This is a genomic window from Rhodococcus sp. 3258 (assembly GCF_031456475.1).
Classification (GTDB): Bacteria; Actinomycetota; Actinomycetes; order Mycobacteriales; family Mycobacteriaceae; genus Rhodococcoides; species Rhodococcoides fascians.
In genome coordinates this window covers 115,344-173,014 of the sequence record NZ_JAVDUT010000009.1, presented here as the reverse complement: position 1 = coordinate 173,014, position 57,671 = coordinate 115,344, and the positions used below count along the sequence as shown (strand labels likewise).

Here is a 57,671-nt window from a genome sequence, read left to right as displayed (position 1 = left end):
TTTGTCCGCCGAGTGCGAATGCTTCGTCGGCCAGGCGGACGAACGGTGCGTCGGCGTCGGGTTCGGCGTACACAGCGACACTGGCCAGCCCGGCATCAGCGGCCGCCCGGATCACCCGAACCGCGATCTCACCACGATTGGCAACAAGAACCTTGGTGATCTGAGCACTGGCATGGCTGGGCACTGAGCCTCCTACAGATGTGTTTTTCGCATCCATCGTCACGAACGTCACGTCGGAGTCTAAGCACCGACTCGGTCGTCGCTGCAATCGGTCCAGGCCGCTGCGGCGCGTCCAGGGCGACAGGATGGGACTACTGGCTGGTAGCGATCCGCCCGGTATCGGAGTGCCCGGGATCGGGATGCTGGGACGTTGCGGCAGAGAAGGAGGCGGTACCGGTGTCGGCCACCTCGGTCAGCAGGGCGCGAAAGGTGCCTATGTATTCGTGTACCCGGGCAGTTGCGAGCTCGGTGTTGGGATAGCGAGCCGCGATGTTGATTCCCTGAGGTGTGCGGTTGATCCAGATGTACACGTCGTGTTGGTACTGCTTGCTGCGCAGCGCACGCGCGTTCCAATCGGGCCAGTGCTCTGCTGCCGGCGCGAACCGCACATCCATGAACGAGACGACGAAACGTGGCCTGGCCGAGTAGCCGAGGGTGGTGAACACCCGATCGAGCGGAACCCGCGCAATCGGCTTGGTCTTCTTCACCTCGGCCGATGCTGCGGCCACGACCGAGCCGAACGACTCCGCGCCGGCGATGTCGAACGAGATGGGACACAGTCCGACGAACCACCCCAGTGCCGACGCCCACTGCGGCTCGTCCCGGGTGTGTACCGGGGTGACAGTCCGAAATTGGGTGCCCCCGCCCAGCTCGGCGCCGGTGATGGCCAGGACCCCCAATAATCCGGCGAACAGACTGTTGCCGGTCTTCCGGCACGCGACCGAGAACGAATCGGCTTGCTCGGGGTCGAGCACCCAAGCAGAGAGCCCACCCTGAGGTACGTCGTCCGGGCTGGGATCACCGATGTCGAGCGGGAAGTCGGGCAGCTGGCCTTCCCCGTCGATCAGCAGATCGCGCCAGATCGCGACGGCCTCGTGCGAATGTTCCAACTCGGCGTTTCGCTCGCGTTCGGAGGACCCGAAGTCGAGATAGCTGCCGGCCTCGAACAGGGCGGCCGGTGCCCCGCCCAGCTCCTCGCCGTACAGGGCCGCGATCTCGTGGGCGACCAGGACAGTGGACAAGCCGTCGATGATCGAGTGATCTGCTGCGAAGAAGACGGTGATCGGCCGCGTTTCGTCCAGTGGTTCGAGAGTGACGAACGCGTAGGCGGGCCAGATCAGGGGCGAGGTGAACTCGTCGAAGAGATACTGAAGATGCTCGAAGACTTCACTCGATTGCGCACACCGTTCCTGCTCGACCTGCCAGATGTCTACGGCTCCCTGCGCAGCGGTCACCCGGGTCATCTCACCGGTGGCCTCGTCGATCGATGCGCTCGACCGCATGGCTTCGTGTCTGTCGATCCAGTTCAGCACCGCCCGCCGGAAAGCCTGCTTGTCCAGGGGACCGGCAATCTCGAACGCCGCGCCGAGCCACGACTCGCGTCCGCGGCGAGGGCTGCTCAGGCTGGTACGCAGGTGCGCCTCGTGGACGTAGGACGTCGGGCGAGGGTCGGGCTGCCACCCGGCGGCTTCGGGAGTGTGGGCGTGTGGGCCGACACTGGGAATCCATTCGGTGAGCGTGCCCGCGGGAACCGCGTAGTCCGCCAACTCGGTGAACTCCATATCGGCAGCAACCAGCCTTCGTCAGACGCATTCGGGGGATTGTTCGGACAGCGGGCGACGATGCCCACTACCGAAGTCTACCGACGGCGGCGTGTATCGATCAAGACGAAGGCCGGGCGCTGCCGACCACGAGGTCAGCGCAAGTGCCTCTTGATACGTGCGAGCATCGCCGACATCCCTCGGAGACGCAGGGGGCTCACCGCATCGCTCAATCCGAGAGCCGAGTAGAAATCGTCCGGAACGTCGAGGATTTCCTGCGCGCTGAGACCGTCGAGCCCCTGCGCCAGGATCGAGGCGAACCCGCGAGTCGTCGGAGCCTCCGGCGGCGCGCTGAAGTACAGCTCGATCCGGGCGGGATCGGATGCATCGACCGACAGGAACAACGGCGACTGACATTCGGGGACCGGCTCCATCGCATCCTGGGCCAGGTGATCCGGCAACGGGGGTAGTTCCCGGCTGAATTCGAGCAGGAGCTGCAGTTTGTCCTGGCCCTCGACTGCGGCGAAATCCTCGACGATCTCGGCCAACGATTCTGGAAGGGAACTCATCGAGCGGCCGGTGCCGATCCGGGCTCCTCGCCCCTGGCGATCGGAACGCGCACAGCATTGCCCCACTCGGTCCACGAGCCGTCGTAGTTGCGGACGGACTCGTACCCGAGCAGATGCGTCAGCACGAACCAGGTATGGCTCGACCGCTCGCCGATGCGGCAGTACGCGATGACCTCGTCGGTTGCCGAGGTCTCGGAGTAGATCTCGTCCAGTTCTGCGCGTGAGCGGAATCGCCCGTCCGGTGCTGCTGCCTTGGCCCACGGGATGCTGACGGCAGTGGGGATGTGGCCGCCGCGCAGCGCACCTTCCTCCGGGTAGTCGGGCATGTGGGTGCGTTCGCCGGTGTACTCCGCGGGGGAGCGTACGTCGATCAGAGGCACGGAGCCGAGAGCTCCGAGCACGTCCGAGGCGAATGCGCGGATCGGTGCATCGTTCCGCTCGACGACGGGGTAGTCGGTCGCCGGAAACTCGGGGACATCGAGAGTGGTGTCGCGGTTCTCGGACAACCAGGCATCACGTCCGCCGTCGAGCAGCCGCACGTCCTGGTGTCCGAACAGGGTGAACACCCACAGTGCGTAGGCGGCCCACCAGTTGCTCTTGTCGCCGTACACGACGATTGTGTCGTCACGCGAAATACCCTTGCGGCTCATCAGTTTCGAGAACTGTTCGCCGTCGATGTAGTCGCGCGTGACCGGGTCGTTCAGGTCGAGGTGCCAGTCGATCTTGACCGCGCCGGGAATGTGGCCGACGTCGTAGAGCAACACGTCCTCGTCGGATTCGACGACGCGGAGCCCGGGCGTACCGAGATGAGCGGACAGCCATTCGGTGGATACGAGACGATCCGGATGCGCGTAGTCGGCGAACATTGCGTTGGAATCGGTTGGTACAGGCACGTATCGGCTCCTACGGAAGATATTCGGCTGGCGGCCCGCTCGGGGGTGAACGGTCTCCGTCGACAATCCTATGCCGTACCGCCACCGAGTGGCGGGAGCCGCAGGCACAGAGCGCTGCGTCGGTACTGTCTCAGCGTGTCAGGGCCGTTGTGGCGGCCTGGTCGGTCGCCTCGGCCAGCAGCGCGACCAGCGCGCCGCTGAACGCAGTCATGACCGAGTGCGCGAGGACGGTGTCGGGAAAACGTGCCCGCAGAGCCAGACCCGAGGCTGTCCGCGACACCCAGAACTGCGCGTCGTCGGACACCGTCGCGTTGCTGACGTGGTGTGCGTTGGATTCTTCGAGTCGGCGGTGGCCCTCGATTCTGGTGTAGTCGATGTACGACACCATGAACACGTCGTTTCGCGAGAGGGTGAACGTGTCTCCGAGGGATGCCAACACCTGGGGGATGGGCACCGTGCTCAGCGGTAGCGCAGCACGAAACTCCCGTTGGGCCGCGGCGATCGTGTCGACGAGCACGTCGCCGACGTCCACGGTCATCGGGGCGTTGTTGGTGAACCAGCCCAGTGCCCGCCGGAACCGATCCTCGTGACGGGTGTGCAATGGGAACAGGAACGGTATCTGCCGCGGTCCGCCGATGGCGGCGCAGGCCTGACCGATCGCAGCCACGACCCCGGCGAACATCCCGCCGCCCGACCGAGTGCACAGGCGCTCGAACTCGGCAGTGCGGTCGGCATCGAGGATCGGCGCGACAAGGGTTGCCTGCGTGGCAGTCTCACCGTCCGCAAGTCCCAGGTCGAACGGAAAACTCGGCGTCGTACCACCGCACCGTACAAGGAATTCCGACCACCGCACCATGCGCTCGTCATGGCGATCCACTGCCGGCTCGGTTGCTTCGATTCGGCAGTAGTCGACGAATCCTCCCACCGGACTCAGCTCGATGTTCGGACTCGACGGGCAGCGCCGGTACGCGTCGTACCAGGCGCGAACCTCGTCCACGGTCACTGCGATCGACAGCGCGTCGACGTTCGAGTGGTCGAATGCGCAGACCACCGTCGAGACGTCCGGCCGGTCGATCGCGACACACGTGTACGACGGGAACCGTCGTGCGTCGCAACGTAACTCGAGTATTCGGCGGAGATGCTCACGTAGCTCGGTCGGGCAATCGAATTCGGTCCGGTTCGACGCCGCGATCTCGACCGAACCGGGGCGATGGAGCATCCTGTCCAGGCCGTCGGTCGCCTGGACGAACGAGCTGCGCAGAGTGTCGTGTCGGTCGATCAGTCGAGTGAACGCCCACGCGAGAGCGTCGACATCGATGCGGCCGGGCACGTCGAACGTGCCCGCGATCCATACTCGCCGAGCCTCGCCCAGATCGCCCAGATGAAACCGTTGATTGAACGACGGTGGAATCGGGGACCGTTGTGCATCCCCGGTGACGTCGGCAGTGAATTCGACGACGACACCGGCCGGGGGATGGTACTCAGTGATCGAGGTGACCCGCACCGACCCGCTCCTGAACCGAACCGGGCGTCAGTACGTAATCGCCTGTGCGCGCGATCTTTTCCAGTACCGATGCCAGGTGTGCGTGGTACCGCTCGACCGAATCGGCAGCGACGGCCGTGTCGGGGGTCTGCGCCACCAGATACAGATGCTCACCGTCGCGGTTGATCCACATCGACGCGTTGGAGGTCGCGCCCTCGCCGGTGAAATGCTTGGCACGAGTGTCCGCATCTCGCCCGACGCCGGGGAACCAGCGAAAGTCGATGTACGAGAGCATGTTCGGGCTCACGGCGAGTTCGCTTCCGAGCGTGCCGTCTGCGGCGAGAGCGCCGAGTACCGCATGGACCGGTGCTTCGGCGATCTGCTTGGCCCGCTCGAAACCCTCGTGCGCCGGGCCGGCGACGTCGGAGAAACGCTCGTGACCGGCGATGTCGAACGCGACCGGCGCGAAGTTGACGAACCAACCCTGGGATTGTCCGTAGTGACCGTGGTGGCGAGTGCTCAGCACCGTGATTCCGAAGTACTCCGCGTTCCCTGCGAGCTCGAAGTCGGTGATGCCGACGGCGGCGAAGATTCCACTGCTCATCCGTGCGCCGGCGGCCTTGCACGCGGCATCGAACGCTGCCGTGAGTTCTCGGTCCAACAGGTGGCGTTCGACGATTCGGACCGGGGCGCGTTCGCCGGGTGCAAGCCCCAGATCGAGGGGGAACCGAGGCATACGGCCCTCGTGCCTGGTGAAGATGTCACGCCACGCGGCGATCTCGGGGGAGTCTGCACCGAACGTCGCGGCGCGAGCGCGCTCGTCGGCGGCGTACTCGAGGTGACTTCCCGCCGAAGCCGGTTGCGGAACATCCGCCCCGATCTCGATCGCGTACAGATCGGCCAGTTCGCTGATGACCAGAGCCTGTGAACCACCATCGGTGAACGCGTGATCGGCACCGTAGTACAACGTGAAGCTGCCTGGCCTCGATACCACTCCGACGACGAACCCCGGCCAGATGTCGGCGGTGGCCTCGGTCGAGAAGCGCTGCCGCACATAGTGTTGGAACTGCTCGTCGTCGGATGTCTCACCTGCGTCGACGGTATCGAAACGAGCAACTTCCGGGCCGCCGAGGTGTCGAACCACGTCGGTGCCGTCCACCTCGAACCAGCACCGCAGACCCTCGTGCCGCAGCACGTACGCAGTCAGCGCACGGCTCATCGCCTCGGTGTCGATGTCGCCGTCGATCTCGGTGGCCACCCCGGTGTACGCCGTGTGCACGTCGCCACGTGCGCGAGCTGCCCACGCTGCCTTCAGGTGGTCTTCCTGAAGAAACGACGGTGGAGTCGAATCGATCGGTGCCGCAGCGGCGCTCGCCTGTGCGGCCGCGGTGGGATGCCACTCGAGCAGTCGGCCGGGCGCGGGGTTCCAGCGGCCCATTGCGGTGATGATCATGTTCGCTTCACTCTTCCGGTCGGGGCGCAGTGGACGGAACGTACCGGCTGCCTACGCCGCCGTCTCCGTCCTCTGCGCATCCACTTCTCCTGCGTCCACGCCTATTCTGCGTCCATGCTCATTCTGCGGCGACGACGACCGACGGCGGGGCCGCCGCGAGCACCGTATCGCTACCGCCGTCGGAGTCGATGACCGCCGTCAGAACCGCGACGAACTCGGTGATGAACCGATGGACATTGGTCGACGCGACATCCGAACTGGGGAAGCGGGCCGAGATGTTGAGCCCTTCGAGCGTGCGATTGACCCAGAAGTAGACCTCGTCGTCGGCGTGGCAGTTGCTCCTGAGCGCCCGCCCCTTGCGCCCCTGCCACTGGGCGGCGTCGGGCAGGAACCGCAGGTCGATGTACGAGACCACGAACCGGGGAATTTCGGTGGAGTCGAGGATCTTGGCGATCTTCGAGTACGGCATACGGGCCAGGCCCTTGTTCGCAGCGCCCGCGGTAGCCGCGGCCTCGAGTGCCTCGACGAAGGTGCAGGCGTTGTCGAGCTGGATCTCCATCGGAAGAATGCCGACGTACCACCCCACCGACGCGGCCCACTTCTGCTCATCGCGGGTGTGCATCGGCATCACCGTGCGCAGAGACCGACTGCCGGACAGGCGAGCATTCGTCAATGCGAGCGCCGCAAGAATTCCGGCCTGCATGTTGTATCCGGCAGCGCGGCACGCTGCATTGAAGCCGTCCGACTGTTCGGAGGTCAGAAGCCACGACGAGATGCTGCTCTGGGGCGCAGGGCCGGTGTCGGCGCGGGGCCGGTCGCCCGCCAACGGAAGCGGGAAAGCCGGGAAGCGGCCGTCCTCGACAGCGAGGAAGTCCTGCCACGTTCGCACGGCACCGTGATCCGCCGTCAGGGTGTCGCCGAGTGCCCGTTCGGACTGACTGAAGTCGACGTAACTACCCACCTCGGGCAATTCCGGGTCGATGCCGTCGAGGGCCTGCGCGTACAGCCGGTCGATCTCGTTGATCGCATAGATCTGGCTGTATGCGTCCATGACCGAATGATCGGCCGCGAAGGCGAGCAGGAACGATTCCTCGGGCCCACCGGCGAGAGTGCGGGACGCGTCGTCGGGTTCGATGGTGGCGAGAACGAAATGCGGCCATGCCGTCGGAGACACGGTGTCGCCGAACCACGACTGCAGATGGCCGAACACCTGAGTTTCCGATCGCGACTCCGCGTGTGGGCGATCTGTCACCTGCACGGCGTCGACCGGTGCGGTGAAGCGCTGCCACGAACCGGACTGGTCGTCACGACGAACCTTGGTTCGGAACGCCTCGTGCCGACCCATGTACGCGGCGATGGTGCGGCGTACGGCCTCGACGTCGTAGCGACGATGGATCTCGAATACCGTGCCGATCCAGGAGCCCGGCGCGCTGCGCTCGCAATGGTCCTCGTGCGTGAACGACAGCCCGCGGGGATCGAGAGCCCACTGGGCGTCGTCGACGCGGGGAACCCACTCGGTCAAGCGTCCGGCGGGAAGTGGATAGTCGGCGAGTTCGGTGTATTCCATGGTGTCCTCTTCCGTTCCGGGCTCGGCCAGCGGTATTCGGCAGTAGTGGTGTCTATCGGCATTCGATTACGGTCGAGTGGTGGATGTAACGGCGGAAGTCGTCGGTCCGGCTCGCTTTTATCGGGTGCACTCGCATTGCTTTCGACATTGAAAGAACAACTATTCGACGGACCGTGAAGTCGCCGTCCGGTCGACGTGAGTACGGCACTCACAATAGGGCGAAAGCGAAACTATTTCGCGACGCGTAAAAGTAATTCTTGTCACTGTCGAGGGGGTTGACCGACGGGTGGAACATCGGTCGGAAAACTGATTCTCGCACACGTCGGCATTGTGATTCCAGCGTAACCGCACGTCAGGGCCCGATGATTCGAGAGAGCAGATCCGGGTGACGGGTTCGGAACCCAGACCTCGGGCCGGACCGGCACCCCGAGACCGGCGTCACCTTCGCGCGTCCGCTCGGTGGAATGGCGCCTATTGCAAACATTGAATGAATCGACCGACGAGAAACAGCACCACCTTCCCGTTTCTTTCGATGTAGTAGGTTCGGCGCGTGACTCGAATTGGATTTGCCGATCACCTTTTCTTACGAATGCACCATGGCATCGGATTTCCCGTCTACAACCAGTTCCTGTGGTGGTTCGACGACGTCGTGCAGCGAGAAGACCTGGAAAGACTGCGTGACAACCTGTCCGACGGTCTGCTTGCGCGCAGGGTGGTGGCATCGGCAATTCCGACGGCCCGAGATCGGTGGGTGCCGTCGGCCGCCTCTCATTCACTGGATTTTCATCCAGAATTCATAGACCCGTCGATGGTGCGGCGATGGGCGGACGGCCGGATCGATCCCGATATCGATCCCGAGACCGGATTGGGTTGGCAACTCGCGGCGACGAGACTGAGCGACGGCGGCATGGTGCTGTCGTTGGTCGCCTCGCACATGGTCGCCGACGGTGGCGCCTTGATCGCTGCATTCCGTGCGGCGAACTCCGACTCCGTCGCGTCCCGTGTCGCCTCCGCCTCGGGCGGCCTCGCGACCCTCGCTTCCGACGTCGGTGACGCCGTCGAGCAAATTCGGTCCGCGGGTGGATGGCTGGTGAACGCGGCGGTGCAGGCTCTGCCTCTGTCCGGACGCTCCGAGCCTGCCGGTGCCACCCAGTCGAGGCCGAAACCACACCGGGCAGCTCCCGAGCGAGCGGCTGCGGCGGACTGGACATCCCCGCACGTGGTTGCCGAGGTGGACGCCGATGCATGGCGATCGACTGCGGAACGCTGGGGAGGAACATCCAATTCGCTGTTCGTGGCGGTCCTGACTGCTGCGTCCGGACTTGCCGGCCGTGCTTCGGTGGGAGACACGGTGCAGTGGTCCCTGCCCGTCAGTGATCGCGGCGACGCATCCGACACACGGTCCAACGCCACCAAGATCGTCAAGATCGACGTGCCGATCGCCGACCCGACCGATCTGGACCTCCGCCCGATCCGCGCCGCCAGTAAATCGGCGTTCACGGCTTTCGCCGCTGCTCAGGCCGCCGGTGCCGCTCCGGGCGGCCTGTCCCAGGCACTCGTTCAAATGCTGCCCGACGCGGTGGTCGCACGAGTGCCGCAGCCCCGCGACGGTGCCGAAGGGCTGGCGTCGAACCTCGGTTCTCTTCCCGACGACTTCACGACGGTGGCGGGGATCGCCGCCCGGGCGGTGTCCGGTCGAGCGACGTTCGCCGGAGCCGACGCCGACTTCGCTCGTTCGCTCGACGGCGGTCTGACCGCATGGTCGAGCGAGACCGGCACCAGTGTGACCGTGACCGTCCACGCCATGGACCCCGACCGATGCCCGGACGAGCATGTACTGCGTGAACACCTGACCGAGGCGCTTCGGAGATGGGGACTCTCGGCACGCTTCTGGTGAGTGGGTCAGCGGTCGCGCGCTGCTGCTTCGGTGATGTCGGCGGCAGCGGCCGTCGCCGTTCGAGCAGGCGTCATCGTATCGGCTAGCGCTCGCGCGGCCAGCCGGGCGTCTTCGGTCATGAGGTCGGAAATGCCCTGCTGTAGAACGGATTCGGTCAACGTCGAGAACTTCGTGCTCGACCCGGCTCCTACGCGCCGCAGCGCGGATCCCCAGAACGGTTGGTCGGCGCTGAACCAGCACACCAGGGTCGGCAGCCCGGCTCGTGCCGAGGCTGCAGTCGTCCCTGCGCCGCCGTGATGAACCGCGGCCAGACAGCGCGGAAAGACCGTCGCGTGATCGACCGATTTCACGACGAAGACGTTCGGGTTCGATCGATGGACGGCTGAATCGGACTCCAGCAGATCGCTCCAGCCCGCGCAGACCAGGGCGCGCACGCCCAATCGATCGGTGACGTTGTCGATCATGCGCATCAGTGCAGCCGGTTCGGGCACCGGCATGCTGCCGAAGCCGAAATACACTGGCGCAGTTCCTGCGTCGAGCCATCGGCGCAACGCGGGATCCGTCTCGGTGACTCCGTCGACCAGGCCGATGAAGCCGACGAACGGGCGTAGCGGGCCCCACTGTCGGGCAAGCCCGGGGAACAGCGCCGATTCGTAGGCCTGAATTTCGATACCGCCGTAGTGCGCCGACCTCACGGGCGTCGACTCCGTGGTGGGAGGCAAACCCAGTGATGCCCTCTGCGCGTTGTCGCGCTTCTTCATCGACTTCCAGCGCAGTGCCTCGAGGGCCGCCCACATCGACCGATTGACGACGGCAGGTGGGTTCACGCCCGGTGTGATCGACACTGCATCGTTGCGCCTGAGGGGGCAGTAGTGCAGGGACACAAACGCTGTGCCGTGCGCTTCGGCCACGTTCAGAGCCATCTCCTGACCGAGCGAGCCGGTGACGATTCCGTCGCACCCTGCCGCCATTCGGTTCAGCTCGGACGTCATGTCGTCCCAGCCGTGATGAGCCAGCTCGGACAGCGCAGCAAAGCGGGTCCGCGGGTTTCGAGACTTGATACGCACTCTGACCAGATCGGACTCCAACAGCTGCTGCGTGTCGGGCCCGAACGGTTGAACCTCGATACGTTCGGAGGATGCCGTGGCAGCCGACACGACATCGGTGAGATTGGGTGGGGCTCCGAACAGCACGTCGTGCCCGCGATCTGCGAGTTCGAGCCCGAGAGCGATACCGGGGGTCACGTCGCCTCGGCTTCCGTTGAACGGCATCACGAACTTCACAGGCGCACTCGCAGACGTGTCGGCGTGGGGAAGAGCCCCAACCTATCAGCACCGGCCGAACCGAGCCGATACGAAAACATATGGCGGGAAACACATTTGCGGCCGTTCCACCTACGTGGGCGGGCAGGGATAGTCTCTCGTGGTGGAGAGATTGACGTACGACGACGACCTGTTCCTGCGCATGGAGTGCGTACTCGGAGTGCCCGTGGTCAATCAGATCGTGTGGCGGTTCGACTCGGCCGTCCCGCTCGACGCACTCGAATCCATGTGGCAGTTGCTTGCTACCGGCCCGTTGGATCGCTCCGTACGACGCTCGGCGGTGCCCGGTGCCCGCGATGGCTGGATCACGGCCCGCACGCCCGCCGCCCCGGTCGTCATCGGACACGCGATCGCCCGGGACGGCATCGATCTGTGGATCGAGAACGAGGCAGCGGTGACGCTGGACCCCATCGACGGACCTGCGTGGCGTTTGTCGGCGACCTCGGTCGACGGCGGCGGCACGGTGGTCTCTCTCGTCGGATCGCACGTGGTCGGTGACGGCGGTGCCCTGACCTCTGCGGCGGCGGCAGCTCTCGCCGGTCGGGCGACTCCGAACGACTTCGTTCGCGGCGGGCTCGACCACGTTCCCCCGCGGTCGTCGGTACTGTCCGACATCGCGGACGGCGTCGGACAGATCGGTGCGGCAACGTCCGGGGTGGCGCGAGCTCTCGGACGTACGGCAGTGGACGCGGTACGTTCGCGAACCTCGTCCGACGAGGTAGCAGCGGGCTCCACGGCACCCGGCCCGACGCCGAGCCGTGCCCCGGCCGTCACCGCGGCGCGAGAAGGCAAGTGGGTACCGAGCACGGTGGTCGTCGACTGCGCATCGGGGGACTGGGCCGCGGCCGCAGCGAGCAGGGGCGGGAGCTCGAACAGTCTCCTTGTCGCGGTCGTGCTCGGCATTCTCACCGCGAGTGGACGCGTCGGTCCGCAGGACCGGGTACGGGTGGCCCTTCCTGTCAGCACCCGAACACCCGGCGACAGTCGCGCCAACGCGACGTCCGGGGTGTCCATTCACGTCGACGGGGGACAGGGCTACCGCGACGATCTGACGGCCATCCGCGCATCGAGCAAGCAGGCGTTCACCGACCAGGCCGACAGTACGGTGACATCGGTGTTCGAGCTGCTCAAACCACTGATGCAGGTGTTGCCCGACGTCGTCGTCGCCAAGCTGGCGGCATCGGGCTCGGCACCTCTGTGTCTGTGCTCGAACCTCGGCGATCGCGGCGCGCGACTGCGCACCATCGGAGGCGTCGACGCTGCGGCAGTGGCGATGCGGTCGATCACTCAGAACACCGATGTGGCGTTGCTCCGTCGCACCGCCGGCGGGGTCAGTGCCTGGTGGAACGACTCGGGTGACCGCGCGACGCTGTGCGTCACCGGTCTCGACCCGGACGCGTTCCCCAGCAAGGAGCACCTGCGTGGGCTGGTCGAGGCCGAGTACACGAACTGGGGCCTGACTCCCGAATTCTGGTGACCTCGAGACAAATCACAACATCGGGCGTACGCGGATTTTCGGCGGGATCCCCGGTACGGCTATGCTTTTGCGACTGTTCGAGTGTTCGAGCGCATGTGAGAAAGGGGAGCGATCCATGGCAGTGGTCGTGTTGTTCGGGTCCGAGACCGGTACGGCCGAGGAGGTCGCCGACAAGATCGCGGACGTGCTCGGTGATCACGATGCCGAGGTGCGAGACATGCTCGAGTACGAGGTCTCCGACATCGACACGGACGACTTCCACGTCGTCATCTGCTCCACCTACGGTGACGGAGAGCTCCCCACCGGCGCGGAGCCGTTCTACGAGGCACTCGTCGAGGATGCCCCCGACCTCGCAGGACTGCAGTTCGCAGTCTTCGGTCTGGGAGACAAGGTATACGAGGACACCTTCAACCGCGGCGGCGAGATCATCGCCGAAAAGCTCACCGAGCTCGGTGCGAAGCAGGTCGGCACCCACGCTCGGCACGACAGCTCGTCGAACATCAAGCCCAAGGCAATGGCCGAGGACTGGGCTCGCGAGCTGATCGATCTGTTGCCCTGAGGTAGGTCTCGCCGGTCAGATCCCGATCGGGTCGTCCGGCGAGCCGTCCCAGAGAGCGGCAAGCGACGTACCCACCCGCTCGAGAAGAGTACGAACCAGCGGCAAGCCGATGCCGATCACCGACGAGGGATCACCCTCGATGCTGTCGACGAACCAGCCGCCGAGACCGTCGAGCGTGAATGCTCCCGCGACCTGCAGAGGTTCGCCGGACGCCAGATACGCGTCGAGATCGACTGCAGACGGGGTTGCGAAACGAATCGTCGTCGAGCTGTGCGCTGCAGCCTGCGCCACCACGACTCCGGCGGTCACTCGCAGAACGGCATGACCGGTCAGCAGCGCCCCGATCGACCCGGCCATGGTCCGCCAACGCTCACGGGCCACCTCGACGGTGTGCGGTTTACCGTGCAGCTCACCGGCAATCGACAGCATCGAATCACACCCGACGATCACCAGATCCGCCGAAGAATCCGCGAACGTCTCGGCGACTGCGGCGGCCTTGGCCCGCGCGAGTTCGGTGACCACGGTGGCGGCGGACGCGGACGGCCCCAGTTCGGCCGTCACCGCGTCCTCGTCGACTCCCGACACCCGGACGATCGGCTCCACGCCGGCACTACGAAGAACCCCGAGGCGAGCAGGTGACGCCGACGCCAGAACGAGTCGTACCGAATCGGCCCGGGTCGTCACGGGCGGCACCGTCACCGCGAGTATCGGCCCGACGCGGCGTACGAATACGCCGACTGCGCCGCGAAGCCGCGGTGCATCGACGACGGTGCACCCCACAATTCCCGAGGCCGGGAATCCGCGCTCGATGCCGAATCGTTCTGCGCCGCAGTCAACACCGCCACCAGAGCCGCCACGTCCTCGTCGTCCGGGTTGCCCTTGACGACCCGAATCGCCGCGGACATGCCTGAATCGGCAACGGCCTGACCGTCGTTCACGTCGTCATGATTCGCTTCATCGCTCACTGCGTCATGATTCGTGTCGCTCACTGCGTCATGATTCGTGTCGCTCACTGCGTCATGATTCGCTTCGCTCATAGTGGGATGTTTCCGTGTTTCTTCGGGGGCAGGGTCACTTGTTTGCGTTCGAGCAGTCGCAACGCGGTCACGATCTGTCCGCGGGTGTGACTGGGCGGGATGACCGCATCGAGATACCCGCGTTCGGCAGCGACGTACGGGTTGACCAACGTGTCCTCGTACTGCTGCTGCAACGTCAGCCGCAACGCATCGACGTCCTCACCGTTCTTCGCCGCCTCGAGCAACTGCTTGCGGTAGACGAACCCGACCGCACCCGAGGCCCCCATCACCGCGATCTGCGCCGTCGGCCACGCCAAATTCACATCGGCACCCATGTGCTTGGACCCCATCACGTCGTACGCCCCGCCATAGGCTTTGCGGGTGATGACGGTGATCTTCCCGACCGTCGCCTCCCCGTAGGCATACAACAACTTCGCCCCACGCCGGATGATGCCGTTGTATTCCTGGCCCGTCCCGGGCAGGAACCCCGGCACATCGACCAGGGTGATGATCGGAACGTTGAAACAATCACACGTGCGGACGAACCGGGCTGCCTTCTCCGAGGCATCGATATCCAACGTTCCCGCGAACTGGGTGGGCTGATTGGCCACGATCCCCACCGACCGGCCGTCGATCCGCCCGAACCCGACGATGATGTTGCGGGCCCGCCCCTCCTGCACTTCCAGGAATTCGTCGTCGTCGAGGATCCGGCGGATCACCTCGTGCATGTCGTACGGAGTGTTCGGCGAATCCGGAATCAACGTGTCGAGTTCGAGATCCTCCGCCGTCAACGAATCCTCGATGGATCCGAGAACAGGATCCGACGCGGCCGTCCGCGGGGCATCGGCCCGATTGTTCGACGGCAGATACGACAGGAGGTCGCGGACGTAGTCGAGGGCGTCCTGCTCCCCGGACGCGACGTAGTGCGCGACCCCGGACTTCTCCATGTGGGTGTGCGCGCCACCGAGTTCTTCCATCGTCACGTTCTCCCCGGTGACGGTCTTGATGACATCGGGGCCGGTGACGAACATCTGACTGGTGCCATCGACCATGACCACGAAGTCGGTCAACGCTGGGGAGTAGACGTGTCCGCCGGCGGCGGGGCCCATGATCACCGAGATCTGCGGGATCACCCCGGATGCGCGGACGTTGCGGTGGAAGATCTCCCCGTACAACCCGAGGGAGACCACACCTTCCTGGATGCGGGCCCCGGCGCCTTCGTTGATGCCCACCAACGGTCGTCCGGTCTTGATCGCCAGGTCCATCACCTTGACGATCTTCTCGCCGTAGATCTCCCCCAAACTGCCGCCGAAGACGGTCGCGTCCTGGGAGAACACGCACACATCGCGGCCGTCGACGGTGCCGTAGCCGGTGACGACACCGTCACCGAAGGGGCGATTGTCACCCAACCCGAAATTCTGTGATCGGTGCCGCGCCAACGCATCGAGTTCGACGAACGAGCCCTCGTCGAGCAGGGCCGTGATCCGCTCGCGCGCGGTCAACTTGCCCTTCGCGTGGACCCGCTCCACCGCCGCCTCACCCGACGGCATCTCCGCAGCCCCCAGACGTTTACGAAGATCGGCCAATTTACCCGCAGTGGTATGGATATCGGGTGCATCTGCCGACCCGGGTGCAGTGGAATCCTGGACGCTGGTCATGGGGCAACACTTTAACTGCGAGTGTGATCTGCGCCCCGACCGAGGGTGGTTCACGAGCCGACGTCGGTTCGTGCCGAACCCATATGCTGGTGGTCATGTGGACCAATCTGGATCGCCCACCGCTCGACGTCCGCGCACTCCGTCGAGCCTTGGTGGACGGACCGCAGGCCTCGTGGTCTCGGGTGGACGTGGTGACCGAGACCGGTTCGACCAATGCCGACCTCGTCGCTGCGGCGGCAGATCGGGCGGACCGGACGGCCTTGATCGCCGAACATCAGGGGAGTGGGCGGGGCAGGCATTCGCGTCCGTTCTCCGGTGCTCCGCGATCGCAGATATTGCTGTCGATGCTGCTGAAGTTCCCGGGGATCGACCCGGCGGTGCTGGGTTGGCTGCCGCTGATGACCGGCGTGGCTCTGGTCGATGCGCTGCGTACCGTGGCCGAGGTCGATGCGCGGTTGAAGTGGCCGAACGACGTTCTGATCGGCGGTAGGAAGGTCTCGGGCATTCTGGCCGAAGTAGCCGCCCATGGGCCGAGTCCGACGGTGGTCATCGGCCTGGGAGTGAACGTCTCGATGACCGAGGCCGAGCTCCCGGTGCCCACGGCGACGTCACTCGCGCTCGAACAGGCCGCGGTGCTCGATCGAGACACCCTGGTGCGTGCGATTCTGCGCGGGGTGGCCGCCGAGGTGGATTCGTGGCGGGATGCGCACTGGGATACCGAGGCGCTGGCGCACCGATACAGAGATCGGTGCGGCACCATCGGACAGCGAGTGCGTGTCGACCTGCCCGGCGGCGAGCACGAAGTGGGAACCGCTGTCGATGTGGACGAACACGGCCGGATCGTGATCGAGGTCGAACGTGCAGGCTCCGCATCGCCCTCGGTTCTCGCGGTGGCCGCCGGCGACGTCACTCATCTCCGACCTGTCTCGTGAGACCATCTTCACCCGGGCAGATCCGGCGCGAATAGTCAGGAGTGCACGTGGGTTACCCACAGGATGCGTTGGCCGACGAGGAAGAGCTACTGCTTCACCGTCACCCGCATTGGAAGATGTTGATCCTGCCGTCGATCACGTTCGTGCTCGCCACGGGTCTCGCCGGCGTCGCCCTCGGTGTCGCAGGTGCCCGACTCGAATCCACGGCCGCCGATGTGGCCACGATCGCCGCGCTGGTGGTGTGGGCAGCGATCGTCGGGTGGCGATGCCTGGTTCCGCTCGTGAGCTGGAAGTGCACTCACTTCATCGTCACCGATCGTCGGGTCCTCGTTCGGCAGGGTGTGCTCACGCATTCCGGAATCGACATCCCCATGAGCCGCATCAGCAACGTGCAATTTCGACACGGGCTGCTGGACAGGATGCTCGGTACCGGCACCCTGATCATCGCGTCGGCGTCGGACGACCCACTCGAGTTCGACGACATTCCGCAGGTGCAACGCGTTCATTCGTTGCTCTACCAGCAAGTATTCGACTCCATGGACTTTCGTCGCGAGTCCGTTCACGATCGGGACCGAGCATTCGAGCCGATGGCCGACGATGCACCGGCCGAGTCCAAGCCCGGTTGGCGCGCGGGGAAACGCAGGTAACACAGGCTGTTCTCACATTCGAACCGTAGGGTTGCCGACGTGACCGATGTTCTGCTTGCCGAAGACGACGAAGCTATCGCCGCACCCCTCTCCCGTGCCCTCGGGCGCGAGGGCTACACCGTGACCGTCGAACAAACCGGGCCGGCCACGCTACAGCGTGCTCTCGACGGCAAGTTCGACTTGCTGATCCTGGACCTGGGGCTGCCCGGAATGGACGGCCTCGAAGTGTGCCGTCAGGTCCGCGCCAACCGGTCCGAGGTGGCCGTGTTGATGCTCACCGCGCGCACGGACGAGGTCGACTTCGTCGTCGGCCTCGACGCCGGTGCCGACGACTATGTGGGCAAGCCGTTCCGGCTCGCCGAGCTGATGGCTCGGGTTCGAGCGCTCCTGCGTCGACGCGGTGCCGGCGAGGACGTTCCGATCGAGGTCGGTGCAATTCGCCTCGAACCGGCCGCCCGACGGGTGCTCGTCGGAGGTACCGAGATCTCGCTGGCCAACAAGGAATACGAGTTGCTCAAGGTGCTGCTCGATCACGCCGGCCAGGTGGTCTCGCGGGAGGTCATCTTGCGCGAGGTGTGGGGCGACGCGGAGTTGCGCGGATCCAAGACACTCGACATGCACATGTCCTGGTTGCGCCGCAAGATCGGCGACGAAGGACCGGTGGCGGAGCGTCGCATCGCGACCGTTCGCGGTGTCGGATTCCGCATCAACAGCGACTAGTCGTCGATGCGGCGTCGAATCCTGGTCTCCATCCTCGCTGTCGTCATCATGACGGCCCTGCTGCTCGGGCTGCCACTGATGTACACGGCCTGGCTGTGGGTCGAGGACTTCACTCGAAACGATCTGCAGGCACGCCTCGACCGAATGGCCGCGGAGATCATCTCGCAGGAGGGGTCGGCCGGACTGATCGAGGGTCAACTCGACATCGGTTCGCTGCGTCTGGCGATTCCGCAGGGTGGCCGCCTTGTCGTCATCTATCCGACGCCGGAGGACGCCGCGTCCCGCGCCGACATCGGGCAGGCATCCGTCCCCCGGCCACTAGTCGAATCTTTGTCGATGGGGACCTCGGGATCACTGCGGCTCGAAGTACCGTCCGACGACATGCGTTCACTGCAGCGGCAGGCGCTCGGAGCGGTGACTCTGGTGGTCCTGGCGTCCGCGCTGGCAGGAACCGTGGTGGCCGTGCTGACGGCCAAGCGACTGGCCGATCCGTTGCAGGACGTCGCGCGGCGGGCCGCCCGACTGGCCGAGGGCGACTTTCGGCCGGATCCGCGTCGGCACGGCATTGCCGAGCTGGACCGGGTGTCGGAGGTTCTCGACTCGGCCACCGTCGAGATCGCGGGCAGGCTGCAGCGCGAACACACGTTGGTTGCCGACGTCTCGCATCAACTTCGTAGCCGCCTGACCGCCGTTAGGCTGCGATTGGACGAGATCTCCACCCATCCGGACCCCGCGGTGGTCGACGAGGCGAACGAGGCGATGGATCAGGTCGATCGATTGACCCTGGCCATCGACGAACTCGTCCGCTCCTCCCGCAGCGACGGCGCCGCCGATGCGCACGAGGTATCGGTCATCGAGGAACTGACCGGCACGGTGGTCGAATGGCAGCGAAATTTCGACGATGCAGGTCGGAGTCTGGTGCTCAAGGGCGACGCCGACCTCCAGGCGTCGGTGACCGGCTCGCGTCTGCGCGAGGCCGTGTCGGTACTGGTCGACAACTCTCTGGTGCACGGCGACGGTGCCTGCACGGTTGCAGTGCGCGCCGTGTCCGCCGCCGAGGGGACCGACCGGCGGCGAGAGAAACTGGTCTGTGTCGAGGTGTCCGACGAGGGTCCAGGGGTGAGCAACGAACTGGCACCCCACATCTTCGACCGCGGATTCTCCGGAGCCGGTTCGACCGGAGTCGGTCTCGCGCTGGCCCGGGCCCTGATCGAGGCCGACGGCGGACGGTTGGAACTACAGCGCAGACGGCCGGCACTGTTCTCGGTGTTCCTGCCCGCTCGGCGCGAATCGTCGCCCGCGCTCTCGCGGCGCGAACCACGCTGACCGAATTGGGGGTCAGTCGAGCGCGTTCGATGCGTCGGTCGGATCCCCGTTGCGCTCGGCGTCCACTTCCAGGATGGTGCGCGCGTTGTCCTCGGGAAAAGCGAAGCGACGCAGCGCCCAGAAGCGGAACGCCATCTGGAGCAGGTTGCCGATGATGTAGTTCAGCACGAAGTCGATGACGACCACCATCGTCAGCGACTCGTTGGTGTCGCGGATGTCGAAGATGTTGTTCGCGATCCACAGCGGACCGGCGGCGATGAGCACTCCGATGCCGCTGATGGCGAAGAAGAGAAGCGCTTCGTGGTGGCGTTCGCGCCCGCCGCGGTGCTTGAAGGCCCACTCACGGTTGAGGAAATAGCTGAGCAGGGTGGCGAGCACGCCCGAGATGATCTTCGCGATCACCGGCTTCTGCTCGAGCACCGTCAGGCTCAGCGAGTAGAAGATGACGAGGTCGAACACCATCGTCGTACCGCCCACGATGGCGAACTTGATCAACTCGCTGTGCCGGATCGCAAGGTCCCTGATGGGCTTGGGTAAGCGCTGAAGCACGCTGTCGATCGTCGGCACAACGGTGAAGTCTACGAAACGAACGCCCGATCCGGCGAACCGACGCTCTGTTCATCAGCGTTTCCACAGTCTCGACGACAGTGTTTCCACGGTCTTCGCGACAACGACGACCGCCGTGCGACTGCCGGTTCGGCCCGAACCGGCAGGACATGACACCATGGTGAGCCGTGACAGGTACCGAACCGCGCCCCACCGCTGCGCGCCCGTCGTCGACCGGAATGCCCGTCGTGACGATGATCGGCGGAGGTCAGCTGGCCCGCATGACCCATCAGTCGGCCATCGAACTCGGCCAAACGCTGCGCGTGCTCGCCGCGGGCGCAGACGAGCCGGCTGCTCAGGTGAGCCCCGACGTCGTGTTCGGGCTGCACGACGACCTCGATGCGCTGCGCACGGCCGCGACCGGATCCAACGCCCTGACCTTCGACCACGAGCACGTGCCGACCGAGCACCTCGAGACCCTGGTCGCCGAGGGCGTCAACGTCCAGCCGCCACCGAGCGCGCTGATCTTCGCGCAGGACAAACTGCGCATGCGTCGCAAGCTCGAAGAGCTGGGCGCACCCGGACCGGCGTACGCGGAGGTGTCGTGGGCGCAGGACGCCATTGCGTTCGGTGACGAACACGGGTGGCCGGTTGTCCTCAAGGCGGTCCGCGGCGGCTACGACGGCCGCGGTGTCTGGATGCCCGCCGACGCCGAGGAAGCCGAAGAGATCGTCACTGCCCAGCTCGACCTCGGTGTGCCGCTCATGGTCGAGGAGAAGGTCGCCATGCGCCGCGAGTTGTCGGCGATGGTCGCGCGATCGCCGTTCGGTCAGGGTGCTGCGTGGCCCGTCGTACAGACCGTGCAACGACACGGACAATGCGCGGTGGTTCTGGCCCCGGCTCCCGACCTCGACGAGGACGTCGCCACGTACGCCGGTCGGCTGTCGCTCGATATCGCGGGCGCCCTCGGCGTGGTCGGAGACCTCGCGGTCGAGCTGTTCGAGACCACCTCGGGCAAGCTTCTGGTGAACGAGCTGGCCATGCGGCCGCACAACTCCGGTCACTGGACCATGGACGGCTGCCGCACCTCGCAGTTCGAGCAGCATCTGCGTGCAGTGCTGGACTACCCGCTGGGTGACACCGATCCACTGGCACCGTTGACGGTGATGGCGAACATCCTGGGTGCACCCGAAGCGCCGGAGATGACGATGGACGAACGCCTGCATCACCTGTTCGCCCGCATGCCCGACGCCAAGGTGCACCTGTACGGCAAGACCGAGCGGAAAGACCGAAAGATCGGCCACGTGAACATTCTGGGCGCGAGGTCCGGATCGCTCGGCGACCCGGCCTACGTGGCGGCCGTACGTGAACGAGCCGAACGCGCAGCGCACTGGATGTCGCACGCCGAATGGACCGACGGATGGGACCCGCACCATGACTGACGAATCCGGTACCGCCGTCGTAGGCCTGATCATGGGCAGCGATTCCGACTGGCCGATCATGGAGGCCGCAGCAGAAGCGCTGGCGGAGTTCGGTATTCGTTTCGAGGTCGGCGTCGTCTCCGCGCATCGCACCCCTCAGCGGATGCTCGACTACGCCCGCGAGGCCGCCGGTCGCGGAATCAAAGTGATCATCGCCGGTGCCGGGGGAGCGGCGCACCTGCCGGGCATGGTGGCGTCGGCGACGCCACTGCCGGTCATCGGCGTTCCGGTACCGCTGAAGTATCTCGACGGCATGGACTCGCTGCTCTCGATCGTGCAGATGCCGGCCGGTGTGCCCGTTGCGACGGTCTCCATCGGTGGTGCTCGCAATGCGGGGTTGCTCGCCGTGCGGATCCTGGGAGCGTCCGATCCTGTTCTGCAGCAGCGGATGTCGGCCTTCCAGGCGTCTCTCGAGGCCATGGTTCTGGACAAGGACGCGGCACTGCGAACCACGCTGCTGGGATGAGTGCCGCGGCGTCGCGGCGCGAGCAGATTCGACGAGCCGGCCGCGGCAAGTGGCAGTCGGTGTCGGTGACCCGGCTGGCACTGCGCTACGCGCAGCTGTGGGGCGGAACGGCGCGTTTCGACGACGAGTTCTCGATCTTCGTGTGTTCCGGCCTGCGCGGCGGATTCGGCCGCGGCGGAACCACATTCGGTGGGGCCTACCTGACGGCGAACAACACCGCCCGTCGGGTGCTGCGGCACGAGGCGATTCACGCCGACCAGTGGGCGAGGTTCGGGCTGACCTTTCCGTTCCGCTACCTCGTCGAGGAAGCGCGTCACCGCGGCAGCGCCAATCGGTTCGAGATCGAAGCGGGACTCGCGGACGGCGGCTACCGCCCGACCGGATGAGTCTGCAACTCGGTCGAGCGCAGTCTCAGTCGAGGGTCGTCGTGACCTTTTCGGTGTCGATGCGTCGTTCCTTCTTGCTCTCGTCGGAGTTGGCCACCTGTACCAACGACGCTCCGGCCGCGAGCACCGAGAGCAGTCCGTCGATCAACTCGTCGGCGGTGGTCCAGGATGCACTGGACAACACTCGATCCGCGGCCGAAAGAGAACGGGCCTCGGCGCGTTCTCTTGCTGCGGCGAGGACGTCGTCCACCGAGCGGCCGTCCAATGCCGCGGACCCGGATCCGGTTGCCCTGAATTGGTCACCGTGTACGCGAACCGAGGTGGCGTAGTCGGTCATCCCGAGGGGCAGATCGGGGACTGCCTTGCCGAAGGCATCGAGCGAGAGCGCCAGAACCTCGTCGACGTCGGGCGCGTCGTCGAGGCGGTCGCCGTGCACCAGCGCGAGATCCGCGGAGTCGTCTGCACCGAGCACCACCTCGCCGCCGGTCCACCAGATTCCCAGAAGTACGGCAGCGGTCTGCCAGTGCGCCGGCAACAGCACGCACACGCGCGCGCCCTGATCGAGTGCGAACTCGTCACGGAGCAGGTTGGCAGTCTTGGCCGCCCAGTTCGCCAGTGTCACGGCGGACACCTCGACCCGCTCGCCGGTGGCATCGTCGTAGTACGTGATGCGGGGACCGGCCGGGTCTGCCGCCAGGATCGGCTCGAGCAGGGTTTGAGTCAGGTTCGAAGCCACACCACGACCCTAGTCGACGCCGACCCGCCCCGATTTCCGCGCTGCGTTCGTACTGTCAGTTCACGCACATGGGGCCGGTGGAACCCGCGTCGATCGGTGCCGCAGGTTCCTCGGGGACTGCTGTACCTGCTTCGGGTGCCACGGTTTCGGCTGTCGCGGCCTGACCCGAGCCGGGGCCGGCGTAGTCGTCGGCGAGCACGACCCGGACGGCATCGGCCGGCATGGTGTCGTCGGCGGTGATCTGCAGGCCACCGAGTGCTGCCGACACGGCGCGAGCGGCGTCGCTGTCCACGTCGGCGGTCTGGATGCGGCTCGTGGAGATGGACGAGCCCTCGTAGTTGCCGATGGTGCCACCGACGTACCCCAGCGCCGTCAACGATCCGGCCACACCGTTGGCCAAGCCTTCGATACCGCTGTCGTTCGCGACGTCCACCGTCACCGTCGACGGATCGACGGTCGGGGCATCCGAATTCTCGGCGTTGGTCTCGGCGGAGTTCCCGTCCTCGAGTAGTCCGGCGACGTATTTCTTCACTGCTGCCGGGTCGACCTGCACGATGGATTCGCCGTAGTCGGTCGTCGCATTGATGTCGACCGCGGGAATGGTCTCGAACTTGACCTTGCCACCGGCGAGATCCTGCAGGCGAGTGGCGAACTGCAGGATGTCCCAGTCCGAATCGAGGGTGACCGACCGCTGCACCGCGGTACTGAGCTGACCGAGCTTGCTCGGATTGCTCAGTGTCTTGGCGCTGAGCACACTGCGCACGAGGGAGGCCATGAAGACTTGCTGGCGCACGATTCGGTCCAGGTCACCGCGGGGCAGATCGTGTCGCTGCCGGACGAAACTCAGCGCCTGCGAACCGGACAGGTTCTGCTCACCGGCGGCGAAGTTCGCACCCGACAGCGGCTCCTGCACCGGATTGTTCAGGCATACCGCTACTCCGCCGACGGCGTCGGTCAGCAGAACGAAACCGAGCAGGCCGACCTCTGCGTAGTGATCGACCGTGATGCCGGTCAGGTTGGCGACGGAATCGATCAGCGCTTCGCGTCCGGCCTCGGTGGCCTGCGGTTCGGCGTCGGCATCGGAGACTCCCTGCTCGACCAGTTCGAGCCGTTTGTTCTCCTTGGTCGCTCCGTACGCGGCGTTGATCTTGGACATTCCGATCCCGGGCACCTCGACGTACGAGTCGCGCGGGATGGAGATGGCAGTGGCCGACGAGCCGTCGTTCGGGACGCGGATCAACACGATCGTGTCCGTGTTCGACGCAACTTCCTCACCTGCGTTGAGCGAGGCGAGTTCTTCCGGTGAGAGCGCGTTGCCGTGGGCGTCGGTGCGGCTGTCGGTGCCGACCATCAGGATGTCGACCGCGCCGTCCGCTGCGCCGCCCAGACCGAGGCCACCCGCAGTGGCGATGTTCGACCGCAGACTGTCCACACTGCGCCACGCGAAGCCGGTCACCAACAGGACGAGTACCGACAACACGGCCACCGCAACGTGCGTCGCCGGCCAGCGACCGCCTGCGCCCGGTCGGCGGGGTGCCTCGCCTGAGTCCGGTCGTCGGTCGTCGCCTCGGGGCCCACGCTGCGGTCGTCGTGTACGGCCGGCCGTGGTTCGTCGTGCGTCGCCGGCCGCGCCGCCTCGGCGATGCACGCCCGGTTCGCCGTCTGCGGAGGGACGTACAGGGTGATCCTGGGAGTCGCGCCCGCGGGATGCACGAGGGTCGGTGTCACGGCCGCGTCGCTCGCCGCGCAGGCCGTCGCCGTCGGCTCGCCGCGAGGTGCGCCGGTGTGGTGGGGGCGTGCGCTCACCTCCGTGCGTGCCTGAATCTCGTGGCACCTTCGACCCTTTCCTCGTTTCCGGCAGGCATGGACACCCACCGACAGACGTTCACTCCCCCCGACTCGAAGGTTACTGGCGATCGGCCGCGCTCTCGCCGAACCGACCGCGGCGTGCCACACTTGGCAACCGTGAATGCGATCGTGGTGACCGGTGCACACGGCCAGTTGGGCCGACGGGTGGTCTCGCTCGCCGCCGAGCGTGATTCCGACGTCGAGGTGCACGGCTATTCGTCCGCCGACCTGGACATCACCGACCCCGATGCCGTCGACGCCGTGGTGACTGCGGGTGCGACCGTCGTCAACTGCGCCGCGTACACCGCCGTCGATGCCGCCGAAACCGACGAGTCCAGGGCCATGGCCGTCAATGCCGACGGTCCTCGAAATCTCGCGCGGGCGTGCGGGCGTGTCGGTGCCCGACTGATTCACATTTCCACCGACTATGTGTTCGACGGCACAGCGACCGAGCCGTACGACGTCGACGCGGCGACCGCGCCGAAGTCCGTGTACGGACGCACCAAGTTGGCCGGGGAAACGGCGGTACGTGAGGAACTTCCCGAGGCCGTCATCGTGCGCACCGCATGGGTCTACGACAACACCGGCAAGAACTTCGTCACCACGATGCGAAGACTCGAAGGCGAGCGGGAGACCGTCTCGGTGGTCGACGACCAGATCGGATCGCCCACCTTCGCCCTCGACCTGGCCGCCGGTCTGCTCGAGATCGAAGCCGACGCGACGGTGACCGGCCGGACCCTTCACTTCACCAACGCCGGGCAGGCGAGCTGGTACGACCTCGCCCGGGCAGTGTTCTCGGGAATCGGTGCCGACCCCGACCGGGTGCGACCGTGTTCGAGCGCAGAGTACGTCGTCCCGGCACCTCGGCCCGCATACTCGGTGCTGTCACCGAATGCGTGGTCCGCAGCCGGGCTCGGTGCGCCCCGCCCCTGGTCCGAGGCTCTGACGGCGGCTCTTGCTCGGTCGTGATGCGGGATCGATGCTCGCCTCGGGCTAGTCTTGCCCGCGTGAGTTCCGACCTGGCCGTGGTGACGGTGACCTATTCCCCCGGCGAATACCTCGAGCAATTTCTGACGTCTCTACGCGAGGCCACGACTCGGCCCGTGCGAGTCATCATGGCCGACAACGGGTCGGTCGACGGCACTCCGGAAGCTGCCGAGGCGGCGTTCGCGGAAGCAGAATTGCTGCGTACCGGCGCCAACATCGGCTACGGCGCTGCCGTCAATCGGGCGATCGCCGCGGTCGACCCCGAGGTCGAATTCGTCGTGGTCGCTAATCCGGATGTCAGGTGGCACCCCGGGTCCCTGGACGGATTGCTCGACGCCGCGGCGCGATGGCCGCGCGCAGGTTCGCTGGGCCCACTCATTCGTGAGCCGGACGGGTCGCGATACCCGTCCGCGCGATCGGTGCCCGATCTGACGTCCGGGGCCGGCCACGCAATTCTGGGCAAGCTCTGGCCGACCAATCCGTGGACTCGGCGATACCGCCAGGAGAACGAGACGGTGTCCGAGCGGCCGGTGGGATGGCTGTCGGGATCATGCCTGTTGCTTCGCCGCGCGGCGTTCGACTCCATCGACGGGTTCGATTCGCGCTACTTCATGTACATGGAGGACGTGGACCTCGGCGACCGGCTCGGTAGGGCGGGTTGGCAGAACGTCTACGTACCCGAGGTCGAGGTCACGCACTCGAAAGGCCATGCGGCAGGACGGCATCCGGAAGTGATGCTGCCCGCACACCACACCAGCGCCTACCGATTCCAGGCCGACAGACACGACCGGGTGTGGCAGGCTCCACTACGATGGGCGCTGCGCGCGGGTCTCGGTCTTCGGTCGAAGGTCGTTGTGACTTCGACGCTTCGGGCCCGAGCTCGTGAAGAACGACCGTCGGACGAGAGAACAGAGGCTGGACATGTCGGATAGTTCCCCATCGGTCGCCGCACGGACGGATGCAGTGATCTTGGTCGGCGGCAAGGGAACTCGACTGCGCCCGTTGACTCTGTCGGCACCGAAGCCGATGCTCCCGACTGCAGGACTCCCGTTTCTCACCCACCTGCTGGCCAGGATCAAGGCTGCGGGCATCGAACACGTGGTTCTCGGAACGTCGTTCAAAGCCGAAGTGTTCGAGCAACATTTCGGCGACGGGTCGGCGTTGGGCATCGAACTCGAGTACGTGTTCGAGACCGAGCCCATGGGCACCGGCGGCGGAATCAGAAACGTGTTGCCGCGACTGCGGGCGGACAACGTCATGGTGTTCAACGGTGACGTGTTGGGTGGTACCGATCTGACGGCAGTGCTCGATACGCACCGCACGACCGACGCGGACGTGACGCTGCATCTCGTTCGGGTCGGCGATCCCCGAGCGTTCGGCTGTGTCCCGACCGACGAGAACGGCCGAGTCACCGCGTTTCTGGAGAAGACCCAGGATCCGCCGACCGACCAGATCAATGCCGGTTGCTACGTGTTCAAGCGTGAGATCATCGAGTCCATCGCAGCCGACCGGCCGGTGTCGGTGGAGCGAGAGGTGTTCCCTGCCTTGCTCGCCGAGAACAAGAAGGTCTACGGGCACGTCGACAGTGCGTACTGGCGCGACATGGGTACGCCGGAGGATTTCGTCAAGGGATCGGCCGACCTCGTTCGTGGGATTGCGCCGTCGCCCGCACTGCACGGAGATCGCGGTGAGTCCCTGGTTCACCCCGGAGCGGGTGTCGCGCCGGGCGCACTGCTGATCGGTGGAACCGTCGTCGGACGTGGTGCCGAGATCGGCGCAGGCGCTCGTCTCGACGGCGCGGTGGTGTTCGACGGTGCGATCGTCGAAGCAGGGGCCGTGGTCGAACGGTCCATCCTGGGCTTCGGAGCCCGCATCGGACCGCGCGCACTCGTGCGTGACGCCGTCATCGGTGACGGTGCCGATATCGGAGCTCGGTGCGAGTTGCTGCGTGGGGCACGGGTATGGCCCGGAGTGAAGCTGCCCGACGGGGGAGTGCGCTTCTCCACCGACGTCTGATCGTCGTCCCGAGGAGTTGAGCGGGGCCGACCCGGGCGGATCAGCGATACGCCGCGAGCGCGACGAGATGGTCGATGGTCTCGCGCTCGGCCGAGTCGGGTAGTTCGTCCACCGGCCACCAGCGCAGGTCCGTCGATTCCTCGCTGCGCACGGCGCGCGCGCCGTCCGGGGCGCGCACCAGGAACCGCAGGTCCAGGTGCCGGGTCGGCTTACCCAGTGAGCACGTGATCGGGTGAGTGTGCGCCGAGAGCAACTCGGGATCGATCGACAGATCGGTAATTCCGGATTCTTCGGTCGCCTCGCGCAGCGCTGCGGCGACGACCGTCTCGTCCTCGGGTTCGCAGTGACCGCCCAGCTGAATCCACCGGCCCACCCTAGGATGCAGGGTCAACAGAACGTGTCGTCCTGACGCGTCGAGTACCAGCGACGACGCCGTGATGTGGCCGGCCTCGTTGGCGCGAAGACACGCGTCGGGATTGCTGTGCAGAAAGGCGATCACGGTATGCCGAAGGGATTCGTCCCTGGAGTCGGTCGGTGCCCACCGATCGAGTGTCTCGGCCGCGGACTGCCACAGTGAGGAAGCGGACATCGTCGGTCAGAGCTCCACCAGCGAAGAACCGGGCGCGGCCGGATCTCGTACCGTCAGCGGCTCGCTGGGGTGTCCGATTGCGATGGCCCCCAATGCTTTCCAGTCCGCACGCAAGCCGAGCTCGGCGCGGACGGTATCGGCGGCGAAGATCGTCGAACCGATCCAGCAGCTACCGAGATCGCGAACGGCCAGGGCGACGAGCAAACCCTGAACGGCGGCACCGACCGCCACGGTGAACATGGTGTCCTCCGCTGCGCGACGCCTCTCGTCGGGATAGGTGTGCGCCCCGTCCGGCACACAGAACGGAATCACGATTTCCGGCGCATCGAACAGAATGTCACCGCGGCTCAGCCTCGCGGCGATGCGGTCCTCGGTCAGCCCGTCTCCGGCCAGATCGGCTCGCCACTGCTCGCGCATGGTCTCGAGCAGTCGTCGACGCACCGCGGGCGTTCTGATCCAGACGAATCTGACGGGGTGGGTGTGATGCGGGGCGGGGGCGGTGAGGGCGTCCGCGACGGCGTCACGAATCGAATCCGGGTCGACTGCGTCGGGGGAGAACGATCGAACCGACCGCCGGCGGAGCAGGGCCTCGCGTCGACCACGTTCGAGTGCCTCGGCGGTTCCCAGCCAGAACAGGTCGTCTTCACCGCCGCGCAGCAGGGTGGCGGCGGTGGAGCCGTCGTCGACCGGTGACAGGCCGCGGACGACGGCTATCGGAACGCCGCCCAGCTTGCCCTTCACGAGATCGCCTGCGGCAGCAAGCTCGTCGGCGATGGCGACTTCGGTGACGATCAGTTCGTTGCCCTGGCCGTCTTCTGCCCCGGCGTATCGATGGACGACCGCCAGGCCGGCAGACCCGATCGCGGCATCGGTCTGACCGATGCGCCAGGCCCGGCCCATCGTGTCGGTGATCACGACAGCCACGGTGACTCCGGCCGACTCGTGCAGTGCTCGCCGAAGAGCCGCCGCGCTGGCGTCGGGATTCTCCGGGAGCAGCGCCAGTTCGCTGCCGTCGACGTTGGACCCGTCGATTCCCGACGCGGCTTGCACGATGCCGAGGCGGTTCTCGGTGATGAGTGTCCGGCCTTTTCGGGCGACGACGCGAACGGCCTCCTGATCGACGAGGACCCGTCGGGCTGCGTCCCGCTCCTCGGGGTCCTGCGGTGCGGGCACCAGACGTCCCTCGACCTTGGAGACGATCTTGCTGGTGACCACGAGGACGTCTCCGTCGCGCAGCCAGGGCGCTCGGTCGACGATCGCTGCGGCGAGATCGTCGCCCGGACGAAACTCGGGAAGTCCCGTGACCGGCAGGATTTCGATCGATCCGCCCGGTGCGTGGTCACCGGGAGCCTCCGGCTTCGACGCCACCTCGCGTGGGGCGGTCACAGTTCGAGTCCGGCTGCGCGCAGGGCGGTGCGGGCCATCACCGCTGTGGTCTCCGGGTCGGTCATCAGCAACGGAATCGACTGCACGTCGACTCCGTCGACCACCGCCGAGTCGGTGCTGTGCACCAGCCAGGCGTCGAGAATGCCGGTGCCGCTTCGGCTTCCGTAGAGGCGGCCGACGGCCTCGGCCGTCGTCTCGACGCCGATGACCGAGAGGCACTCGTCTGCCATGCCGCGCAACGGTTTACCGTCCACCACCGGGGACAGGCCGACGACCTTGGCGGCGGTGGTGCGCAGTGCGCCGCGGATGCCGGGTACGGCAAGAATTGCGCCGACACTGACCACCGGGTTGGACGGGGCCAGGATCACCGCGTCGGCCTCGGCGATCGCTTCGGCGACTCCCGGTGCAGCAGTGGCCTGTTCGGCACCGATATGAGCGAAACTGTGCGTGGGAATCTGCGCGCGGTAGCGAACCCACCACTCCTGGAAGTGGATTGCACGTTGCTGCTCGCCGCTGGGGTCGTCGGGGTCGGTGACCACGACGTGTGTTTCCGAGCGGTCGTCGGTGACCGGCAGCAATCGGACCCCGGGCTGCCATCGGTTGCACAGCGCCTCGGTCACGGCCGACAGCGGAAATCCGGTGCGCAGCATGCGACTGCGGATCAAGTGCGTGGCGATGTCCCTGTCGCCGAGGCCGAACCAGTCGGGATCTGCTCCGTAGGCGGCCAACTCGTCGCGGGCGTTCCATGTCTCCGCGACCCGGCCCCAGCCTCGCTCGGTGTCGATTCCGTTTCCGAGGGTGTACATGCACGTGTCGAGATCCGGGCAGATGCGAAGGCCGTGCATCCAGACGTCGTCGCCGACGTTGACCACCGCCGTGATCTCGTTCTCGGGTTCGTCGCCGAGAAGGGAGTCGCCGAACAGGGATTTGAGCCCCTGGAGGAACCGTGCGCCACCGACGCCACCGACCAGAACAGTAACTTTCACAACATGCGAGCCTAGTGCGGTTGCCGCCCGCCCGGGTGAGCGCCCACCCGGACCGTCCGCGGGGCCGGGATCCGAGCCCGAGAACCGCCGCGACACGCACGGGACGCGCTCCGATTCGGGGAGACAGCCGATTTCGGGCATGGGATGGTATTGGATTTGTGCGATCGGCTTGACCGCGACACACCTGTACGTGTCTAATCACAGGTATGTCATTCAGCGTTCGCGGCACGAGTTCGACTGCAGCGAACCTGGTTTCGAACACTCGTTCCCTTCCTGTTCGTCCCTGAGTGGACGTGGAGTAGAGGTCGAGAGTTGGACGGGTGGAGAGTCGGCTCGGACGTACCAGCTCGATCGAATACCGGCGCGGGGCAAGGTATTCGAGATTACGAGGACCGAAAGTATCTGCGCTACCACAGGTGAGGAGGCGGAAGCGATGTATGACCAGCACGTGACACGTGATCAGCGGGGCGGACCCACTGCACACCTCAGCGCTGTCGACGACGCGCCGCAAACCGAGTCCGATTCCGGCGTGGATTCGAGCGTCTCCGTCGACGCCGGTTCTGCGTACGTGACCCCGTCGAACGATGCAGTCGACGGCGAACTCTCGAGTGACGCCGTGCAAATCGATCAGGACATCGACAGCCCCGATGTCGACAGCCCGGATGTCGACGACGTCGATAACGACGACTCGGACAACGACGCCGATTCGATGCCGTTCGTGGCCGAATCGGTTCCACCCGCCAAGCCGTTCCTCAGTCTCGTGGCGGGTTTCGACGAGATGTTCGAGGAAATCGAGGATCAGTGGCAGGAGCGCGCCCTGTGCGCTCAGACCGATCCCGAAGCCTTCTTTCCCGAAAAGGGCGGCTCCACCCGCGAAGCGAAGCGAATCTGCCTCGGCTGCGAGGTCAAGGACGAATGCCTCGAGTACGCTCTCGCCAACGACGAGCGATTCGGAATCTGGGGCGGACTGTCCGAGCGTGAGCGTCGTCGGCTCAAGCGCGGGATCGGCTGAGCCGAGCGCTCTCAGTAGGATCCACCCACGAGCCGACGCTGCATCACGGCTCGGCGCTGGCGGGGTCCACCTCGTCGGGATCGATGCCCAAATACGTCGCTACCTGCTCGACCAGGACCTCGAACAGTAGGTCCTCCAAATCTTCCGGGTGCTTGGCGCGCCGCTCGAGCGGACGCCGGAACAGCACCACACGGGCGCGTGTCGTCTCTCCGCGCTTGTCGATCCCTGCGGGGACCAGTCGCGACAGGGGTACCGGTCCTTCTGCGACCACCTCGGGCGGCCAGGTGACCGATTCCGGGTCCAGCGCCCTGATCTTGGGCACGTCGTCGACGGCGATGTCGAGCTTCGAGAGCTTGTCGTGCCACCGGTGGTCGATGCGCGCGAACGCGTCGAGTACCAGCCGGTCGAACTTCTCTGCACGTGATCGCCGGGCAGGTAGGTCCTCGGGCAGCACCGGTCCGCGGATGCCGCGGCCGTGCCGCGCAACGGACCGCGACGTGATCCTGCGCGCGGAAGAGAACTGAGGCATGGGGGCAGGTTATCGCGGCTGTCCGGTGTGTCGGTCGTTCGGTCGGTTGCACGTACCGGATACTCTGCACTCGTGAGATCACTGCGTGGCTGCTGCAGGCCTGGTTGCAACCGTTCTGCCGTTGCGACGCTCACATATGTCTACTCCGACTCCACTGCGGTCGTCGGTCCGCTGGCCACCGTGGACGAGCCGCACTCCTGGGACCTGTGCGAGGTCCATGCCTCGACGACCACGGCACCCAAGGGCTGGGAGCTCGTGCGGTACGAGGGTGGTTACTCGACATCGACCCCCGACGAGGACGATCTGACCGCGCTGGCCGAGGCCGTACGCGAAGCCGGTCGGGGAGACCGGACGCGCTCCGAGGATCGAGACAGCGGTGACCGGTCGCCGGCTCGCCACCAGGACACCGAGCGACGGGCCACGCCTGCCGTCCGAACCGGCCGACGCGGACACCTCAGAGTTCTACCCGATCCCACGTCCTAGACCACCTGCGCAGAACGCCGCGGCGGGGCTATGCGCTGCGTCCGCCCGAATGAACGACGGGTCGACTGGCCCGCCCACCGGGCGTCTGGCAAGGTTTGCACCAGTACCGAAACGGACAAGCCGGTCTGCCGAGCTTCGGTGTTGACCGCCCCGTACCCAACGCTGGATGTCCGACGCCGGACGACCGACAATCAGGAGAATCTTCGTGGCCCGAACCGCAGAGTCCGTCAACGCCGTCATCAAGGCCTACGACGTCCGTGGCGTCGTAGGTGAGCAGATCGACGAGGCGTTCGTCCGAGACGTCGGTGCATCGTTCGCCCGGTTGGTACGCGACGAGGAGGGCGCAGCGCGGACCGTCGTCGTCGGACACGACATGCGCGACTCCTCGCCGGGCCTGTCCCGCGCTTTCGCGGACGGCGTCACCGCGCAGGGACTCGACGTCGTGCACATCGGTCTCGCCTCGACCGATCAGCTCTACTTCGCGTCGGGCCTGCTCGAATGCCCCGGTGCCATGTTCACCGCAAGCCACAATCCGGCGAAGTACAACGGAATCAAGCTGTGCCGCGCCGGTGCCAAGCCGGTGGGACAGGACACCGGGTTGGCCACTATCAAGTCGGAACTGATCGACGGCGTGCCGGACTTCGACGGCCCGGCCGGTACGGCAACGTCGCGAGACGTGTTGACCGACTACGCCGGGTTCGTCCGCGATCTGGTCGATCTTTCCGGCATCGGATCCATGAAGATCGCCGTCGACGCGGGTAACGGTATGGGCGGACACACGGTCCCCGCGGTGTTCGCTCCGCTCCCGGTGACGATCGAACCGTTGTTCTTCGAACTCGACGGCAGCTTTCCCAATCACGAGGCCAACCCACTGGATCCGGCGAACCTGGTGGATCTGCAGCGCTTCGTCGTCGAGACCGGCGCCGACATCGGGCTCGCGTTCGACGGAGACGCCGACCGGTGCTTCGTCGTCGACGAGAAGGGCGATCCGGTCTCGCCGTCGGCCGTGACCTGCTTGGTGGCAGAACGCGAGCTGGCCAAGGAACCCGGTGCGTCGATCATTCACAATCTCATCACCTCGCGTGCGGTGCCGGAGCTGGTCACCGAGCTCGGCGGCAAGCCTGTCCGCACCCGAGTGGGGCACTCGTTCATCAAGCAGCAGATGGCCGATACCGGTGCGATCTTCGGCGGAGAACATTCCGCGCACTACTACTTCCGCGATTTCTGGGGTGCCGATTCCGGCATGCTCGCCGCGCTGCACGTTCTCGCTGCCCTCGGTGCCCAGGATCGACCGCTCTCGGAGATGATGGCCTCGTACGAGACGTACAGCGCGTCGGGTGAGATCAATTCGACGGTCGACGACGCAGCCGAGCGCACCCAGGCCGTGCTCGACGCGTTCGCCGATCGGACCACCGGAATCGACCGTCTCGACGGCGTGACCGTCGACCTCGAGGGTGGTGCATGGTTCAACTTGCGTGCGTCCAACACCGAGCCCCTGTTGAGACTCAATGTCGAGGCGCGCACCCGCACCGAGGTCGACGCGTTGTCGACCGAGATATTGAGCATCGTTCGCTCCGGACTGGAATAGTGGTTACCTAGAGTTCACAAGTGGGTATGCAGGCATTTCGAGTCGGTGACGTAAGGGAAGGTGCCGAGGTCATGAGGGCAGTGACGTCTCTGGTCGATCTCGACGACGCCGGCGCGATCGTGGCCGCCGATCGGGAGGGCGCGCTCCGCAGCGCCGCGCTCGCGGGTGCTCAAGTACGCGCCGTCGCCACTGCGGTCGAAGAGTCGGTGCTGGCGCGCCTGGCCGACCTGCGACCTCGCAGCGTGGTGATCGTGACCGGCGACGGCCGCAGCAGTCGTGCCGCGTCCCTGCTTGTCGCTGCTCTCGGAAACCATTTGGGCGTTCCTCTGGTTCGTAGTACCGGAACTCCGCCGTGGATCGGGCCACTGGATGTCGTCGTGGTGGCCGGCGACGATGCAGGCGATCCGCGCTTGGCCGAATCGGTCGACGCGGCAGCGCGGCGCGGCGCGGAGGTCGTCGTCGTGGCACCGGAAGAGGGTCCCTTACGTGCCGTGCGCGGTGCCAGAGTCATGTGGTTGCCGCCGCGCATAGCGGTGCGTGACCACAATGCGCTGATGCGCTATCTTGCGGCGTTCGTGGCCGTCCTCGGCGCGGTTGCCGGTGGTTCGTGGAAGGCGCTGCTGCCCAACCTTTCTCGGCTCGCCGATCTGCTCGATGCCGAGGCTGTGCGCAACAGCCCGTCCAACGAGGTGTTCCACAACCCTGCCAAAGCGCTTGCCAGTGGGTTCAGCGGCAAACGTGTGGTGCTCAGCGGTGCCGGGCCGGCTGCCGTCGAGGTGGCGCGGCACGGTAGCGAGGTGTTGCTGCGGGTGGCCGGTCTGATCGTGGCTGCGGGTGAGCTCGGCGATGTCATCGCTGCGTCCATCCGTGCGTCCATGGTCGAGTCATCGGGGCCGGTCAGCACCTTCGACTCGATCTTCCACGACGAGGAGCTCGACGGACCGGCTCCCGAACAGCCGATGCGGGTATTCGTCCTGGCGTCCGAATCCGATCGCGCGCTGACCGAACGACGCATTGCCGGTGTTCCGAATTCCGAACTGGTACTGACCGAGTCCGGTGAGGCGACGTCCGGCGGGGAGTTCGTGAGTTCGGGTTTCGAGGCCCGCGCGGCGTCACCCGATCCGGTTACACTCTCGATGCTCGACACGATGTCGGTGTTGGCAACGCGGTTGGACACCACTGCCGCGTACTTGTCGTTGATGGGCGGTAGCTAGTGCAACTCCTGCGAGGCGCAGTCCGGTCCTACGCTTGGGGTTCGCGCACTGCTCTGGCTCGTATCCAGGGCAGGCCGGTACCGTCCGATCATCCCGAGGCGGAGATCTGGCTGGGTGCACACCCGGCCGATTCTGCGCACGTGGTTCACGAGGGTGGCAGCACGCCGTTGCTCACCCTCATCGACGGGGATCCGGAAACACAGTTGGGCGGCTCTGCAGCGGACTTCTCGTCGCGGCTGCCGTACTTGCTGAAATTGCTTGCCGCAGAAGAACCTCTGTCGTTGCAGGCACATCCGAGCAGCGCGCAGGCGCGTGAGGGTTTCGCGCGGGAGAATGCCGCAGGTGTTGCGATCGATTCCCCGGTGCGCAATTACCGGGACGCCAATCACAAGCCCGAGCTGATCGTGGCACTCACCGAATTCGAAGCACTGGCAGGGTTTCGGCAACCGGCCGAGACGGTCGAGTTTCTCGATGCGTTGGCCGTGCCGTCCCTCGCGGGGTATCGCACGTTGCTCGCCGCTCAGCCCGACGCGTCGGGCCTCCGGACGGTGTTCACTTCGTGGATCACGTTGCCCGGGCAGTCCCTGGACGACCTGTTGCCTGCGGTCGCCCAGGGCTGCATCGATTATCTGTCGGGGCCTGCCCGCGCCGACGGCGGTCGATTCGCTGCCGAGGCACGGACGTTGCTCGAGCTGGGGGAGTCGTATCCCGGTGATGCTGGAGTACTGGCGGCCTTACTGCTCAATCGGGTCACCCTGACTCCCGGCCAGGGCCTGTACCTGGATGCGGGCAATCTCCATGCGTACCTGCGCGGAACAGGTGTGGAGATCATGGCCAACTCCGACAACGTTCTGCGTGGAGGGTTGACGCCCAAGCACGTCGACGTGCCGGAGTTGTTGCGCGTGCTGGACTTCGAGCCCGCCGACATCTCTCCGATCACGCCGGGTGAGAACGATCGGCCCACTTACCGGTACCCGACGCCGGCCCCGGAATTCGTCCTCAGCCGGACGGCGGTCGGTCCGGGGGAGACCGTCGAGATCCCTGGAACCGGTCCGCGAATTCTGTTGTGCACCAGCGGTTCGGTGCTGGCAACGACCGGTGACACACACGCGGGGCTCACCGTGCCCCAGGGTAGTTCGGCGTGGATTCCCGCTGCCGACCGATCGGTCACCGTCACCGCGGACTCCGACGGTGCCGAAGTGTTCGTGGCGGCGGTCGGATCATTGCAGTCGTAAGGCGCGGCAAGTCGAGTGGCCGAAGTGTCCGACACGGGTGCCCGCTACCAATAGGGTGATGTCACAGTGAATTCTGGGACGGGTGGGTCCGATCGGACCGGCCGTCTGCAGAAGCGACGTGGCGATACGGAGGTCCGATGACCAAGGCAGACCGGCCCAGGAAGGCTCCGCGTACGACGGGGTGGTTCCGGACCAAGTCGATCGAACAATCGATCAAGGACACCGACGAACCGGACACCAAGTTGCGCAAGGAGCTCGGTTCGTGGGATCTGACCGTGTTCGGTGTCGCGGTGGCGGTCGGAGCCGGCATTTTCACGCTGACGGCGAGGACTGCCGGAAACGTTGCCGGACCGGCTGTTTCGGTGGCGTTCGTGTTGGCGGCCATCGCCTGCGGGCTCGCTGCCCTCTGTTACGCCGAGTTCGCCTCCACGGTTCCGGTCGCCGGTAGTGCCTACACGTTCTCCTACGCCGCATTCGGTGAGTTCATCGCCTGGATCATCGGCTGGGATCTGATCCTCGAATTCGGACTGGCCGCGGCGGTGGTGGCGAAGGCCTGGTCGCTCTATCTGGGAGACCTGCTCGGCACGTCGGCCCCGGTACTGCAGATCGGTTCGCTGAATTTCGACTGGGGCGCACTGCTCATCGTGGTGGTGTTGACGGTTCTCATCGCCTCGGGAACCAAGTTGTCCTCGCGCGTGTCGTTGGTGATCACAGCCATCAAGGTGATCGTCGTGCTGTTCGTCGTCGTGCTCGGTGCGTTCTACATCAAGGTCGCCAACTACGACCCGTACATTCCGCCGTCCGAGCCCGCGTCCACGGGTGAGGGGCTTCATCAGTCCTTGTTCTCATTCGTCACCGGTGCGGGCGGTAGCACCTTCGGTTGGTACGGACTGCTGGCGGCGGCGTCGCTGGTGTTCTTCGCGTTCATCGGCTTCGACGTGGTCGCGACAACGGCCGAGGAGACGAAGGAGCCGCAGAAGGCATTGCCGCGCGGCATCCTCGGATCCTTGGCCATCGTGACCGTGCTCTACGTGGCGGTGACCCTGGTGCTGACCGGGATGGTCAAGTACACGGATCTGGCCGGCGACAGTGCCACGCTGGCAACGGCTTTCGAGCTGAATGGGCTGACGTGGGCCAAGAACATCATTTCGTTCGGCGCACTGGCCGGTCTGACGACGGTGGTCATGGTTCTCATGCTGGGGCAGACTCGCGTCCTGTTCGCCATGTCGCGAGACGGCCTGGTGCCGCGCGGTCTGGCCCACACCGGAAAGAAGGGCACGCCGGTTCGGACGACGATCCTGGTCGGTGTGGTGGTCGGACTGCTCGCCGCGTTCGTCCCTCTCGGCACGCTCGAGGAGATGGTCAACATCGGAACGCTGTTCGCCTTCGTTCTGGTGTCGGCCGGTGTCCTCGTCCTCCGCAAGACGCGTCCCGATCTCGAGCGCGGGTTCCGCGTGCCCTGGGTTCCGCTGGTTCCGATCCTGGCAGTGGCCGCGTGCCTGTGGCTGATGCTCAACCTGTCGGTCGAGACGTGGTTGCGGTTCCTGGTGTGGATGGCAGCGGGTGTCGTCATCTACGTGCTGTACGGTCGCCGCCATTCGGTGATGGGTCTGCGCGAGGCGAAGAAAGTCGAGTCGCGACCCGAGTGAGACGCGGCCGAGTCGTCTTGCGAGGCCGGCCCCGACCGTCGATCGTGCGGGCGGGGCCGGTTTTCTCGGATCCGACGTGTCCGGGGTATCCGTCACACCCCTCGGTCCGAACGCCCGGCATGTTATACCCTCGAAAACAAACTGATAGGACCGCAAACATTCGGTGAGAGGGTGTGGCAACTGTGAGCGTGGACGGCCGAATCACCTCATCGGACGATTCGGGTGTCGCTTTCGGGGAGCGGAATTCGGCCGGGGCTGCACCTGCGGTTCGGCGGTGGGACAACAAGCGCTACCTGTGGATGCTGGGTCTGCTGGCACCGGCATCGGCACTGTTGCCGTCCCAATTGGTGTACTGGACCGGCATGCCGGTGTTCTGGTGGAGCGGCGTCCTGGTGTTCTTCGTGATCATTCCGATCATCGATCTGCTCGCGGGCGAGGACGGTCACAACCCGGACGCGTCTGCGGCCGACAAGCTGCAGAACGACCGTTATTACCGCTGGTGCACCTACCTGTTCCTGCCCATCCAATTCATCGGTCTGATCGTCGCCTGCTGGATGTGGGCGTACGGAGGTCTGAGCGTGGTGGACAAGATCGGGCTCGCGGTGACGGTGGGCCTGGTCGCGGGAACCGGAATCAACGCCGCCCACGAGCTGGGCCACCGCGTCGAGCAGCACGAACGCTGGTTGGCGAAGGTGGCCTTGTCGCAAACCCTGTACGGACACTTCTTCGTCGAGCACAACCGCGGTCACCACGTGCGGGTGGCCACTCCGGAGGATCCGGCCAGTGCCCGGCTGGGAGAGAGCGTGTGGACGTTCGTGCCGCGCAGCGCTGTTCTCGGGCTGGCCTCGGCCTGGAAGCTCGAGGCTCGGCGGCTGCGTCGCAAGGGCCACTCCGTGTTTCACCCGTCGAACGCTCTGTTGCACACGTGGCTGCTCAGCGCCGTTCTCTTCGTCACGCTGATGGTCGTCTTCGGCTGGGCGATCGCGCCGTATCTGCTGATACAAGCCGTCGTGGGATTCGTGCTCCTGGAGATGGTGAACTACGTGGAGCACTACGCACTGCTGCGCGAGACGAACGAGCGAGGCAGATACGTGCGATGCGCACCGCGGCACAGTTGGAACAGCGACCGGCTGTGCACCAACATCTTTCTCTACCACCTGCAGCGACACAGCGATCATCATGCCAATCCGGGGAAGCGATACCAGACTCTGCTCTCGTGCGACGAGGCCCCGCAATTGCCCGCCGGGTACGCGACGATGGTTCTACTGGCAGCGGTACCGCCGCTGTGGCGTCGGGTGATGGACCCGCGGGTGCTCGACCACTACGACGGTGATCTCGTCCGGGCCAACATTCTGCCCCGAAAGCGCGAACGGATTCTGGCGCGAGCCCAGCAACACGGGTGACCGCGGGACCACTCGACGAGCCGTCTGAAGGGCATCGGACCGATTCGCCGGGCAGACGGTCGCCGCGCGCCGCGACCCGATAGCCTGGACGAAGACATTCAAGTCAACAGGAGAGGCAAGATGACGACCTCAGTTACGTCAGGATCGGCACTCACCGTGGAACACCGCGGTGGAATCGACTTCAAGGTCGCAGACCTGTCACTCGCAGAATTCGGCCGCAAGGAAATACGGCTGGCAGAGCACGAGATGCCCGGCCTGATCGCGCTTCGTCGCGAGTACGCCGACGTTCAGCCGCTCAAGGGCGCACGAGTATCCGGATCGCTGCACATGACGGTGCAGACCGCCGTGTTGATCGAGACGCTGGTGGCACTCGGTGCCGAGGTGCGTTGGGCCTCGTGCAACATCTTCTCCACCCAGGATCACGCTGCAGCGGCCGTCGTCGTAGGCCCGTACGGCACCGTCGAAGAGCCCAAGGGCGTTCCGGTGTTCGCCTGGAAGGGTGAGACCCTCGAGGAGTACTGGTGGGCCGCCGAGCAGATGCTCACCTGGCCCGAGCAGCCTGCCAACATGATCCTCGACGACGGCGGTGACGCCACGATGCTGGTGCTGCGCGGCGCTCAGTTCGAGAAGGCAGGCGTCGTTCCGCCGACCGACGACGACCAGGATTCCGACGAGTACAAGGTGTTCCTCGGCCTGCTGCGTCGCTCCCTCGAGGCGTCGACGACCAAGTGGACCGAGATTGCCGCATCCGTGCAGGGTGTCACCGAGGAGACCACGACCGGTGTGCTGCGGTTGTACCAGTTCGCTGCTGCCGGTGAGCTGTCGTTCCCGGCCATCAACGTCAACGACTCGGTCACCAAGAGCAAGTTCGACAACAAGTACGGCACTCGCCATTCGCTGATCGACGGCATCAACCGTGGCACCGACGTTCTCATCGGCGGCAAGGCCGTGCTGGTCTGTGGCTACGGAGACGTGGGCAAGGGCTGCGCCGAGGCACTCAAGGGCCAGGGCGCTCGCGTGACGGTCACCGAAGCAGATCCCATCAACGCCCTGCAGGCACTGATGGACGGCTTCGACGTGCGCACGGTCGACGAGTTCATCGAGCAGGCCGACATCGTGATCACCTCGACGGGCAACCTCAAGATCATCACGTTCGAGCACATGCGCAAGATGAAGCACCAGGCGATCCTGGGCAACATCGGCCACTTCGACAACGAGATCGACATGGCCGGCCTCGAGAAGGCTGCCGACGTCACGCGGATCAACATCAAGCCGCAGGTCGACGAGTTCCAGTTCAAGGACGGGCACTCGATCATCGTGCTGTCCGAGGGCCGTTTGCTGAACCTCGGCAACGCCACCGGTCACCCGTCGTTCGTCATGAGCAACAGCTTCTCCAACCAGGTCATCGCGCAGATCGAACTGTGGACCAAGCCGAGTGAGTACGACAACGAGGTCTACCGGTTGCCCAAGCACCTCGACGAGAAGGTTGCTCGCATCCACGTCGAAGCGCTGGGCGGCTCGATCACCAAGCTCACCAAGGAGCAGGCCGAGTACATCGGCGTCGACGTCGAGGGCCCGTACAAGCCCGAGCACTACCGCTACTGACCGAGAGAGTTCGGTCGTTGGGAAAGCTCTTCGTCATCGAGGGAGTCGACGGAGCGGGCAAGAACACGCTCGCCCGTCGGCTCGTCTCGGCGTGGGAACGCGACGGCCTGGCCGTCGTCCGGGTCGGGTTTCCCCGGTACGGAAGGTCGGTTCATGCCGATCTGGCGGCCGAGGCGCTGCAGGGGGAACACGGAGACACCGCGGGCAGCGTGCACGCCATGGCGCTGCTGTTTGCACTCGACCGCAAGGATGCGGCCGACGAGATCCGAAACTTGTTGTCCCGCAACGATATCGTGTTGCTGGACCGGTACGTGGCGTCCAACGCCGCCTACACCGCGGCGCGGTTGGAGCAGTCCGTCGACGGAGCGGCCGTCGAGTGGATCCGGTCACTCGAATTCGAGCGGTTCGGTGTGCCCGTTCCGGACGTGCAGGTGTTGCTGGACGTACCGGTGGCTCTCGCTGCGGAGCGCGCCGCCGCGCGTGAGAGTGCGGACGCCGCGCGCACCCGGGATGCCTACGAACGCGACGGCTCGCTGCAGACCCGAACCTCGGCCGTCTACGGCCGTCTCGCAGAAACGAACTGGGCGTCGCCCTGGCGAGTCGTGCGCGCCGACGTCGACCCCGATCGACTCGCCGCCGACATGTTCAATCAGCCATCCGCCGAGCCGAAAGTGACACGATAGAGCCATGAAGCCTCGGATTCTGGTTGTGGACGACGATTCGGCTCTGGCGGAGATGCTCACCATCGTGTTGCGCGGTGAGGGATTCGAGCCGTTCGTCGTCGGAGACGGCACCCAAGCGCTGGCGGCCGTCCGCGAGAATCGACCCGATCTGGTGTTGCTCGACCTGATGCTTCCCGGAATGAACGGCATCGACGTCTGTCGCGTGCTGCGAGCCGACTCGGGGGTCCCGATCGTCATGCTGACGGCCAAGACCGACACCGTCGATGTGGTGCTCGGTCTCGAATCCGGGGCCGACGACTACATCATGAAGCCCTTCAAGCCGAAGGAGCTGGTGGCACGCGTCCGGGCACGACTGCGTCGAACCGAGGACGAGCCGGCCGAACTGTTGTCGATCGCCGACATCGTCATCGACGTCCCCGCCCACAAGGTCAGCCGCGGCGACGAGCTGGTCTCGCTCACTCCGCTCGAATTCGATCTGCTGGTCGCCTTGGCCCGCAAGCCCCGTCAGGTGTTCACCCGTGAAGTTCTGCTCGAACAGGTGTGGGGCTACCGGCACGCCGCCGACACCCGCCTGGTCAACGTCCACGTTCAGCGCCTGCGCGCCAAGGTTGAGAAGGATCCGGAGAACCCGGAGGTGGTGTTGACCGTGAGGGGGGTCGGGTACAAGGCCGGACCGCCGTGATCGGTTTTTCCCACTCTCGGCGACGAATCAACGGCAAGTTCTCCCCGCTCCTGCGTTGGTTCAGGTCGCTGAGCACATCGCTGGGTCATGCCTGGCGAAGGTCACTGCAACTGCGCGTGGTCGTCTCGACCCTGACGTTGTCGCTCGTGGTGATCCTGATTCTCGGCGTTGTTCTGACCAGCCAGATCACCGATCGGTTGCTCGAAGCGAAGCTGTCTGCAGCCACCGAGGAACTCGACCGCTCGCGCACCACGGTGGAGGGCAACCTCGCCGGTGCCGATGATTCGAGCGGCCTGTCCACCCGTCTCGAACGGGCGAGAGCAGCGTTGACGAACCAGGACCTCGACGCCGCGTCGACCACCGGGTCGGCAGGGTCCTTCGACCCTGTTCTGATCGTCGAGGGCGACGCGACCCGCGCGGAAGCGTCGGTCGGTCCGGTCGACCAGATACCGGCCAGCTTGCGCGACTTCGTCAAGAAGGGCCTGATCAGCTCGCAGTACGCCACCGTGACCGACAGTGACGGCGGATATTCCGGGTCGGCGCTCATCATGGGGTCGCCCACCGGTTCCGACATATCGGCGCTGCAGCTGTATCTCATCTTCCCGCTCGCCAGCGAAGACCGGACGCTCTCCCTGGTCCGCGGCACGCTGTTCATCGGGGCCGTGGTGCTGCTGGTACTCCTTGCCGCGATCGCGATGCTCGTCGCGCGGCAGGTGGTGCTACCCATTCGATCCGCGTCCCGCATCGCAGTACGTTTCGCCGACGGCAGGCTCAAGGAGCGCATGCCGGTTCGCGGTGAGGACGACATGGCGAGGCTGGCGATGTCGTTCAACGAGATGGCCGAAAGTCTGTCCAAACAGATCACCCAGCTCGAGGAATTCGGAAACCTGCAGCGCCGGTTCACCTCCGACGTCAGCCACGAACTACGGACGCCGCTCACCACCGTGCGGATGGCCGCGGATCTCATTCACGACGCCAGTGACGATCTCGAACCTGCCCTCAAGCGTTCCTCCGAGCTGTTGGTCAACGAGCTGGACCGGTTCGAGACGTTGCTCGGTGATCTGCTCGAGATCAGCCGCCACGACGCCGGTGTCGCCGAACTGGCCGCCGAGCAACTCGACCTGCGGATGTGTGCACGCGCTGCGGTCTCCACGGTGCGTCACCTCGCCCGCGAAACCGGTACCGAGGTGATCGTCGACATGCCCGAGACGGCGGTCATCGCCGAGGTGGACCCGCGGCGTGTCGAACGTATCCTGCGCAACCTTCTGGCCAACGCCCTCGATCACGGGGAAGGCAAGCCGGTGCTGCTGCGCCTGAGATCGGATGCCGACGCGGCAGCCTTCGTGGTGCGCGACCAAGGAATCGGTCTGCGCCCCGGCGAGGAGAAGCTGGTGTTCAATCGGTTCTGGCGCTCGGACCCCTCCCGCGTCCGGCGCTCCGGCGGTACCGGCCTCGGGTTGGCGATCAGCGTCGAGGACGCCCGGCTGCACGACGGTAAGCTCGAGGCGTGGGGTGCAGTCGGCGAAGGCGCATGTTTCCGGCTCACGGTGCCACTGGTCCGTGGCCACAAAGTGATCGGCTCACCTCTGCCGTTGAAGCCGAGCACCAAGAAATACGCTCAGGGACAACCGATCCCGGCCATCGGTGCGCAGCGGGCCGCGTCGGAGTCGTCGACGTGATTCGCTCGTCTCGTCGCCTGTCTCGCTCGGTTGCAGTCTGCGCCCTGATCGCCGCCCTCGTCTCCGGTTGTGCCAGCCTGCCCGAGTCCTCGAGCCCCCAGGCCATCGGCACGTTGACCGACGGTGCCGCGCCCACCAGCGCCCCGGCTCCCGAACCCGGACGTGAGCCCGACCGGCTGCTCGACGACTTCTTCGAGGCCAGCGCAGTGTCGGCCAACCGCCACCAGGCCGCCCGACAGTTCCTGACCGAGGACGCGTCGAACACGTGGGACGACGGCGCTCGTACCGTCGTCGCAGATCGGATCGACACCCTGTCGGGGCCCCGAACTGCAGACTCTGCGCAATTCACGATTCGGTCGACGACAGCGGGAATCCTGGCTCCCGGCGGGGAATATCAGGCCGGATCGGACACGTTCGACATCGCGATCGACATGACGCGCGTCGACGGCCAATGGCGCATCTCGAAGCTGCCACCGGGTGTGGTCATCGATCGCTCGGCGTTCATGGACACCTATCAGCAGCGATCCATCTACTTCGTCGATCCGCTCGGTGGGGTGTTGGTGCCGGATGTTCGGTGGACGAGCGGATCGCAGGATCAGCTCGCAAACCAGCTCGTGCAGCTGTTGATCGATGGACCCAAGTCCGCGCTGTCCGCAGCGGTGAGCAACGAATTGTCCGACGACGTCAGTATCCGGGGGCCCATCACCAAGGCCGACGGACAGACTACACAGGTCGGAGTCGGTCTCGGCGGCATCAGAATCGACTTCGGTGGTTTGCAGAACAAGGGCGACCGCGACCGAGAATTGCTTGCCGCACAGGTGATCTGGACTCTGGCCTCGGCGGAGGTGGCCGGGCCCTACGTGCTGCTCGCCGACGGACAACCCATCGACACGACCAAGCCGGACGGGTGGACGACGGCCGGGGTCGACTCCTTCGATCCACAGAGCTCCACCAACGAATCGGTCGGCCTGCACGCACTGGCCTCCGGTCGACTGCTCCGCGTCGAGCAATCCGCGACCACACCCGCCCCCGGGTACTTCGGGCAGGCACGGAATCTGCGCTCGGTGGCCTTGTCGAACGACGGAACACTCGTGGCCGGCGTCGCGGACACCGGTAGACCCGCTCCGGCACCGTCGAGCACATTGATGGTCGGTAGCTACGACGGTGGCGCGTTCCCGGTGGCCGAGGGGCAGTCGATCACGCGTCCGACATGGGGAGCCGATGACAACGCCGCCTGGGCGGTCATCGACGGCACCAACGTCATTCGCGCGGCCCGCGACCCCTCGACCGGTCAGGTATCGGTGATACCGGTCGATGCCCGCGCGGTCACCACCCTGGGAACTCGCATCACCGAACTCCGGCTGGCCCGCGACGGCGTTCGGGCCGCACTCATCGTCGACGGCGTGGTGTACGTGGCCACCGTGGTACGCGATCCGTCGGGCGTCTATTCGCTGACGGCCCCGCGCGCGGTTGCGATCGGACTCGGCAGTGACGCCACCAGCTTGGACTGGAGCACCGGCGAGGCCATCGTCATCGCACGGGTTGCTACCGATACACCGGTGGTCCAGGTGACGGTCGACGGCTCGAGGATGGACGCCCTGCCGTCGCGCAATCTCACCAATCCCGTTCTGGCGGTCGATGCGTCGCCGGAGACCGAGTACGTTGCCGACGCCCGCGCCGTGTTCGCACTCAACAATGCCGATCCGGTCGGCGACAGGTACTGGCGCGAGGTCACCGGCCTGGCCGGGGTGAAGGCCGTGCCGATCCTGCCCGGCTGACGTCCGGCGGGTGTCGGTGGCTACCGGCACACTTCACGGTCATGAGAACGCTTCTCGACCTCGTCCTGCCCCTCGAATGTGCCGGGTGTGGGGTGCCGGGGGAGCAGTGGTGTCGCCGTTGTGAACAGGCGCTGTCGGTGCCGCCTGTCCGGGTGCGTCCGCGGGTCGATCCGGGGGTGCCCTGCTGGGCGCTGGGCACGTACACCGGCCCTCGGCGCAACGGGGTGATCGCACTGAAGGAACGGGGCCGACGGGCCGTGTCCGTGCCGTTCGGGCGGGCGCTGGCCGGTGCGGTGCACCAACTGCGTGCTGCAGGCGAGATCGATCCACCGGAGCTGAGTCCCCTCGTTCTGGTGTGCGCTCCGTCCCGGGCGCGCGCAGCGCGAGCCCGAGGGGGCGATCCGGTGCTGCGGTGTGCGAGGAACGCAGCGACCGAGTTGGCACCGGAGCGAGTACCGGTTCCCCAGCTGCTGAAGATGGCCGGGGGAGTGCGGGATTCGGTCGGGCTCTCGGCAGGTCAGCGTCAGCACAACGTGGCGGGCCGGATCGAGTTGGTCGGACAGTCGCGCCCGGCTATCGGCCGGCCGCGGCCGCGAACCGACGAACTGACCGTTCTTCTCGTCGACGACGTGGTGACCACCGGGGCGACCCTGGCCGAATATGCAAGAGTGCTAACCGATTTCGGGATCTCGTTGGCCGGTGCGATCGTGGTGGCCAGCGCGTGAACGCGAGTCGACGAGACACGCCGACAACCAATTCGGGGTGAACGGTGGCACACGCGTCGATGACCGACTAACGTCGCGGACACGCTCCATCACGACGGAGCGGACCGGTAGAACGACCCGTAGAAACACGGACGTGAGGTGATGCCCCGGACTCGAGATGCCGGAAGGTTCCCCATTCGGCATGCACACCTGCCACGTCCAACAGTGGGCGTGGCCGATATCGGGAGGTACACGTGACGACCCCTTCACAAGCCTCGGTTTTCTTCGACGAGAAGCCTTCGGAAGAACCCGCCAAGAGCAATGCCGACGTTGTGGTCAAGGGCCGCAACGTCGAGATACCGGACCATTTTCGGATATACGTGTCCGAGAAACTGGCTCGCCTCGAGCGCTTCGACCCCTCCATCTACTTGTTCGATGTCGAACTGCAGCACGAACGAAATCGCCGTCAGGCCAAAGCATGTCAACGCGTGGAGATCACCGCGAAGGGCAAAGGCCCGGTCGTTCGTGCCGAAGCGTGCGCAGACAGTTTCTATGCCGCACTCGAAGCAGTGACCTCGAAACTCGAAAGCAGACTCAGGCGTACCAAGGATCGGCGCAAGGTCCACTACGGCGAGAAGAGACCCGTATCCGTCGCCGAGGCCACCGCTGAACTCGCCGAAGACGACACACTTGCGCTCGATCCCGAGACCAAGCTGGATTCGTTCGAGGACGATCAGACCGGCCCCGGGCACATCGTTCGCACGAAGGTTCACTCGGCCGCACCGATGAGCGTCGACGATGCGCTGTACGAGATGGAACTGGTCGGCCACGACTTCTTCCTGTTTCACGACAGCGCCACCGACCGGCCTTCCGTGGTGTATCGACGGCATGCCTTCGACTACGGCCTGATCAGGCTCACCTGACCGAGCGTGACGGCGAACGGGTCGTTCGCCGTCCGTGAAATATCCGACCACTGCAGGCTCGACGCCGGACACACGATCCCCACGTCGAGCCTGCAGTGCTGTGTCGGGGTTGTCCGAATGCCGGCGTGGTGTCGTTCGGGGACCGACAGTGGGACTGCCGTACCCACAGCGAGACCGCCTACCATGGACGCGTTCGGGTTACTGCCGCGCGGACGTCACGGTGACGAACCCGTGCGCTCGTGCAGGTAGCAGTAACGCGTCGAGTAACAGATTTGTTCGTGTCAGTACCCGTGAACCGAGGATCGAGGACGAGAAAACCCGTGCCGTCGCTGTCGTTTTCCAAGCTGCTCCGTGTTGGTGAAGGTCGCATGGTCAAGCGGCTCAAGAACATCGCTGACCACGTCTCGACCCTGTCTTCGGACGTCGAGAGTCTCTCCGACGACGAACTGCGGGGTAAGACCGCCGAGTTCAGGGAGAGGTACTCGTCCGGGGAGACCTTGGATCAGTTGCTGCCCGAGGCATTCGCCGTCGCCCGTGAGGCATCGTGGCGGGTGCTGTCTCAGCGGCACTTCGACGTGCAGGTGATGGGCGGAGCTGCCCTGCACTTCGGCAACATCGCCGAGATGAAGACCGGCGAGGGCAAGACCCTGACGTGTGTTCTGCCTGCCTATCTGAACGCCATCTCCGGCGACGGTGTGCACGTGGTGACGGTCAACGACTACCTCGCCAAGCGAGACTCGGAGTGGATGGGCCGTGTGCACCGCTTCCTGGGTCTGTCGGTGGACGTGATCCTGTCCGGGATGACGCCGGTCGAACGCCGTGCAGCGTATGCCGCCGACATCACCTACGGCACCAACAACGAGTTCGGGTTCGACTACCTACGCGACAACATGACGCACTCGCTCGACGATCTGGTGCAGCGCGGACACAACTTCGCCGTGGTCGACGAGGTCGACTCGATCCTCATCGACGAGGCGCGAACCCCACTGATCATCTCGGGCCCCGCCGACGCGTCGAGCAAGTGGTACGGCGAGTTCGCCCGGATCGCCCCCATGCTGAAGGTCGACACCCACTACGAGGTCGATATCCGCAAGCGCACCATCGGTGTGCACGAGGCCGGCGTCGAGCTGGTCGAGGATCAGCTCGGTATCGACAACCTGTACGAGGCGGCCAACTCGCCTCTGGTGAACTACCTCAACAACGCCATCAAGGCCAAAGAGCTCTACACCAAGGACAAGGACTACATCGTCCGCGACGGCGAGGTCATCATCGTCGACGAGTTCACCGGTCGCATCCTGGTGGGACGCCGCTACAACGAGGGCATGCACCAGGCGATCGAGGCCAAGGAGAAGGTGGAGATCAAGGCCGAGAACCAGACCCTCGCCACGATCACGCTGCAGAACTACTTCCGCCTGTACGACAAGCTCTCCGGCATGACCGGCACGGCCGAGACCGAGGCCGCGGAGCTGCATCAGATCTACGGATTGGGCGTCATTCCGATCCCGACGAACCGCCCGATGGTCCGCGTCGACAACGGCGACCTGATCTACAAGACGGAAGAAGCCAAGTTCGACGCGGTGGTCGACGATGTCGTCGAGCGGCACGAGAAGGGCCAGCCGGTTCTCATCGGCACCACGAGCGTGGAACGGTCGGAGTATCTGTCCAAGCAGTTCACCAAGCGCGGCGTCGCGCACAACGTGCTCAATGCGAAGTTCCACGAGCAGGAAGCGACGATCATCGCCGAGGCCGGGCGACAAGGCGCGGTGACGGTGGCGACCAACATGGCCGGCCGTGGCACCGACGTCGTGCTCGGCGGCAACCCGGACATCCTCGCCGACCTGAAGCTGCGTAAGCAGGGCTTGGACCCGGTGGAGACGCCCGAGGAGTACGAGGCCGCCTGGGAGCCTGCTCTGGAAGAGGTCAAGGCACAGGTCAAGGCCGACGCGGACACCGTGCGCGAGGCCGGTGGCCTGTACGTTCTCGGCACCGAGCGCCACGACTCACGCCGTATCGACAACCAGCTCAGAGGGCGCTCCGGTCGTCAGGGTGATCCGGGCGAATCGCGGTTCTACCTCTCGCTCGGCGACGAGCTGATGCGTCGATTCAACGGCGGCGCACTCGAATCGATCATGACTCGGCTGAACTTGCCCGACGACGTCCCGATCGAGGCCAAGATGGTGTCCAAGGCCATCAAGAGCGCACAGACCCAGGTCGAGCAGCAGAACTTCGAGATCCGCAAGAACGTCCTCAAGTACGACGAGGTGATGAACCAGCAGCGCACCGTCATCTACGAGGAGCGCAGGCGCATCCTCGAAGGTGCCGACATGGAGGGCCAGGTCGAGGGCATGATCACCGACGTGATCACCGCCTACGTCGATGGTGCGACGAGCGAGGGCTACGTCGAGGACTGGGATCTGGAGCAGTTGTGGACGGCGCTGAAGACTCTGTATCCGGTCGGTATCGACCACAAGGTTCTCTCGGGCGAGAACGAGGACGGCGAAAAGGGTGACCTGAGCCGCGACGAGCTGCGCGAGGCTCTGCTCGAGGACGCCCGCTCGGCCTACGCCGCTCGCGAGGCCGAGATCGACGGCATCGCAGGCGAGAACGGAATGCGGGAGCTCGAACGTCGGGTGCTGCTGTCCGTCCTCGATCGCAAGTGGCGCGAGCATCTCTACGAGATGGACTACCTCAAGGAGGGCATCGGACTGCGTGCGATGGCCCAGCGAGATCCACTGGTCGAGTACCAGCGTGAGGGCTACGACATGTTCCAGGGCATGCTCGACGGCCTCAAAGAGGAGTCGGTGGGCTTCCTGTTCAACCTCCAGGTCGAAGCAACCCCTGCCCCGGCAGGTCCGGCCGCGTCCGCCGGTCTCGCGGTTGCCCCCGGGTTGGCCTCACCCGTCGGATCCGGTCGCCCGGCACCTGCGGCAACGTCGGCACCTGCGGCCACGGGCGATCGGCCTGCGGCCAAGGCGGCCCCGGCCCCGGCCGCTCCAGCTCAGGCAGCTCCCACAGCTCTACGTGCCAAAGGACTCGACGAGCGGGACGAACAGAGATTGACGTTCTCCGGCCCGGCCGAGGGGGGCGGTACGGCTGTGCAGCGATCGGATGCTGCAGCGAGCGCGGAGTCGGCGGCCGAGGGAACCCGACGCGAGCGTCGCGAAGCAGCGCGAGCGCAGAACAAAGCACCGAAGAAGTCGGCGCGCTCCAAGCGCAAGAAGTAGTCGGCCGGGTCGATCCGGCGCGACCTCGCCGGGCGACTCGTGTTCTCAACCCACTCGCAACGAGGTGACCGTCCATCCTGGCCGCTTCGGGTCGACCGCCTGCTCGATTCGGCCCGCGAAGGCGAAGGTGCGTGGGCCGCGGGTGTACGAGCCGAATATCTCGGCCGACGTGTCCGATCTATAGGCGACGTGCACGCGACGCACCGCGGCGAATCCGAGTCGCCGTCCCGGTGGGGGCGTGCGGACGATGGTGCGAATCAGGTCGATCACGGGCGCAGTGAACAACGAGGACAGTTGCTCGGCACTGCGCCTGCGGTCGATCACCTCGATGAGCAACCGCATGGCGCGTTCGGCGCTCGCCCGCGCATCGGCGGGCACGTCTTGCACGATCGGTCGATGGGGTGCCTCGGTCCGGCGGCGGGGGCGAGTGCTGCGTACCGATGCCGGATGGCGTTCCGGTGGCCTTTGCGAGCTCTCACCCCGGCCCCAGGTGTGCACCGCGCCTGCCGAGAGTGGCGGCTCGAACTGGGTCGGCCGCGACAGAAAGCAATGGTGCTCGGCGCGCAGCCGAGAGTCCGCCGGCGACGGCATCGGACTGTCGTCCCCGGTGTCCGGCGGATCGTTGGATTCGATGACGCTCACACCGACATTGACGGTCGCGATCGAATTTCGGTTCCCGAGATCGACGACACGTCGGTGCCTACCCGGCACTGGGACTCACGTCGCGAACCCACGTACTCTGAGTTCGAGCACACCGCGCAACAGGCGGTATCGATCGGGGCGCACCACGTGCGAGGACGGGGACCGAGACACGCGATGGCGACCAGACTGACGGCGCAGGATGCGTCGTTCTACTTTCTCGAGGCCGGCAGCAGTCCCATGCACCTCGGCTCGCTCGCCGTCTTTCGGACCCCGCGGAGCGGTTTCAGTTACGACCGACTGCTGTCGTTGGTCGAACAGCGACTGATGCTGGTTCCGCGCTACCGGCAGAAGGTCCGCGAAGTCGCGTTCGGTCTGGCGCGGCCGGTCTGGGTGGACGACGCGGACTTCGACATCACCTATCACATCCGTCGTTCGGCACTACCCAAGCCGGGGACGGACGATCAGTTGCACGACCTGATCGCGCGACTGACCTCACGGCCGCTCGATCGCACCCGACCGTTGTGGGAGATGTACCTGGTCGAGGGACTCGCGAAGAATCGTTTTGCCATCTTCACCAAGTCTCATTCGGCCCTCGTCGACGGCGAGAATGCGCTCGACATCGGTCAGGTCATTCTGGACGCGAGCAAGAACCCCGCGCCGATGGCCGAGGAGCTGTGGATGCCCGCTCGTGAGCCCAAGGACTCGGTGTTGGTGCTCGACGCGCTCACCGAACTGGTGGTGCGTCCGGGCGAGAGCATCGAGACGTTGCGCGGCGCGGTCAACGGGGTTGCCGGTCTCGCGGGCGACGCATTGCGCGCCGCGGGCAAGGTCGCGGCCGTGCTGCGTACCGCGACACAGAGCGCCCCGTCCAGCCCACTGAACGCGCCGATCTCACGAAATCGTCGGTTCGCCGTGGCCAAGACCGAGCTGGCCGATTACCGCAGGATCCACGACAGATTCGACTGCTCGATCAACGACGTCGTGCTCGCAGTCGTCACCGGCGCGCTGCGAAATTGGCTGCTCTCGCGCGGCGAACCCGTCACGGCATCGTCCACGGTGCGGGCCATGGTGCCGATGTCGGTGTACGTCTCGTCCGATCGCGTCGGCTTCGGTGAGGGCAGCGACATGTCCGGTGAGCCGGCCGAGGACGATCGCAGCGAGGTGTCCTCGTTCCTCGTCGACCTCCCGGTGGGGGAGTCGAACGCCGTCGTTCGGCTGTCTCACATCGCGCACGCGACCGAGGCCCATTCTCATCAGAGCCGCGGTGTGACGGCTCAGACGCTGATGCGGATCAGTGGGTTCGCTCCGGCGAGCCTGCATGCCATGGGTGCGCGCGCGGGTAGCCGACTCTCGCAACGAGTGTTCAACCTGATCGTCACGAACGCGCCGGGCCCGCAGTTTCCGCTGTACGTCGGTGGTGCCCGGATGCTCGAGATGTACCCGGTGTCGCCGCTGTTCGAGAATCAGGCGTTGAGTATCGGGCTGACGTCGTACGACGGTTTCGTGTTCTTCGGGCTCAACGCCGACCGCGGAGCGATGCCCGATGTGGATGTGGTGACAGCGCTACTGCACGAGGCGCTGGAAGAGTTGGTCGACGCCAGCAACGAATCGAGAGTGTGAGGTCTTCTGCAATGCGTGTCTACGTTCCGGCGACGCTGGAATTCTTGAAAGTGCTCGCAGCCGAGGGCGAGTTCAGTCCGGTCTCGCGCACCGCATTCGCGGTGACGCCCACCTTGCGTGAGGCGTATTCGTCGGGCGACGACGAGGAGTTGTCCGAGGTCGCGATGGGGGAGGCCGCGCGTGCCTCGCTGCGCCTGATCGCCGCGGCCGTCGACGACGAGGCGGACACGGGGACGGTGGCCGACGGCGTGGTCTACCGACGGGCGGTGATTGCCGCAGACGTCGACGATCCCACCCTGCGTCCCGATCTCGACGACGCTGTCGTTCGGCTGAAGGAACCGCTGCGAATGGATCAGGTCGCGTCGGTGCACGTCGATCTGGAAGGGGCCGAAGAAGCAGTTGCCAAGGCTGTCTCCGCCGTGGATGCAGCGGACATGGGCGACGCCGACGCAGAATTTGTTCTCGGTGATGCCGAAGACCACACGCTGGCGTGGTACGCCCCCCAGGAACTACCGTTTCTGCTCGATCTGCTGTGATCCTGCTCTCGGCCACGACCTGGCGATATCCACGGTTGGGCTGCCTGCAGAGGTGACCAGGGGACTCAACCTACGGTAGCGTAACCTCGATGCCCGCACGCGGTTCGGTACGACGATCGAGGGGATGGGGAACACCCGATGGATCTGAAGAAGTGGTTGGAGGCCCCGGTGGCCGGTGTCTCGGCACCCAAGCGGCCGAGGCTGAACATGCTGCGTGGTGCTTTCACCCGCATCACCACTCCCTTGCTGCCCGACGACTACTTGCACCTCGCCAACCCGTTGTGGTCGGCCCGTGAACTGCGCGGCCGCGTCGTACGCGTGGAGAAGGAAACCGCTACCGCGGTGACACTGGTGATCCAGCCCGGGTGGGGCTTCAATTTCGATTATCAGCCGGGTCAGTACATCGGAATCGGACTGCATCTCGGCGGTCGGTGGCACTGGCGCTCGTATTCACTGACCTCGCCGCCGAACTGGGAAGACAAGCTGATCTCCATCACCGTCAAGGCGATGCCCGAAGGGTTCCTGTCGTCACATCTGGTGGGCGGCGTGCCGCAGGGGACCATCGTGCGACTGGCGGCACCGAAGGGCAATTTCGCACTGCCCGTTCCGCCGCCCGCCAAGATTCTCTTCGTCACCGCAGGTAGCGGCATCACCCCGGTCATCTCGATGCTCAGAGCACTCGATCGTCACGGCGACATGCCCGATACCGTGCATATCCACTCGGCCCCCACCGAGGACGAGGTGATGTTCGCGGCCGAACTCGCAGCCCTCGAGAAGTCGCATCCCGAGTTCACTTCCCACGTGCAGCTGACGCGTTCCGACGGCAAGTTCGCTCTGTCCTCGCTCGACGAGCTCTACCCCGACTGGCGTACCCGCGACACCTGGGCCTGCGGTCCCGCGGCACTGCTCGAGGAAATCGAGAAGACGTGGAAGCGCGAGGGCATCGAGCACAAGCTGCACCTCGAGCGGTTCGAGATCTCACGCGCCGACACGTCCGGTTCCGGCGGAACCGTCACGTTCTCCAAGTCCGACAAGAAAGCGGCGGCGGACGGGGCGACCACGCTGCTCGAAGCGGGCGAAAATGTGGGTGTTCGGATGCCGTTCGGCTGCCGTATGGGTATCTGCCAGACGTGTGTGGTGCCGTTGACCGCAGGGCATGTGATCGACCTGCGTTCCGGTAAGGAACACAGCGAGGGTGACCGCGTCCAGACGTGCATTTCCGCGGCCGCGGGCGACTGCACATTGGAACTGTAGGTCTGTTTTTCGCACACTGCCTTCTCAGGCTGCTGGGTTACGCTCACGTAGGTTGCCCACGCTGAACCCCGGTATTTCGGGCGCCGCACACAACTGTTGGAGGACCCGGTGGCCATCACCGACATCAAAGAGTTCGCTCACCTGACCGAAGAAGACATGGAAGCGTTCGGGCGCGAACTGGACGCCATTCGCCGCGACGTCGAGGACAGTCGCGGTGAACGCGATGCCGCATACATCCGCCGGACCATCCGAGCTCAGCGCATGCTCGAGCTCGGCGGACGCGCCGTGCTGCTCGGCAGCAAGTACCGGCCGGCATGGCTCGTGGGGACCGCGATGCTCAGCGTCGCCAAGATCATCGAGAACATGGAACTCGGCCACAACGTGATGCACGGCCAGTGGGACTGGATGAACGATCCGGAAATTCACTCCACCTCGTGGGAGTGGGACCAGACCGGACCGTCGGAGCAGTGGAAGCGGGCGCACAACTACTCGCACCACACGTACACCAACATCGTCGGAATGGACGACGACATCGGGTTCGGCATCCTACGGATGACCCGCGACGAGCCGTGGAAGCCGATCAACCTCGTTCAGCCGCTCGCCAACATCGTGCTGGCGACGACGTTCGAGTGGGGCATCGCGCTGCACGACTACGACGCTCAGAAGCAGCTCGACGGGGACCACGAAAAGGGCCTCTTCAAGTCACCGGCGGCCCGCGCTTTCGCGCGCAAGATCGCCAAGCAGGTCGGGAAGGACTTCGTCCTGTTCCCCGCCCTGTCCGGCCCGGCGTGGAAGTCCACGTTGACCGCCAATGCCACGGCCAACCTGGTTCGAAACCTCTGGGCCTACGCCGTGATCTTCTGCGGTCACTTCCCCGACGGTGCCGAGAAGTTCACGATCGGTCAGTTCGAGAACGAGACCCGTCCCGAGTGGTACCTGCGGCAGATGCTCGGTAGTGCCAACTTCGAGGCCGGCCCCGTCATGGCGTTCATGAGCGGAAACCTCTGCTACCAGATCGAGCACCACATGTTCCCGGACCTGCCGAGCAATCGGTACTCGGAGATCGCAGAGAAGGTGCACGCGCTGTGCGACAAGTACGACCTGCCGTACACGACAGGGTCGCTCGGTAAGCAGTACCTGTTGGCACTGCGGACCATCCACAAGCTGTCGCTGCCCGACAAGTGGTTGCGCGCAACCTCGGACAACGCGCCCGAGACATCGTCGGAGCGGCGTTGGCGCGTCGGCGATTCTCCGACCGTGCACGCACTTCGCATCGACCCGCTCACCGGCCAGCGCCGTGGACTGCGCTCGGCGATGCAGGAGGCACGAGGAGCTCTGCGCAACGCGAAGAAAGAAGCCAAACGACAGGCGAAGGCGCTCCGGCGATCGGACGTCACCGCCTGATTGTGAATCGTCACACAGATTCGCGCCCGTAACCTACGCGACCGTAAGTTACGATACGGTAGGTGACGGAAATGCACACGGCTCACTACCGCACGCTGTGTGTTCACAACTGCCAGGAGGCTGTTTCCCATGGCGATTTCGGACATCAAGGAATACGCGCATCTGACCGACGCCGACATCGAAGCGCTGGGCCACGAGCTCGATGCGATTCGGCGAGACATCGAGGCGTCCCGTGGTGAACGCGACGCCCGGTACGTGAAGAACACGATTCGGCTGCAACGCTCGCTCGACATCGGCGGACGTGCAGTCCTGTTCGCCAGTCGCCGCCGCCCGGCATGGTTGGTCGGTACCGCCATGCTCGCGGTCGCGAAGATCATCGAGAACATGGAGCTCGGCCACAACGTCATGCACGGCCAGTGGGACTGGATGAACGATCCGGAGATCCACTCCACCTCGTGGGAGTGGGACAACACCGGGCCCTCGGCGCACTGGAAGCAGACGCACAACTACATTCACCACAAGTACACCAACGTGTTGGGCATGGACGACGACGTGGGTTACGGCCTGCTGCGCGTCACCCGCGACCAGCGTTGGAAGCCGTTCAACATCGGCAACCCGGTCTACAACCTGTTGCTGCAGCTGTTCTTCGAGTACGGCGTGGCGCTGCAGCACCTGGAACTGGGCAAGGTGGCCAAGGGCCGCGTCCCACGTGAAGAATTCGAGCAGAAGCGTCGCGAGGTCCTCGAGAAGGTCGGCAAGCAGATGGGCAAGGACTACGTCCTGCATCCGCTGCTCACCGGACCTGCCTGGAAGAGCACGCTGACGGCGAACATCGTCGCCAACATGATGCGCAACGTGTGGACCAACACCGTCATCTTCTGCGGGCACTTCCCCGACGGTGCCGAGAAGTTCACCAAGTCGGACATGGAAGGCGAAACGCAGGGGCAGTGGTACTTGCGTCAGATGCTGGGCAGCGCGAACTTCAATGCCGGTCCGGTCATGGAGTTCATGAGCGGCAATCTCTGCTACCAGATCGAGCATCACCTGTTCCCCGATCTACCCAGCAATCGTCTGCGGGAGATCAAGGTTCGGGTTCTCGAACTCGCGGAGAAGTACGA

At 65.5% G+C, this 57,671-nt stretch carries 53 protein-coding genes (2 of these 53 cut by a window edge); 34 read left to right on the top strand and 19 right to left on the bottom strand.

The genetic code is table 11. The annotated features are described in order from the left end of the window. From J2X62_RS22640 to J2X62_RS22610, 7 genes are all read right to left on the bottom strand, one after another. Positions 1–184 carry the 5' portion of an acetyl/propionyl/methylcrotonyl-CoA carboxylase subunit alpha gene (locus J2X62_RS22640; RefSeq protein ID WP_310183489.1) on the bottom strand. Its footprint begins 1,610 nt before the window's first position, so only the first 184 of its 1,794 coding nucleotides appear in the window; the start codon lies at positions 182–184; its stop codon lies beyond the left edge, outside the window. A gap of 127 nt (positions 185–311) precedes the next feature. After that, positions 312–1,781: a condensation domain-containing protein gene (locus tag J2X62_RS22635; protein WP_167325503.1), complete on the bottom strand. Its 1,470-nt coding sequence runs from the start codon at positions 1,779–1,781 to the stop codon at positions 312–314. A gap of 134 nt (positions 1,782–1,915) precedes the next feature. Next, the gene (locus tag J2X62_RS22630) at positions 1,916–2,329 is read right to left on the bottom strand and encodes a SufE family protein (RefSeq protein WP_027496472.1); all 414 of its coding nucleotides are present in this window, start codon (positions 2,327–2,329) and stop codon (positions 1,916–1,918) included. After that, positions 2,326–3,195, bottom strand: a complete 870-nt coding sequence (locus J2X62_RS22625) for a sulfurtransferase (RefSeq protein WP_205913258.1) — start codon at positions 3,193–3,195, stop codon at positions 2,326–2,328. Before J2X62_RS22625 ends, J2X62_RS22630 begins: the two co-directional genes overlap by 4 nt. 157 nt (positions 3,196–3,352) lie before the next feature. Next, entirely contained in the window at positions 3,353–4,726 is a 1,374-nt protein-coding gene (locus J2X62_RS22620; protein ID WP_310183484.1) for a condensation domain-containing protein, read from the bottom strand. Beyond that, complete coding sequence (locus J2X62_RS22615; protein WP_310183482.1) at positions 4,704–6,158, bottom strand: condensation domain-containing protein; 1,455 nt, start codon at positions 6,156–6,158, stop codon at positions 4,704–4,706. The genes J2X62_RS22620 and J2X62_RS22615 overlap by 23 nt, the downstream gene beginning before the upstream one ends. Before the next feature lie 118 nt (positions 6,159–6,276). After that, entirely contained in the window at positions 6,277–7,725 is a 1,449-nt protein-coding gene (locus tag J2X62_RS22610) for a condensation domain-containing protein (protein WP_027496476.1), read from the bottom strand. A 589-nt stretch (positions 7,726–8,314) separates the two neighbouring features. On the opposite strand from J2X62_RS22610, the gene J2X62_RS22605 reads away from it, so the two are divergent. Beyond that, positions 8,315–9,622, top strand: coding sequence for a hypothetical protein (locus J2X62_RS22605; RefSeq protein WP_032390040.1), 1,308 nt, complete (start codon positions 8,315–8,317; stop codon positions 9,620–9,622). A gap of 5 nt (positions 9,623–9,627) precedes the next feature. On the opposite strand, the gene J2X62_RS22600 is transcribed toward J2X62_RS22605, so the two are convergent. Further along, entirely contained in the window at positions 9,628–10,893 is a 1,266-nt protein-coding gene (locus J2X62_RS22600) for a glycosyltransferase (RefSeq protein ID WP_310183506.1), read from the bottom strand. 154 nt (positions 10,894–11,047) lie between these two features. Here J2X62_RS22600 and J2X62_RS22595 point away from each other — a divergent pair, with 154 nt between their 5' ends. Continuing rightward, the gene (locus tag J2X62_RS22595; protein ID WP_310183477.1) at positions 11,048–12,421 is read left to right on the top strand and encodes a hypothetical protein; all 1,374 of its coding nucleotides are present in this window, start codon (positions 11,048–11,050) and stop codon (positions 12,419–12,421) included. A 115-nt stretch (positions 12,422–12,536) separates the two neighbouring features. Next, positions 12,537–12,980 (top strand): flavodoxin domain-containing protein, encoded by a 444-nt coding sequence (locus J2X62_RS22590; protein ID WP_027496480.1) that lies wholly within the window; start codon positions 12,537–12,539, stop codon positions 12,978–12,980. Between the two features lie 15 nt (positions 12,981–12,995). Here the strand turns inward: J2X62_RS22590 and J2X62_RS22585 are convergent, their stop codons facing one another. The 3 genes from J2X62_RS22585 to J2X62_RS22575 all read right to left on the bottom strand — a co-directional run bounded on the left by J2X62_RS22585 (position 12,996) and on the right by J2X62_RS22575 (position 15,654). After that, complete coding sequence (locus tag J2X62_RS22585; RefSeq protein ID WP_310183472.1) at positions 12,996–13,664, bottom strand: Maf family nucleotide pyrophosphatase; 669 nt, start codon at positions 13,662–13,664, stop codon at positions 12,996–12,998. Between the two features lie 11 nt (positions 13,665–13,675). After that, on the bottom strand, positions 13,676–13,945 hold the full coding sequence (locus tag J2X62_RS22580; RefSeq protein WP_310183468.1) for an acyl-CoA carboxylase epsilon subunit: 270 nt from the start codon (positions 13,943–13,945) through the stop codon (positions 13,676–13,678). A gap of 68 nt (positions 13,946–14,013) precedes the next feature. Then, complete coding sequence (locus tag J2X62_RS22575; protein WP_032366284.1) at positions 14,014–15,654, bottom strand: acyl-CoA carboxylase subunit beta; 1,641 nt, start codon at positions 15,652–15,654, stop codon at positions 14,014–14,016. Positions 15,655–15,749: 95 nt separating this feature from the next. On the opposite strand from J2X62_RS22575, the gene J2X62_RS22570 reads away from it, so the two are divergent. From J2X62_RS22570 to J2X62_RS22555, 4 genes are read left to right on the top strand one after another with little or no spacing between them, the layout of a single operon-like run. Further along, positions 15,750–16,586 carry a biotin--[acetyl-CoA-carboxylase] ligase gene (locus J2X62_RS22570; RefSeq protein ID WP_032372888.1) on the top strand — a complete coding sequence of 279 codons (837 nt, stop codon included), beginning with the start codon at positions 15,750–15,752 and terminating at the stop codon, positions 16,584–16,586. Positions 16,587–16,633: 47 nt separating this feature from the next. After that, entirely contained in the window at positions 16,634–17,233 is a 600-nt protein-coding gene (locus J2X62_RS22565; RefSeq protein ID WP_027496483.1) for a PH domain-containing protein, read from the top strand. Between the two features lie 39 nt (positions 17,234–17,272). Next, positions 17,273–17,953: a response regulator transcription factor gene (locus tag J2X62_RS22560; protein ID WP_027496484.1), complete on the top strand. Its 681-nt coding sequence runs from the start codon at positions 17,273–17,275 to the stop codon at positions 17,951–17,953. A 6-nt stretch (positions 17,954–17,959) separates the two neighbouring features. Beyond that, a complete protein-coding gene (locus tag J2X62_RS22555) occupies positions 17,960–19,279 on the top strand; it encodes a HAMP domain-containing sensor histidine kinase (protein ID WP_027496485.1) in 1,320 nt (439 codons plus the stop codon). A gap of 12 nt (positions 19,280–19,291) precedes the next feature. On the opposite strand, the gene J2X62_RS22550 is transcribed toward J2X62_RS22555, so the two are convergent. Beyond that, on the bottom strand, positions 19,292–19,846 hold the full coding sequence (locus tag J2X62_RS22550; RefSeq protein ID WP_032366285.1) for a GtrA family protein: 555 nt from the start codon (positions 19,844–19,846) through the stop codon (positions 19,292–19,294). A 167-nt stretch (positions 19,847–20,013) separates the two neighbouring features. Here J2X62_RS22550 and J2X62_RS22545 point away from each other — a divergent pair, with 167 nt between their 5' ends. From J2X62_RS22545 to J2X62_RS22535, 3 genes are read left to right on the top strand one after another with little or no spacing between them, the layout of a single operon-like run. Continuing rightward, positions 20,014–21,267, top strand: a complete 1,254-nt coding sequence (locus tag J2X62_RS22545; RefSeq protein WP_310183463.1) for a 5-(carboxyamino)imidazole ribonucleotide synthase — start codon at positions 20,014–20,016, stop codon at positions 21,265–21,267. Next, positions 21,260–21,772: a 5-(carboxyamino)imidazole ribonucleotide mutase gene (gene purE / locus J2X62_RS22540; RefSeq protein ID WP_032391583.1), complete on the top strand. Its 513-nt coding sequence runs from the start codon at positions 21,260–21,262 to the stop codon at positions 21,770–21,772. Before J2X62_RS22545 ends, purE begins: the two co-directional genes overlap by 8 nt. Next, positions 21,769–22,158: a hypothetical protein gene (locus J2X62_RS22535; protein WP_032372702.1), complete on the top strand. Its 390-nt coding sequence runs from the start codon at positions 21,769–21,771 to the stop codon at positions 22,156–22,158. The genes purE and J2X62_RS22535 overlap by 4 nt, the downstream gene beginning before the upstream one ends. A 25-nt stretch (positions 22,159–22,183) precedes the next feature. Here J2X62_RS22535 and J2X62_RS22530 read toward each other — a convergent pair whose 3' ends face one another. Further along, on the bottom strand, positions 22,184–22,894 hold the full coding sequence (locus J2X62_RS22530) for a TIGR03089 family protein (protein ID WP_032391582.1): 711 nt from the start codon (positions 22,892–22,894) through the stop codon (positions 22,184–22,186). 55 nt (positions 22,895–22,949) lie between these two features. After that, a complete protein-coding gene (locus J2X62_RS22525; protein WP_027496490.1) occupies positions 22,950–24,380 on the bottom strand; it encodes an LCP family protein in 1,431 nt (476 codons plus the stop codon). A 195-nt stretch (positions 24,381–24,575) separates the two neighbouring features. Between J2X62_RS22525 and J2X62_RS22520 the strand changes: the two genes are divergently transcribed. The 4 genes from J2X62_RS22520 to J2X62_RS22505 all read left to right on the top strand — a co-directional run bounded on the left by J2X62_RS22520 (position 24,576) and on the right by J2X62_RS22505 (position 27,745). After that, positions 24,576–24,716 (top strand): hypothetical protein, encoded by a 141-nt coding sequence (locus J2X62_RS22520; protein ID WP_155288785.1) that lies wholly within the window; start codon positions 24,576–24,578, stop codon positions 24,714–24,716. Between the two features lie 143 nt (positions 24,717–24,859). Further along, a complete protein-coding gene (rfbD, locus tag J2X62_RS22515; protein ID WP_032370704.1) occupies positions 24,860–25,711 on the top strand; it encodes a dTDP-4-dehydrorhamnose reductase in 852 nt (283 codons plus the stop codon). A gap of 38 nt (positions 25,712–25,749) precedes the next feature. Then, positions 25,750–26,661, top strand: coding sequence for a glycosyltransferase family 2 protein (locus J2X62_RS22510; RefSeq protein ID WP_032391580.1), 912 nt, complete (start codon positions 25,750–25,752; stop codon positions 26,659–26,661). Then, positions 26,651–27,745 carry a sugar phosphate nucleotidyltransferase gene (locus J2X62_RS22505; RefSeq protein ID WP_027496494.1) on the top strand — a complete coding sequence of 365 codons (1,095 nt, stop codon included), beginning with the start codon at positions 26,651–26,653 and terminating at the stop codon, positions 27,743–27,745. The genes J2X62_RS22510 and J2X62_RS22505 overlap by 11 nt, the downstream gene beginning before the upstream one ends. 40 nt (positions 27,746–27,785) lie before the next feature. Here the strand turns inward: J2X62_RS22505 and J2X62_RS22500 are convergent, their stop codons facing one another. The 3 genes from J2X62_RS22500 to cofD are packed head-to-tail and all read right to left on the bottom strand — an operon-like array spanning position 27,786 to position 30,706. Then, positions 27,786–28,334, bottom strand: a complete 549-nt coding sequence (locus tag J2X62_RS22500) for an NUDIX hydrolase (RefSeq protein ID WP_032370706.1) — start codon at positions 28,332–28,334, stop codon at positions 27,786–27,788. A gap of 6 nt (positions 28,335–28,340) precedes the next feature. After that, positions 28,341–29,720: a coenzyme F420-0:L-glutamate ligase gene (locus tag J2X62_RS22495; protein WP_052053340.1), complete on the bottom strand. Its 1,380-nt coding sequence runs from the start codon at positions 29,718–29,720 to the stop codon at positions 28,341–28,343. Then, entirely contained in the window at positions 29,717–30,706 is a 990-nt protein-coding gene (gene cofD, locus J2X62_RS22490; protein ID WP_032366289.1) for a 2-phospho-L-lactate transferase, read from the bottom strand. The genes J2X62_RS22495 and cofD overlap by 4 nt, the downstream gene beginning before the upstream one ends. 778 nt (positions 30,707–31,484) lie before the next feature. On the opposite strand from cofD, the gene J2X62_RS22485 reads away from it, so the two are divergent. Continuing rightward, positions 31,485–31,718, top strand: coding sequence for a WhiB family transcriptional regulator (locus tag J2X62_RS22485; protein WP_027496498.1), 234 nt, complete (start codon positions 31,485–31,487; stop codon positions 31,716–31,718). Between the two features lie 43 nt (positions 31,719–31,761). On the opposite strand, the gene J2X62_RS22480 is transcribed toward J2X62_RS22485, so the two are convergent. Beyond that, complete coding sequence (locus tag J2X62_RS22480; protein ID WP_027496499.1) at positions 31,762–32,247, bottom strand: metallopeptidase family protein; 486 nt, start codon at positions 32,245–32,247, stop codon at positions 31,762–31,764. Positions 32,248–32,319: 72 nt separating this feature from the next. On the opposite strand from J2X62_RS22480, the gene J2X62_RS22475 reads away from it, so the two are divergent. The 14 genes from J2X62_RS22475 to secA all read left to right on the top strand — a co-directional run bounded on the left by J2X62_RS22475 (position 32,320) and on the right by secA (position 51,097). Beyond that, positions 32,320–32,730 carry a DUF3499 domain-containing protein gene (locus J2X62_RS22475; RefSeq protein WP_174557261.1) on the top strand — a complete coding sequence of 137 codons (411 nt, stop codon included), beginning with the start codon at positions 32,320–32,322 and terminating at the stop codon, positions 32,728–32,730. 205 nt (positions 32,731–32,935) lie between these two features. Further along, positions 32,936–34,318, top strand: a complete 1,383-nt coding sequence (locus J2X62_RS22470) for a phosphomannomutase/phosphoglucomutase (RefSeq protein ID WP_052053378.1) — start codon at positions 32,936–32,938, stop codon at positions 34,316–34,318. Positions 34,319–34,389: 71 nt separating this feature from the next. After that, positions 34,390–35,532 carry a hypothetical protein gene (locus J2X62_RS22465; protein ID WP_032408106.1) on the top strand — a complete coding sequence of 381 codons (1,143 nt, stop codon included), beginning with the start codon at positions 34,390–34,392 and terminating at the stop codon, positions 35,530–35,532. Continuing rightward, positions 35,532–36,767 carry a mannose-6-phosphate isomerase, class I gene (gene manA / locus J2X62_RS22460; protein WP_032387167.1) on the top strand — a complete coding sequence of 412 codons (1,236 nt, stop codon included), beginning with the start codon at positions 35,532–35,534 and terminating at the stop codon, positions 36,765–36,767. Before J2X62_RS22465 ends, manA begins: the two co-directional genes overlap by 1 nt. A 137-nt stretch (positions 36,768–36,904) precedes the next feature. Further along, a complete protein-coding gene (locus tag J2X62_RS22455) occupies positions 36,905–38,416 on the top strand; it encodes an amino acid permease (protein ID WP_032390049.1) in 1,512 nt (503 codons plus the stop codon). 299 nt (positions 38,417–38,715) lie between these two features. Further along, on the top strand, positions 38,716–39,819 hold the full coding sequence (locus J2X62_RS22450) for an alkane 1-monooxygenase (RefSeq protein WP_081371345.1): 1,104 nt from the start codon (positions 38,716–38,718) through the stop codon (positions 39,817–39,819). A 120-nt stretch (positions 39,820–39,939) separates the two neighbouring features. Beyond that, positions 39,940–41,424, top strand: coding sequence for an adenosylhomocysteinase (gene ahcY / locus J2X62_RS22445; protein ID WP_027496506.1), 1,485 nt, complete (start codon positions 39,940–39,942; stop codon positions 41,422–41,424). Between the two features lie 17 nt (positions 41,425–41,441). Next, entirely contained in the window at positions 41,442–42,107 is a 666-nt protein-coding gene (locus J2X62_RS22440) for a dTMP kinase (RefSeq protein WP_032370710.1), read from the top strand. A 4-nt stretch (positions 42,108–42,111) separates the two neighbouring features. Beyond that, positions 42,112–42,789, top strand: coding sequence for an MtrAB system response regulator MtrA (gene mtrA / locus J2X62_RS22435; RefSeq protein ID WP_027496508.1), 678 nt, complete (start codon positions 42,112–42,114; stop codon positions 42,787–42,789). Further along, positions 42,786–44,468, top strand: coding sequence for an MtrAB system histidine kinase MtrB (gene mtrB / locus J2X62_RS22430; RefSeq protein ID WP_032366296.1), 1,683 nt, complete (start codon positions 42,786–42,788; stop codon positions 44,466–44,468). The genes mtrA and mtrB overlap by 4 nt, the downstream gene beginning before the upstream one ends. Next, complete coding sequence (gene lpqB, locus J2X62_RS22425) at positions 44,465–46,246, top strand: MtrAB system accessory lipoprotein LpqB (protein ID WP_370878676.1); 1,782 nt, start codon at positions 44,465–44,467, stop codon at positions 46,244–46,246. The genes mtrB and lpqB overlap by 4 nt, the downstream gene beginning before the upstream one ends. Positions 46,247–46,287: 41 nt before the next feature. Next, a complete protein-coding gene (locus J2X62_RS22420; RefSeq protein WP_310183450.1) occupies positions 46,288–46,971 on the top strand; it encodes a ComF family protein in 684 nt (227 codons plus the stop codon). Positions 46,972–47,204: 233 nt separating this feature from the next. Next, positions 47,205–47,873: a ribosome hibernation-promoting factor, HPF/YfiA family gene (gene hpf, locus J2X62_RS22415; RefSeq protein ID WP_027496511.1), complete on the top strand. Its 669-nt coding sequence runs from the start codon at positions 47,205–47,207 to the stop codon at positions 47,871–47,873. A 320-nt stretch (positions 47,874–48,193) separates the two neighbouring features. Then, positions 48,194–51,097 (top strand): preprotein translocase subunit SecA, encoded by a 2,904-nt coding sequence (gene secA, locus J2X62_RS22410; protein ID WP_310183445.1) that lies wholly within the window; start codon positions 48,194–48,196, stop codon positions 51,095–51,097. Positions 51,098–51,142: 45 nt separating this feature from the next. On the opposite strand, the gene J2X62_RS22405 is transcribed toward secA, so the two are convergent. Beyond that, positions 51,143–51,739 carry an Rv3235 family protein gene (locus J2X62_RS22405; RefSeq protein ID WP_310183443.1) on the bottom strand — a complete coding sequence of 199 codons (597 nt, stop codon included), beginning with the start codon at positions 51,737–51,739 and terminating at the stop codon, positions 51,143–51,145. A gap of 174 nt (positions 51,740–51,913) precedes the next feature. On the opposite strand from J2X62_RS22405, the gene J2X62_RS22400 reads away from it, so the two are divergent. From J2X62_RS22400 to J2X62_RS22380, 5 genes are all read left to right on the top strand, one after another. Next, the gene (locus J2X62_RS22400; protein WP_027496513.1) at positions 51,914–53,359 is read left to right on the top strand and encodes a wax ester/triacylglycerol synthase family O-acyltransferase; all 1,446 of its coding nucleotides are present in this window, start codon (positions 51,914–51,916) and stop codon (positions 53,357–53,359) included. Positions 53,360–53,370: 11 nt separating this feature from the next. Further along, complete coding sequence (locus tag J2X62_RS22395; RefSeq protein ID WP_032366300.1) at positions 53,371–53,895, top strand: DUF6912 family protein; 525 nt, start codon at positions 53,371–53,373, stop codon at positions 53,893–53,895. A 138-nt stretch (positions 53,896–54,033) separates the two neighbouring features. Next, complete coding sequence (locus J2X62_RS22390) at positions 54,034–55,149, top strand: ferredoxin reductase (RefSeq protein ID WP_027496515.1); 1,116 nt, start codon at positions 54,034–54,036, stop codon at positions 55,147–55,149. 108 nt (positions 55,150–55,257) lie between these two features. Then, positions 55,258–56,553, top strand: a complete 1,296-nt coding sequence (locus J2X62_RS22385; protein ID WP_032370714.1) for a fatty acid desaturase — start codon at positions 55,258–55,260, stop codon at positions 56,551–56,553. A 129-nt stretch (positions 56,554–56,682) separates the two neighbouring features. Further along, a protein-coding gene (locus tag J2X62_RS22380; protein ID WP_310183438.1) for a fatty acid desaturase crosses the window boundary here: on the top strand, positions 56,683–57,671 show its 5' portion. 262 nt of this gene lie beyond the right edge of the window; only the first 989 of its 1,251 coding nucleotides appear in the window; its start codon is at positions 56,683–56,685; the stop codon falls past the right edge of the window.

Coding starts and splice junctions, on each gene's coding strand:
- J2X62_RS22605 (WP_032390040.1), top strand. CDS start 8,315: ATGCACCATGGCATCGGATTTCCCGTCTACAACCAGTTCCTGTGGTGG.
- J2X62_RS22590 (WP_027496480.1), top strand. CDS start 12,537: ATGGCAGTGGTCGTGTTGTTCGGGTCCGAGACCGGTACGGCCGAGGAG.
- ahcY (WP_027496506.1), top strand. CDS start 39,940: ATGACGACCTCAGTTACGTCAGGATCGGCACTCACCGTGGAACACCGC.
- J2X62_RS22600 (WP_310183506.1), bottom strand. CDS start 10,893: ATGCCGTTCAACGGAAGCCGAGGCGACGTGACCCCCGGTATCGCTCTC.
- J2X62_RS22630 (WP_027496472.1), bottom strand. CDS start 2,329: ATGAGTTCCCTTCCAGAATCGTTGGCCGAGATCGTCGAGGATTTCGCC.
- J2X62_RS22480 (WP_027496499.1), bottom strand. CDS start 32,247: ATGCCTCAGTTCTCTTCCGCGCGCAGGATCACGTCGCGGTCCGTTGCG.
- J2X62_RS22615 (WP_310183482.1), bottom strand. CDS start 6,158: ATGATCATCACCGCAATGGGCCGCTGGAACCCCGCGCCCGGCCGACTG.
- J2X62_RS22400 (WP_027496513.1), top strand. CDS start 51,914: ATGGCGACCAGACTGACGGCGCAGGATGCGTCGTTCTACTTTCTCGAG.
- J2X62_RS22635 (WP_167325503.1), bottom strand. CDS start 1,781: ATGGAGTTCACCGAGTTGGCGGACTACGCGGTTCCCGCGGGCACGCTC.
- J2X62_RS22505 (WP_027496494.1), top strand. CDS start 26,651: ATGTCGGATAGTTCCCCATCGGTCGCCGCACGGACGGATGCAGTGATC.
- J2X62_RS22500 (WP_032370706.1), bottom strand. CDS start 28,334: ATGTCCGCTTCCTCACTGTGGCAGTCCGCGGCCGAGACACTCGATCGG.
- J2X62_RS22420 (WP_310183450.1), top strand. CDS start 46,288: ATGAGAACGCTTCTCGACCTCGTCCTGCCCCTCGAATGTGCCGGGTGT.
- J2X62_RS22625 (WP_205913258.1), bottom strand. CDS start 3,195: ATGTTCGCCGACTACGCGCATCCGGATCGTCTCGTATCCACCGAATGG.
- J2X62_RS22535 (WP_032372702.1), top strand. CDS start 21,769: ATGAGTGCCGCGGCGTCGCGGCGCGAGCAGATTCGACGAGCCGGCCGC.
- J2X62_RS22465 (WP_032408106.1), top strand. CDS start 34,390: ATGAGGGCAGTGACGTCTCTGGTCGATCTCGACGACGCCGGCGCGATC.
- J2X62_RS22555 (WP_027496485.1), top strand. CDS start 17,960: ATGCGGCGTCGAATCCTGGTCTCCATCCTCGCTGTCGTCATCATGACG.
- J2X62_RS22610 (WP_027496476.1), bottom strand. CDS start 7,725: ATGGAATACACCGAACTCGCCGACTATCCACTTCCCGCCGGACGCTTG.
- mtrA (WP_027496508.1), top strand. CDS start 42,112: ATGAAGCCTCGGATTCTGGTTGTGGACGACGATTCGGCTCTGGCGGAG.
- J2X62_RS22450 (WP_081371345.1), top strand. CDS start 38,716: ATGCTGGGTCTGCTGGCACCGGCATCGGCACTGTTGCCGTCCCAATTG.
- J2X62_RS22395 (WP_032366300.1), top strand. CDS start 53,371: ATGCGTGTCTACGTTCCGGCGACGCTGGAATTCTTGAAAGTGCTCGCA.
- J2X62_RS22570 (WP_032372888.1), top strand. CDS start 15,750: ATGTGGACCAATCTGGATCGCCCACCGCTCGACGTCCGCGCACTCCGT.
- J2X62_RS22575 (WP_032366284.1), bottom strand. CDS start 15,654: ATGACCAGCGTCCAGGATTCCACTGCACCCGGGTCGGCAGATGCACCC.
- J2X62_RS22390 (WP_027496515.1), top strand. CDS start 54,034: ATGGATCTGAAGAAGTGGTTGGAGGCCCCGGTGGCCGGTGTCTCGGCA.
- J2X62_RS22455 (WP_032390049.1), top strand. CDS start 36,905: ATGACCAAGGCAGACCGGCCCAGGAAGGCTCCGCGTACGACGGGGTGG.
- purE (WP_032391583.1), top strand. CDS start 21,260: ATGACTGACGAATCCGGTACCGCCGTCGTAGGCCTGATCATGGGCAGC.
- J2X62_RS22485 (WP_027496498.1), top strand. CDS start 31,485: ATGTTCGAGGAAATCGAGGATCAGTGGCAGGAGCGCGCCCTGTGCGCT.